Source organism: Paenibacillus sp. J22R56 (assembly GCF_056269375.1).
Map to the genome: position 1 here is coordinate 115344 of NZ_JBWDNV010000002.1, position 57671 is coordinate 173014.

Annotated in this window: 56 protein-coding genes, 1 other RNA gene and 1 other annotated feature (2 of these 58 cut by a window edge); of the genes, 39 read left to right on the forward strand and 18 right to left on the reverse strand. The window is 47.0% G+C overall.

Annotated elements, in window-relative coordinates:
• The 3 genes in view from AC0YNT_RS04290 to AC0YNT_RS04300 are tightly spaced (at most 25 nt apart) and all read left to right on the forward strand, a layout consistent with a single transcriptional unit that may run on beyond the window.
• On the forward strand, nucleotides 1-66 hold the 3' end of the coding sequence (locus tag AC0YNT_RS04290; RefSeq protein ID WP_475803510.1) for a sensor histidine kinase. 1413 nt of this gene lie to the left of the window's left edge; the window shows 66 of its 1479 coding nt (coding positions 1414-1479); its start codon lies off the left edge, out of view; its stop codon occupies nucleotides 64-66.
• Nucleotides 44-733: a response regulator transcription factor gene (locus AC0YNT_RS04295; protein WP_475803511.1), complete on the forward strand. Its 690-nt coding sequence runs from the start codon at nucleotides 44-46 to the stop codon at nucleotides 731-733. The genes AC0YNT_RS04290 and AC0YNT_RS04295 overlap by 23 nt, the downstream gene beginning before the upstream one ends.
• Nucleotides 734-758: 25 nt before the next feature.
• Entirely contained in the window at nucleotides 759-3794 is a 3036-nt protein-coding gene (locus AC0YNT_RS04300; RefSeq protein WP_475803512.1) for an efflux RND transporter permease subunit, read from the forward strand.
• A gap of 202 nt (nucleotides 3795-3996) precedes the next feature.
• Here the strand turns inward: AC0YNT_RS04300 and AC0YNT_RS04305 are convergent, their stop codons facing one another.
• From AC0YNT_RS04305 to AC0YNT_RS04315, 3 genes are all read right to left on the reverse strand, one after another.
• Nucleotides 3997-5187, reverse strand: coding sequence for a putative glycoside hydrolase (locus tag AC0YNT_RS04305; protein ID WP_475803513.1), 1191 nt, complete (start codon nucleotides 5185-5187; stop codon nucleotides 3997-3999).
• A gap of 195 nt (nucleotides 5188-5382) precedes the next feature.
• Complete coding sequence (locus AC0YNT_RS04310) at nucleotides 5383-5571, reverse strand: hypothetical protein (protein WP_091189279.1); 189 nt, start codon at nucleotides 5569-5571, stop codon at nucleotides 5383-5385.
• 149 nt (nucleotides 5572-5720) lie between these two features.
• Nucleotides 5721-6560, reverse strand: a complete 840-nt coding sequence (locus AC0YNT_RS04315) for a YitT family protein (protein WP_167272103.1) — start codon at nucleotides 6558-6560, stop codon at nucleotides 5721-5723.
• Between the two features lie 160 nt (nucleotides 6561-6720).
• Between AC0YNT_RS04315 and cshA the strand changes: the two genes are divergently transcribed.
• From cshA to AC0YNT_RS04335, 4 genes are all read left to right on the forward strand, one after another.
• Nucleotides 6721-8355, forward strand: coding sequence for a degradosome RNA helicase CshA (gene cshA, locus AC0YNT_RS04320; RefSeq protein ID WP_475803514.1), 1635 nt, complete (start codon nucleotides 6721-6723; stop codon nucleotides 8353-8355).
• A 99-nt stretch (nucleotides 8356-8454) separates the two neighbouring features.
• Nucleotides 8455-9240, forward strand: a complete 786-nt coding sequence (locus AC0YNT_RS04325; RefSeq protein ID WP_167272112.1) for a YesL family protein — start codon at nucleotides 8455-8457, stop codon at nucleotides 9238-9240.
• Between the two features lie 51 nt (nucleotides 9241-9291).
• A non-coding RNA gene (gene ssrS / locus AC0YNT_RS04330) (6S RNA) lies at nucleotides 9292-9475 on the forward strand.
• A 159-nt stretch (nucleotides 9476-9634) separates the two neighbouring features.
• Nucleotides 9635-10018 carry a DUF1499 domain-containing protein gene (locus AC0YNT_RS04335; protein ID WP_167272115.1) on the forward strand — a complete coding sequence of 128 codons (384 nt, stop codon included), beginning with the start codon at nucleotides 9635-9637 and terminating at the stop codon, nucleotides 10016-10018.
• Nucleotides 10019-10165: 147 nt separating this feature from the next.
• On the opposite strand, the gene tpx is transcribed toward AC0YNT_RS04335, so the two are convergent.
• A complete protein-coding gene (tpx, locus tag AC0YNT_RS04340) occupies nucleotides 10166-10684 on the reverse strand; it encodes a thiol peroxidase (RefSeq protein ID WP_475803515.1) in 519 nt (172 codons plus the stop codon).
• Between the two features lie 98 nt (nucleotides 10685-10782).
• Here tpx and AC0YNT_RS04345 point away from each other — a divergent pair, with 98 nt between their 5' ends.
• Together AC0YNT_RS04345 and gltC are read left to right on the forward strand one after the other, a co-directional pair.
• Nucleotides 10783-11430: a rhomboid family intramembrane serine protease gene (locus AC0YNT_RS04345; RefSeq protein ID WP_475803516.1), complete on the forward strand. Its 648-nt coding sequence runs from the start codon at nucleotides 10783-10785 to the stop codon at nucleotides 11428-11430.
• A gap of 33 nt (nucleotides 11431-11463) precedes the next feature.
• Nucleotides 11464-12393 (forward strand): glutamate biosynthesis transcriptional regulator GltC, encoded by a 930-nt coding sequence (gltC, locus tag AC0YNT_RS04350; RefSeq protein ID WP_475803517.1) that lies wholly within the window; start codon nucleotides 11464-11466, stop codon nucleotides 12391-12393.
• 74 nt (nucleotides 12394-12467) lie between these two features.
• Here gltC and AC0YNT_RS04355 read toward each other — a convergent pair whose 3' ends face one another.
• On the reverse strand, nucleotides 12468-13151 hold the full coding sequence (locus AC0YNT_RS04355) for a zinc metallopeptidase (protein WP_167272125.1): 684 nt from the start codon (nucleotides 13149-13151) through the stop codon (nucleotides 12468-12470).
• 63 nt (nucleotides 13152-13214) lie between these two features.
• The gene (locus AC0YNT_RS04360) at nucleotides 13215-13646 is read right to left on the reverse strand and encodes a MerR family transcriptional regulator (protein WP_167272127.1); all 432 of its coding nucleotides are present in this window, start codon (nucleotides 13644-13646) and stop codon (nucleotides 13215-13217) included.
• A gap of 351 nt (nucleotides 13647-13997) precedes the next feature.
• Here AC0YNT_RS04360 and AC0YNT_RS04365 point away from each other — a divergent pair, with 351 nt between their 5' ends.
• From AC0YNT_RS04365 to AC0YNT_RS04375, 3 genes are read left to right on the forward strand one after another with little or no spacing between them, the layout of a single operon-like run.
• Nucleotides 13998-15356 carry an ammonium transporter gene (locus AC0YNT_RS04365; RefSeq protein WP_167272131.1) on the forward strand — a complete coding sequence of 453 codons (1359 nt, stop codon included), beginning with the start codon at nucleotides 13998-14000 and terminating at the stop codon, nucleotides 15354-15356.
• 40 nt (nucleotides 15357-15396) lie between these two features.
• Entirely contained in the window at nucleotides 15397-16464 is a 1068-nt protein-coding gene (locus AC0YNT_RS04370; RefSeq protein WP_475803518.1) for a DUF294 nucleotidyltransferase-like domain-containing protein, read from the forward strand.
• 17 nt (nucleotides 16465-16481) lie between these two features.
• Nucleotides 16482-17216, forward strand: coding sequence for an exonuclease domain-containing protein (locus AC0YNT_RS04375; RefSeq protein WP_475803519.1), 735 nt, complete (start codon nucleotides 16482-16484; stop codon nucleotides 17214-17216).
• Here AC0YNT_RS04375 and AC0YNT_RS04380 read toward each other — a convergent pair.
• A complete protein-coding gene (locus AC0YNT_RS04380) occupies nucleotides 17202-17621 on the reverse strand; it encodes a M67 family metallopeptidase (RefSeq protein WP_475803520.1) in 420 nt (139 codons plus the stop codon). The genes AC0YNT_RS04375 and AC0YNT_RS04380 overlap by 15 nt on opposite strands.
• Nucleotides 17622-17678: 57 nt before the next feature.
• Nucleotides 17679-18884 (reverse strand): MFS transporter, encoded by a 1206-nt coding sequence (locus AC0YNT_RS04385; protein WP_475803521.1) that lies wholly within the window; start codon nucleotides 18882-18884, stop codon nucleotides 17679-17681.
• Between the two features lie 135 nt (nucleotides 18885-19019).
• Between AC0YNT_RS04385 and AC0YNT_RS04390 the strand changes: the two genes are divergently transcribed.
• The gene (locus AC0YNT_RS04390) at nucleotides 19020-19553 is read left to right on the forward strand and encodes a TlpA family protein disulfide reductase (RefSeq protein WP_475803522.1); all 534 of its coding nucleotides are present in this window, start codon (nucleotides 19020-19022) and stop codon (nucleotides 19551-19553) included.
• A gap of 73 nt (nucleotides 19554-19626) precedes the next feature.
• Here AC0YNT_RS04390 and cimA read toward each other — a convergent pair whose 3' ends face one another.
• Nucleotides 19627-21240 carry a citramalate synthase gene (gene cimA / locus AC0YNT_RS04395; protein ID WP_475803523.1) on the reverse strand — a complete coding sequence of 538 codons (1614 nt, stop codon included), beginning with the start codon at nucleotides 21238-21240 and terminating at the stop codon, nucleotides 19627-19629.
• A gap of 172 nt (nucleotides 21241-21412) precedes the next feature.
• Between cimA and AC0YNT_RS04400 the strand changes: the two genes are divergently transcribed.
• Together AC0YNT_RS04400 and AC0YNT_RS04405 are read left to right on the forward strand one after the other, a co-directional pair.
• The gene (locus tag AC0YNT_RS04400) at nucleotides 21413-22681 is read left to right on the forward strand and encodes a DNA polymerase IV (protein WP_475803524.1); all 1269 of its coding nucleotides are present in this window, start codon (nucleotides 21413-21415) and stop codon (nucleotides 22679-22681) included.
• Between the two features lie 149 nt (nucleotides 22682-22830).
• On the forward strand, nucleotides 22831-23067 hold the full coding sequence (locus AC0YNT_RS04405; RefSeq protein ID WP_167272158.1) for a ferredoxin: 237 nt from the start codon (nucleotides 22831-22833) through the stop codon (nucleotides 23065-23067).
• 70 nt (nucleotides 23068-23137) lie between these two features.
• Here AC0YNT_RS04405 and AC0YNT_RS04410 read toward each other — a convergent pair whose 3' ends face one another.
• A complete protein-coding gene (locus AC0YNT_RS04410; protein WP_167272088.1) occupies nucleotides 23138-23278 on the reverse strand; it encodes a hypothetical protein in 141 nt (46 codons plus the stop codon).
• Between the two features lie 174 nt (nucleotides 23279-23452).
• On the opposite strand from AC0YNT_RS04410, the gene AC0YNT_RS04415 reads away from it, so the two are divergent.
• From AC0YNT_RS04415 to AC0YNT_RS04430, 4 genes are all read left to right on the forward strand, one after another.
• A complete protein-coding gene (locus AC0YNT_RS04415; RefSeq protein ID WP_475803525.1) occupies nucleotides 23453-24550 on the forward strand; it encodes a quinone-dependent dihydroorotate dehydrogenase in 1098 nt (365 codons plus the stop codon).
• A 17-nt stretch (nucleotides 24551-24567) separates the two neighbouring features.
• Nucleotides 24568-25371 (forward strand): GTP diphosphokinase, encoded by an 804-nt coding sequence (yjbM, locus tag AC0YNT_RS04420; protein ID WP_475803526.1) that lies wholly within the window; start codon nucleotides 24568-24570, stop codon nucleotides 25369-25371.
• A gap of 155 nt (nucleotides 25372-25526) precedes the next feature.
• Nucleotides 25527-26486: an acetylxylan esterase gene (locus tag AC0YNT_RS04425; RefSeq protein WP_475803527.1), complete on the forward strand. Its 960-nt coding sequence runs from the start codon at nucleotides 25527-25529 to the stop codon at nucleotides 26484-26486.
• 139 nt (nucleotides 26487-26625) lie between these two features.
• Nucleotides 26626-27201 carry a xanthine phosphoribosyltransferase gene (locus AC0YNT_RS04430; protein ID WP_167272187.1) on the forward strand — a complete coding sequence of 192 codons (576 nt, stop codon included), beginning with the start codon at nucleotides 26626-26628 and terminating at the stop codon, nucleotides 27199-27201.
• Between the two features lie 72 nt (nucleotides 27202-27273).
• On the opposite strand, the gene AC0YNT_RS04435 is transcribed toward AC0YNT_RS04430, so the two are convergent.
• The gene (locus AC0YNT_RS04435; RefSeq protein ID WP_475803528.1) at nucleotides 27274-28602 is read right to left on the reverse strand and encodes an FAD-dependent oxidoreductase; all 1329 of its coding nucleotides are present in this window, start codon (nucleotides 28600-28602) and stop codon (nucleotides 27274-27276) included.
• Nucleotides 28603-28959: 357 nt separating this feature from the next.
• On the opposite strand from AC0YNT_RS04435, the gene AC0YNT_RS04440 reads away from it, so the two are divergent.
• Genes AC0YNT_RS04440 through AC0YNT_RS04450 form a run of 3 tightly spaced genes read left to right on the forward strand, consistent with a single transcriptional unit; the run spans nucleotide 28960 to nucleotide 32138 of the window.
• Nucleotides 28960-30567: an RsmB/NOP family class I SAM-dependent RNA methyltransferase gene (locus AC0YNT_RS04440; RefSeq protein WP_475803529.1), complete on the forward strand. Its 1608-nt coding sequence runs from the start codon at nucleotides 28960-28962 to the stop codon at nucleotides 30565-30567.
• Nucleotide 30568: 1 nt separating this feature from the next.
• Entirely contained in the window at nucleotides 30569-31318 is a 750-nt protein-coding gene (locus AC0YNT_RS04445) for a pseudouridine synthase (protein ID WP_475803530.1), read from the forward strand.
• Nucleotides 31319-31340: 22 nt separating this feature from the next.
• On the forward strand, nucleotides 31341-32138 hold the full coding sequence (locus AC0YNT_RS04450; protein WP_475803531.1) for a Cof-type HAD-IIB family hydrolase: 798 nt from the start codon (nucleotides 31341-31343) through the stop codon (nucleotides 32136-32138).
• 79 nt (nucleotides 32139-32217) lie between these two features.
• On the opposite strand, the gene AC0YNT_RS04455 is transcribed toward AC0YNT_RS04450, so the two are convergent.
• The 3 genes from AC0YNT_RS04455 to AC0YNT_RS04465 form a co-directional block, all read right to left on the reverse strand.
• On the reverse strand, nucleotides 32218-32316 hold the full coding sequence (locus AC0YNT_RS04455) for a dihydroorotate dehydrogenase (protein WP_167272209.1): 99 nt from the start codon (nucleotides 32314-32316) through the stop codon (nucleotides 32218-32220).
• A gap of 206 nt (nucleotides 32317-32522) precedes the next feature.
• Entirely contained in the window at nucleotides 32523-33935 is a 1413-nt protein-coding gene (locus tag AC0YNT_RS04460) for an RsmB/NOP family class I SAM-dependent RNA methyltransferase (RefSeq protein WP_475803532.1), read from the reverse strand.
• 21 nt (nucleotides 33936-33956) lie between these two features.
• Nucleotides 33957-35693, reverse strand: coding sequence for a DEAD/DEAH box helicase (locus AC0YNT_RS04465; RefSeq protein ID WP_475803533.1), 1737 nt, complete (start codon nucleotides 35691-35693; stop codon nucleotides 33957-33959).
• Between the two features lie 141 nt (nucleotides 35694-35834).
• Here AC0YNT_RS04465 and AC0YNT_RS04470 point away from each other — a divergent pair, with 141 nt between their 5' ends.
• The 4 genes from AC0YNT_RS04470 to AC0YNT_RS04485 are packed head-to-tail and all read left to right on the forward strand — an operon-like array spanning nucleotide 35835 to nucleotide 37815.
• Entirely contained in the window at nucleotides 35835-36032 is a 198-nt protein-coding gene (locus AC0YNT_RS04470; protein ID WP_167272225.1) for a YwbE family protein, read from the forward strand.
• Nucleotides 36033-36048: 16 nt separating this feature from the next.
• The gene (locus tag AC0YNT_RS04475; RefSeq protein ID WP_441889932.1) at nucleotides 36049-36351 is read left to right on the forward strand and encodes a hypothetical protein; all 303 of its coding nucleotides are present in this window, start codon (nucleotides 36049-36051) and stop codon (nucleotides 36349-36351) included.
• Between the two features lie 25 nt (nucleotides 36352-36376).
• Complete coding sequence (locus tag AC0YNT_RS04480) at nucleotides 36377-37132, forward strand: GNAT family N-acetyltransferase (RefSeq protein ID WP_475803534.1); 756 nt, start codon at nucleotides 36377-36379, stop codon at nucleotides 37130-37132.
• Between the two features lie 5 nt (nucleotides 37133-37137).
• Nucleotides 37138-37815, forward strand: a complete 678-nt coding sequence (locus AC0YNT_RS04485) for a LysE family translocator (protein ID WP_475803535.1) — start codon at nucleotides 37138-37140, stop codon at nucleotides 37813-37815.
• Between the two features lie 62 nt (nucleotides 37816-37877).
• Here AC0YNT_RS04485 and AC0YNT_RS04490 read toward each other — a convergent pair whose 3' ends face one another.
• The gene (locus AC0YNT_RS04490; RefSeq protein WP_475803536.1) at nucleotides 37878-38867 is read right to left on the reverse strand and encodes a lipoate--protein ligase; all 990 of its coding nucleotides are present in this window, start codon (nucleotides 38865-38867) and stop codon (nucleotides 37878-37880) included.
• A 91-nt stretch (nucleotides 38868-38958) separates the two neighbouring features.
• On the reverse strand, nucleotides 38959-40173 hold the full coding sequence (locus tag AC0YNT_RS04495; RefSeq protein WP_475803537.1) for a nitrate/nitrite transporter: 1215 nt from the start codon (nucleotides 40171-40173) through the stop codon (nucleotides 38959-38961).
• Nucleotides 40174-40637: 464 nt separating this feature from the next.
• Here AC0YNT_RS04495 and AC0YNT_RS04500 point away from each other — a divergent pair, with 464 nt between their 5' ends.
• Genes AC0YNT_RS04500 through mobB form a run of 5 tightly spaced genes read left to right on the forward strand, consistent with a single transcriptional unit; the run spans nucleotide 40638 to nucleotide 47210 of the window.
• A complete protein-coding gene (locus AC0YNT_RS04500) occupies nucleotides 40638-41942 on the forward strand; it encodes a molybdopterin molybdotransferase MoeA (protein ID WP_475803538.1) in 1305 nt (434 codons plus the stop codon).
• On the forward strand, nucleotides 41942-43927 hold the full coding sequence (gene nirB / locus AC0YNT_RS04505) for a nitrite reductase large subunit NirB (RefSeq protein WP_475804073.1): 1986 nt from the start codon (nucleotides 41942-41944) through the stop codon (nucleotides 43925-43927). Before AC0YNT_RS04500 ends, nirB begins: the two co-directional genes overlap by 1 nt.
• A complete protein-coding gene (gene nasC, locus AC0YNT_RS04510) occupies nucleotides 43912-46080 on the forward strand; it encodes an assimilatory nitrate reductase catalytic subunit NasC (RefSeq protein WP_475803539.1) in 2169 nt (722 codons plus the stop codon). Before nirB ends, nasC begins: the two co-directional genes overlap by 16 nt.
• Nucleotides 46077-46688 (forward strand): molybdenum cofactor guanylyltransferase, encoded by a 612-nt coding sequence (mobA, locus tag AC0YNT_RS04515; protein WP_475803540.1) that lies wholly within the window; start codon nucleotides 46077-46079, stop codon nucleotides 46686-46688. The genes nasC and mobA overlap by 4 nt, the downstream gene beginning before the upstream one ends.
• A 3-nt stretch (nucleotides 46689-46691) precedes the next feature.
• Nucleotides 46692-47210: a molybdopterin-guanine dinucleotide biosynthesis protein B gene (gene mobB, locus AC0YNT_RS04520; protein ID WP_475803541.1), complete on the forward strand. Its 519-nt coding sequence runs from the start codon at nucleotides 46692-46694 to the stop codon at nucleotides 47208-47210.
• A gap of 36 nt (nucleotides 47211-47246) precedes the next feature.
• Here mobB and AC0YNT_RS04525 read toward each other — a convergent pair whose 3' ends face one another.
• Nucleotides 47247-49175, reverse strand: a complete 1929-nt coding sequence (locus AC0YNT_RS04525; RefSeq protein ID WP_475803542.1) for an ATP-binding protein — start codon at nucleotides 49173-49175, stop codon at nucleotides 47247-47249.
• 146 nt (nucleotides 49176-49321) lie between these two features.
• On the opposite strand from AC0YNT_RS04525, the gene AC0YNT_RS04530 reads away from it, so the two are divergent.
• Entirely contained in the window at nucleotides 49322-50056 is a 735-nt protein-coding gene (locus AC0YNT_RS04530) for an alpha/beta fold hydrolase (protein WP_475803543.1), read from the forward strand.
• Between the two features lie 168 nt (nucleotides 50057-50224).
• A complete protein-coding gene (locus tag AC0YNT_RS04535) occupies nucleotides 50225-51637 on the forward strand; it encodes an arsenic transporter (RefSeq protein WP_475803544.1) in 1413 nt (470 codons plus the stop codon).
• A 69-nt stretch (nucleotides 51638-51706) separates the two neighbouring features.
• Here the strand turns inward: AC0YNT_RS04535 and AC0YNT_RS04540 are convergent, their stop codons facing one another.
• On the reverse strand, nucleotides 51707-52162 hold the full coding sequence (locus AC0YNT_RS04540; protein WP_167272269.1) for an RNA helicase: 456 nt from the start codon (nucleotides 52160-52162) through the stop codon (nucleotides 51707-51709).
• 134 nt (nucleotides 52163-52296) lie between these two features.
• On the opposite strand from AC0YNT_RS04540, the gene AC0YNT_RS04545 reads away from it, so the two are divergent.
• The 6 genes from AC0YNT_RS04545 to leuS all read left to right on the forward strand — a co-directional run.
• On the forward strand, nucleotides 52297-52623 hold the full coding sequence (locus tag AC0YNT_RS04545) for an aminotransferase yhxA (RefSeq protein ID WP_475803545.1): 327 nt from the start codon (nucleotides 52297-52299) through the stop codon (nucleotides 52621-52623).
• 3 nt (nucleotides 52624-52626) lie between these two features.
• Nucleotides 52627-53871 carry a glutathionylspermidine synthase family protein gene (locus AC0YNT_RS04550; RefSeq protein ID WP_475803546.1) on the forward strand — a complete coding sequence of 415 codons (1245 nt, stop codon included), beginning with the start codon at nucleotides 52627-52629 and terminating at the stop codon, nucleotides 53869-53871.
• Nucleotides 53872-53884: 13 nt separating this feature from the next.
• Nucleotides 53885-54328: a DUF350 domain-containing protein gene (locus AC0YNT_RS04555; RefSeq protein WP_475803547.1), complete on the forward strand. Its 444-nt coding sequence runs from the start codon at nucleotides 53885-53887 to the stop codon at nucleotides 54326-54328.
• A gap of 125 nt (nucleotides 54329-54453) precedes the next feature.
• Nucleotides 54454-55752, forward strand: coding sequence for a stalk domain-containing protein (locus AC0YNT_RS04560; RefSeq protein ID WP_475803548.1), 1299 nt, complete (start codon nucleotides 54454-54456; stop codon nucleotides 55750-55752).
• A 31-nt stretch (nucleotides 55753-55783) separates the two neighbouring features.
• A complete protein-coding gene (locus AC0YNT_RS04565) occupies nucleotides 55784-55918 on the forward strand; it encodes a stalk domain-containing protein (RefSeq protein ID WP_475804074.1) in 135 nt (44 codons plus the stop codon).
• Nucleotides 55919-56004: 86 nt separating this feature from the next.
• Nucleotides 56005-56219 (forward strand) — a binding site (T-box leader).
• 82 nt (nucleotides 56220-56301) lie between these two features.
• Nucleotides 56302-57671: the 5' portion of a leucine--tRNA ligase gene (gene leuS, locus AC0YNT_RS04570; protein ID WP_475803549.1), read on the forward strand. The gene runs 1063 nt beyond the window's last position; the window shows 1370 of its 2433 coding nt (coding positions 1-1370); its start codon is at nucleotides 56302-56304; the stop codon falls past the right edge of the window.

Here is a 57671-nt window from a genome sequence, read left to right on the forward strand (position 1 = left end):
CTGCTTCTTCCCCTGGCGGTGCCGGTTAGAACGGTGATGGAGCATGAAGAGCATACTAATCATTGAAGATGAGAAGGCGATCGCCGAGCTGGAGCGGGACTACCTGGAGAGTCACGGCTTCTCCGTCGAGATAGAAGGGCGTGGAGATGTTGGGCTGCAGAAGGCAGTAGAGGGCTCGTATGATTTGATTATTCTGGATGTCATGCTGCCAAAACTGGACGGATTCGAAATTTGCCGGCAGATTAGGCAATCGCATAACATTCCGATTCTGATGGTGACGTCTAAGAAGGAAGATATCGATAAAATCAGAGGACTTGGTCTTGGGGCGGACGACTACATGACGAAGCCCTTTAGTCCAAGTGAGCTGGTGGCAAGGGTGAAGGCTCATTTGGCAAGGTATGAACGTTTAACGGCTGACCGGGGAGAAAGCCACGAGCAGATTGGCATTCGAGGCTTGCTGATTGATAAAACGTCAAGGCGGGTAACGATTCATGACCGGGAAGCGATGCTGACGTCCAAGGAATATGATCTGCTTCTATTGCTTGCCGCGCATCCAAATCGGGTGTTTGAGAAAGAAGAGTTGTTCGAACGGATCTGGGGTCTTGACTCGAACGGCGACGCAGCTACGGTTACGGTTCATATTCGGAGGCTGCGTGAAAAAATTGAACATGATCCGTCGAACCCGCAATATATCGAGACGATATGGGGCGTCGGATACCGGTTCAAAGTATAGATATTAGAGAAGGAGTGGGAAAAGGTTGAAGAGCATTATCAAGTTTTCATTAAACAACAAATTTGCTTTATGGATTATGACTGTAATCGTTCTGTTCGCCGGGATGTATTCAGGCTTGAACATGAAGATGGAGACACTTCCAGACATTACGGTTCCAATCGTTAGCGTGACGACCGTTCTTCCAGGTGCTGCACCAGAAGAAGTGATGGAGAAAGTAACGAAACCAATCGAGCAGCGGACACGGAATATGGAAGGTGTCGACACAGTTAGCTCGACTTCATACGAGAATGCATCATCGGTCATTATCCAATATAAATTTGGAACCGATATGGATAAAGCAGAAAGCGATGTTAAGAGTTTGCTAGCTGATCTGTCTCTGCCAGAAGGGACACAAGATCCAGATGTATCCCGTATCAGCTTGAACGCGTTCCCTGTTATTTCACTCAGTGTTGCTAATGACTCGCAAAGCTTGGATCAGTTGACTGATCTAGTGAACAGCAGCATTCTTCCGGAGCTGCAAGGTATTGCTGGTGTAGCTGATGTACAAATTTCCGGTCAGAACGTGATGCAAGGCCAGATCGAGTTTGATCAAGCGAAGCTTGCTCAGCATGGCCTGACAGAAGATATGGTTAAAGGCATTATTCAAGCATCTGCAATGAAAGCTCCGCTTGGTATTTTCGAATTTGGCGATTCAGAGAAAACGGTTGTTGTAGATGGTAACGTTTCGACTGAAGAAGATCTGAACAATCTGATCCTCATGCCATCCGTTAAGTTAAGTGATGTGGCGAAGGTATCTGTAGAAGGTAAAGCCGAATCCGTCTCCCGTACGAATGGTAAGGATTCGATTGGTATTAACATTGTTAAAGCGGCTGACGCAAATACTGTAGACGTTGTTAACAAGGTGAAGGATGCCATCAAGGTAATGGGAGAGGATAACGATGGTCTTACTATCGTAACTACTCTTGACCAAGGTGCTCCAATTGAGAAATCGGTTGAAACGATGATCACTAAAGCGGTTATTGGTGCGTTATTCGCCGTTCTCATTATCATGATCTTCCTGCGTGACATCCGTTCCACGATTATTGCTGTCGTATCGATCCCGTTATCGATTCTGATTGCACTGCTTTTGCTTAGTCAAATGGATATTACACTTAACATTATGACGCTTGGCGCTATGACCATCGCGATTGGCAGGGTAATTGATGACTCGATTGTCGTCATTGAGAACGTGTACCGACGAATGGCGCTTAAGGGTGAGACGCTGAAAGGGAAAGAGCTTATTCTTGCAGCTACAAGCGAGATGTTTGTACCAATCATGTCTTCGACTCTCGTAACGATTGCGGTATTCCTGCCGATGGCATTTGTATCTGGGATGGTTGGCGAAATCTTCACACCGTTTGCCTTAACTGTCGTATTCGCCTTGCTTGCATCCTTGCTTGTTGCCATCACCGTTGTGCCGATGCTGGCACATATGATGTTCAAGAACGGCATCAAAGCCGGCAAAGCTGTCGATCACGAAAAGCATGGACGTCTGGCTAACTGGTACAAAGGCGTGTTAACTTGGTCTCTAAATCATAAGTGGGTTACATCGATTATTGCGATTGTTCTGCTTGTAGGCAGTATTTGTCTTACACCGCTTATTGGTATGAGCTTCCTGCCAGGTGATGAGCAGAAATCCATGATCGTCACTTATAACCCAGCTCCAGGTGAGACCAAAGAGCAAGTTGAAGCGATGGCTCTGAAGGCTGAAGAGGAATTGATGAAGCGTGAAGGCATCAATATCGTTCAATATGCGGTTGGCGGTTCAAATCCGTTTAGTCCTGCAGCTTCGAAGCAAGCTTTGTTCAACCTGACTTATGATGAAGACATGAAAAACTTTGCAGACGAGAAGGAAAAAGTCGTTCCGCTGCTTCAAACTCTTGGTGGCAAAGGCGAATGGAAAGAACAAGACTTTGGTGGTGGCGGCAGTGTAGGCGGCTCGACCATCTCGATGGTTGTCTATGGTCCAGATATGGATTCCCTTGATCCAGTTGTAAATGATCTGGTATCGAAGTTGAAAGAAAATACGGAATTGGAGAAAGTCGATTCCAGCCTTGCAGAGCGTTATGATCAATACCGTCTTGTAGCGGATCAATCGAAGCTGAGCCAATATGGTTTGACTGCTGGTCAAGTAGCTATGGCGCTAAGTCCGGTTCGAGACAACCCGGTACTGACTACAATTAAGAAAGATAATGAAGATGTGAGTGTGTACGTTAAGGTTGATGCGAAGACGTACAAAGATAAATCCGATCTTGAGAATGTAACACTGAAGTCGCCTGTAACAGGTGCTGAGGTAGCTCTTAAGGATGTTGTAACGATCGAAGAAGGCAAATCACCAAATACGATTACCCGACTTGATGATCGTATTAATGCAGAAGTAACAGCAGACGTAGTATCGTCTAATGTTGCTGCCGTTTCAAGTGATCTGCAAAAAATGATTGATGACATGAAATTGCCGTCCGGTGTCGATATTGAGATTGGCGGCGTAACGGAAGATATGCAAGAATCGTTTATGCAGCTTGGACTTGCGATGCTTGCTGCAATCGCTATTGTTTATCTGATACTCGTTATCACATTTGGTGGTGCACTTACACCATTTGCAATCTTGTTCTCACTGCCATTCACCGTTATTGGTGCATTAGTTGGCTTGTATATCGCAGGCGAAACGATCAGCGTTACCGCTATGATTGGTATGCTGATGCTGATTGGTATCGTCGTAACGAATGCGATCGTTCTCGTCGACCGTGTTATCCATAAACAAAAAGAAGGCATGTCGGTTCGCGAAGCCTTGCTTGAAGCAGCTGGAACGCGTCTGCGTCCAATTCTGATGACAGCAATTGCTACAGTAGGCGCACTCTTGCCGCTGGCACTTGGTTTCGAATCAGGCGGCCTAATCTCCAAAGGTATGGCGATCACCGTTATCGGCGGCTTGATCAGTTCAACGCTGCTCACGCTGATCTTTGTACCGATGGTGTATGAAGTGTTCAACCGTAAGAAAAAAGCAAAAGCTATTGCTGAGTAATTGGTTGGGATTTTGCTCATAAAATAATAAAACGGCTTCTTCGGTTATGCGAAGAAGCCGTTTTTACTGTTCTAGCGGAACAGACGAATGATTCTGAAGAAGCGCAGCGTTAGCCTTGGTCTTTGGATTTCAACCTCTAAATTAATTGTTCAAAGATATCCATAGACCACAGCTATCGAAAGAACATTCGTCTGTGTAGCCCTTAATATTCCACGCCTGATGAATAGTGGTTGCCTGCATTCCATAATAGATACTCATCAACGCCTGCATCATGCAGCGCTTTTATTTGAGCTTCTACTTCGGTCTTACCATACTTAATGAAATGACCTTTGCCCAGCCAGCTGGCGGTGAAGTCTTGAATCCATGGGCGGATAATTGGTTTCTTATCGCCAATGGGCTCAAGCTTCTTATGGGTGTCCTTCATCGCTCCGGCAATGGTTGCATATGGGCTCTTATCCGGATCCAGCTGATCAAACCAGCCTGTGCTGTAATGGCTTGGATAGATCATGGGGGAGATGACATGAACATCGCTTGAGATCTTGACGAAGTCCTGTCCGATTCCTTCAGCAGCGGGTACTGATGCCGCATAACCGAATATATCGACGGAGACGCGGACACCAAGCGGCTCAAGCTGCTCTCTTGCGTATTTGACGAAGCCGGCGACTGCATCAACGCGGCTTTGATCCGTTTTCGTGAAGGTAAGGGAATCTGCTTTCTTCTCGAAACCTTCCGGGAATCGCACATAATCAAATTGAATTTCCTTAAAGCCCAGGCTTACAGCTTCTTTGGCAATATCCACATTGTATTTCCATACTTCCGGCATATAAGGATTCACGAAGCTGTCTCCATTGCCATTGGCCCAAAGAGAACCATCCTGGTGGAGATAGGAGAACTCCGGATGCTTCTTGGCAAGCACAGTATCCTTGAAGACGACGATCCGTGCAATTGGATAGACCTTATGCGCTTCAAGCTTTGTCATCAAGGCATGAATATCGGAAATATAGTTCTGTGTGGTGCCGAGCTTCAGAAGCTCAGGTGTCTTTGTCGGATAGGTTATGTATCCGTTATCATCTTTAATGTCAATAACCATACTGTTAAGAGCGGTATCGTCCATCAGATTCAAGAGCGTGTTCAGACGCGCTCCACCGGCGCTGTGCGCGGTGACGTAGACGCCTTTAACGCCGGGAGCATCAGGCTGTGGATCGGCCTTTACGCCGTCTCCCACCGCCTCTGGTGTTGCATTGCTGTTCATGGCAGGCACGGCATCAATGATCGTTTGACCTGCAGCAGCGTTAAACAGTGATGCGGCAAGCTGCTTGGAGGCGACATTTTCTTCACCAGTCCCAGTAACAAGTTGATACAAAAGCATCAGTGTAGAAAAAATTACGTCCATATTATGCCCTCTCCCCGCTAGCGATTCTTTCCAAATTATAATTCAGAAGAAGGTTTCGTGGCATTATTTTTTTTCAACAGGGGCTAATCTAAGCATGCAATTATTTCATGTTTGAACAAAGCAAATTGAACAAACAAAAAGCCTGCCGGACTTTCGTCCAGGCAGGCTCATACGATTCTTTTTATTCCCGATTTGTCATTGCAGTAAAGCTTCTATTTGATGCTCGCAAATGCTGTGATGTACAATTTCCCTTGCATCTTCGGGTTCCAGAACTGCTAATCCATCCCGCAGCACGATATTAATGGCAAGTTCGCGCTTTGTGAGGAAAGAACTTAGCTCCGGCACCAGCTTTTCCACAATCTGTGACAATGTGACTGTTTCCATATCCACCTGAGCATCACCCTTTCATCATAGGTTCAGGGCAAATCATATGGCAAGAAAACAAAAGTAACGGGATAACCACATTATAACAGGATGAAATGTAAAAACATAGGGATATGTATATGATTCCATGTTTGTCTATTATACTTGGGCTAATCTTTTGAGCGATGGAAGTCGCCTATGACACCTACTGTTTCCACGATATTGACGAAAGCCCGGGCATCAATGGAAGCGATCGTTTTACGCAACTCGGCAAGTTCATAACGCGTCCGGACCGTCATCAGCATGTCCTTTTCAGCGGATGTATAAGCGCCTCTTGTTTTAATAATCGTAATACCTCGAGGGTGACTAAGCAGCTTCGCCAGCATTTCGTCCGTTTTGGTTGTAATGATAAAAGCAGTTACTTTAATGTGGCGGACATGAATGATATCGACGACTTTACCGGCTGTATATATAGATAACAGTGAATAAAGCGCCAAATTCCAATCCTTCGTAAAGAGGACAAGAGCAGCGATTACAACCCCATTTAAAGTAAAAATAATAGAACCTACTGGTAAATCGCGCTTTCGAGTGATAATTGATGCTATAATATCAAAGCCACCTGAGGAGCCGCCGTAACGAAGCATCATGCCGGTGCCGATGCCCAGAATGATTCCGCCGAATACGGAACCAAGAACAGCATCCTTGGCGATTGCCGTTACGGGAATGAGTTGGAGAAATAAAGTGGATGCTAGAACGGTGTACATGCTCCAAATAATAAACCGGCGTCCAACGATAAACCATCCCCAACAAAGGACGGGAACATTCAGAACTAAATACAGCCAGCCGATGTTTCCGCCGGTCATATAGCCGATCATCATCGCGACACCCGACAAGCCGCCGCTTAGCAGTTGATGGGGAATGAGAAATAGATTAAACGCTCCAGCAATAAGAAGAGCGCCTATGGTCATAACGGATGCTGCAACAGCAGTATGAAAAGTCCACTTGTTCATTTTAGTTAGCTCCATTGATGATTTCTCGCTGTTTTTTCAGCGGATGTTAATCTATGGTAGTATGGCTTTTTGCCCATTGCTGGTATTCGTAAGTTGATATGTGCTATAATGGTTTGGATATTTTTTAGTAGGCTGCAGATAAAAGGAGTATGAGAAAAGTTTGAAAACATTTGCTGAATTTGGCCTGGAACCTAAAGTGTTGCAGGCAATTACGGAGCTTGGATTTGAGGAATCTACCCCAATCCAAGACAAGTCGATCCCCATTGCTATGAGTGGGAGCGATATGATTGGTCAAGCACAGACTGGTACAGGCAAAACGGCTGCATTCGGAATTCCGTTGATTAACAAAATTCCGACTAGCGAAGAACGCATCGTTGCATTAATTATGACGCCGACCCGTGAGCTTGCTATCCAAGTAGCAGAAGAGATCGGGAAGCTGACTAAATACAAAGGTCTTCGTTCACTGCCGATCTATGGCGGACAAGAAATCGGTCGCCAGATTCGCGCTCTGAAAAAGAAGCCGCAAATTATCATCGGTACACCGGGCCGTTTGCTCGACCATATTAACCGCAAAACCATTAAGCTTGAAGATGTACGGACCGTTGTTCTTGACGAAGCGGATGAAATGCTGGATATGGGCTTCATGGAAGATATCCAAGCGATCCTGAAGCAAGTACCGGAAGAGCGCCAAACTTTGCTGTTCTCGGCTACAATGCCTGTGAACATCCAGAAGCTGGCACAACAGTTCCTGAAAAACCCGGAGCATGTAGCGGTTATTTCAAAACAAGTTACAGCTCCACTTATCGCGCAAAACTATATCGAAGTGCATGAGCGTCAAAAGTTTGAAGCTTTGTGCCGCTTGCTCGATATGGAATCGCCTGAGCTCGCTATTATTTTCGGTCGTACGAAACGTCGTGTTGATGAGCTGAGTGAAGGTCTGCAAAAACGCGGTTACTCTGCTGACGGTCTTCATGGTGACTTGTCGCAGAACCAACGTGACAACGTTATGCGTAAATTCCGTGATGGCAGCATCGATGTCCTTGTAGCAACAGACGTTGCAGCACGTGGCCTTGACGTTTCCGGCGTAACACATGTTATCAATTTCGACTTGCCGCAAGATCCGGAGAGCTATGTTCACCGTATCGGTCGTACAGGCCGCGCAGGTAAAGAAGGTTCGGCATACTCGTTCGTTACACCTCGTGAAGCAGATCACCTGCACTTCATCGAGAAAGTAACACGTCAAAAGATCAACAAGAAGCCATTGCCAAGCCTTGCTGAAGCAATCGAAGGCAAACAACGCCTTACGGCTGAACGTGTACTTGAGATTGTTCAGAACGATGAGTTCACTGAATACAAAGGCATCGCAATTCAATTGCTGGAACAATATGATTCCGTGCATTTGATGGCAGCAGCTCTCAAATTGCTTACTGGCGAGAAGAAAGACGTTAGCGTTGAACTTACGCCGGAAGAACCGCTTCGCGCGAAAAAACGCAAGCCGGACATCCGTTCGAATGGACGCCGTTACTCCGGTAGTTCGTTTGGCGGCGGCAACCGTGGCGGCGGAAGCAGCAACGGCGGTAGTGGTGGCAGCGGTGGCGGTGGTTATCGTGGACGCGATGACAAACGCAGCGGCAGCTCCCGTGGCTACGAAGGTCGTAACAACCGTGATAATAATAACAACGGTGGCGGCGGCAGCCGTGGTCGCAGCAGCAGCGAAGGTCGCAGCAGTGGCGAAGGCCGCAGCAGCGAGCCACGTCGTCCGAAATATTCGTCTGAAGACTTCGTAAACAACTAAGTTATCTAGATCAGGGGGAGTCCGTGATGCCTAGCGGGCATCCGGGCTTTCCCTTTTTTATTACATTGCACTTAATCTATGAGGGTAGGGGCGAATCAAATGGAACCAAAAGGCCTTGTTGGCGGGTTGTATCGGATTTCCGAATGGATCATGCGACTAGCGGTCATTAACATCTTATGGCTGGTATGTTCGATTCCGTTTGTATTTATTGCATGGAGTGGACTTTTGGCTGCCCCGGCAGATATATCTGATTCCGCAGTTACGAGTCAAGTGTATGCCACGTTAATCATGATGGCAGTTATCGCTCCTTTTACTCTTTTCCCGGCAACAGCTGCAATGTTCACTATTGCACGCAAATGGGTAATGGGTGAAGTAGATGTACCGATGTTTAAAACTTTCTTCCGCGGATACAAAGAGAATTATTTGCAAAGTATGATCGGTGGCATTTTCTACTCGCTGATTTTGGGCATTATGATCATTGATTTTGTTGTTTATCAGGATCAATTCAATTTGTTCTCGTACTTATACCTGGCGATTTGCTTATTGCTTGTCGTGTCCTTATTCAACTTCTTCTCGATGCTTGTGCACTATCATATGAAAACGTTTCAATTGTTGAAAAATGCGATTCTGATTACGATCGGTCGTCCGATTCGTTCGTTCTCTACGGCGATTATGGCCGCAGCAGTGATGTACTTCAGCACGCAGTATACTTTCCTGATTCCGTTCTTTATGGGCAGCGTGATCGCTTACCTGTCGTTCTGGAATTTCCATCTCATTTACCGCAAACTTCAAGATCAGATGGAGAAGGAGAAACAAAAAGAAGCAGAAGCACAAGAAAATGAGTTTGCTGATCTGACGGATTCGGAGAGAGACCGGAACCATTAAATAGCAGCAAGCGAAAGTTTACTTTTGCCGGATTTACGTCTATAATAGCAATACATCCTGCGATGTTCGTTTCGGCTTTACGTTGTTTTGAACCAATGGCTGTTTCTAGGGAGACCAACATTGGAACGCGGCTGACAAGCCCTCGAAAAAGGGATTTCAAAAACGTTTCTGCGGACACCCACCTGCGAGAGCGGGTTCAGAAACATGTGAGTCGGACGGCATTCGCGGGTTTTTTTCTTGCCATTATAGAGACCGGCAGTTTCTTGGTCATCCAGCTGTGATGATCGGGGAGCTGCTTTTGTATGTTAGAATATGTTCTATGGTCTTTTTCTAAGGGTATAAACATGCTACAATATTTGTTGACGTACATAGATGCTAGAGGGGGAGATCATCGTTGTTGAAGCGGACCCTAATCGGGCTGTTGCGCAGTTTCGAAGCGACGGGCGATAAAGCTAAGGACCCACTGCTCAAATCTCATATCTACAAGCTCTCGAAGGAGAAGGCGTGGGAAGAAGTTACATCCACCCTTAAGAAGATGCAAGGCTATAAGCTGCTCCACGAAGTGAAGTCGGTCGGAGAGATTGTTCTTGAGAAGCGAACAATGACTGGACGTACAATGGATATTACGGTAACCGTCATTGGGGTTAATCCTGTCACTTCGGCAGTTGATATTTATTCCGCTTCCAAAGGATCGCTTGGTGATCTTGGTTCCAACTACCGCGTTATTCTTGATATTTATCGGATATTGGACAAGAAGCTTGCAGCTTTCAAAGCATAACTCAGTAATCACATAAAACACGAAAAAAGCGAGGAAGGTTAGCCCTTCACTCGCTTGATAATTCTATTTGGCGATAAAACCAACCTCTAAGCGCGGTCGTACATCTTCGAACGGCCCCGATAGAGGTTTTCTCATGCGTATAGAAGTTTAGACAAGCGCTTTAACTGCGTTAATCGCTTGCTCGTAATTTGGATGTTCTGTCATTTCGGACAGATATTCAACGTATTGTACTTTATCATTCGCGTCGATGACGAAGATAGCACGCATATCAAGGCCGAATTCTTTTATGTAAACGCCATATGCCAGGCCGAAGTCATGCGATTTGAAGTCAGACAGCATAACCACTTTATCTACGCCTGCTGCACCACACCAGCGGGATTGAGCGAATGGTGTATCAACACTTACTGTCAACACGATAACATTGTCACCCAGTGAAGAAGCTTCTTCGTTGAAACGGCGAGTTTGCGCATCGCAAACACCTGTATCGATGGATGGGACAACGCTGATCAGTTTTACTTTACCTGCGAAATCTTTCAGGGAAACGGAGTCAACCAGCGATTTGTTGATTGTGAAATCAGGAGCTTGGTCTCCAACTTTGACTTCCGGACCGATTAATGTAATAGGATTGCCTTTAAATGCGGCAACGCCAGTGCGTTCTTGTGACATAATGATAATGTCCTCCTTCAATAGTTAAGGTTTGTAACAGGTTTAATTATAAGCTTTATGAATCGGCATTGTCCAATGGTTGGAAGGGGAGATTCGTAATGATTTTTTTAAGATATGAAAGCTTTCGCGGATATTTGCGTGCCTACCCGGTTACTTCCGTTATTATCGCGCTCAATCTTATTTATTTCATTGTGATCGCCTTTACGGGGGATACCAATAGTACAGTACATTTAATTGATTATGGTGCTTTCACCAGCTACGCGCCAGGAGATCCATTAGGGACCGATGAGCCGTGGCGATATGTCACTTCCATCTTTATGCATGCAGGTTTTCAGCATTTGCTGTTTAATATGTTCTCGGTGCTTGTGTTTGCACCTCCGCTGGAGAGATTATTGAAACCACTCAAATATGCGGTGTTTTATCTCTTATGCGGAATTCTAGGCAATGCCCTCAGTGCCGCTGTTTCCAGCCTTACAGATGATAAATGGTCAGGGCATGTGGCAGTAGGTGCTTCGGGCGCCATATACGGCGTTTACGGTGCTTTCCTGTTTATCTCATTGTTCCGTAAAGCATGGCTGGATGAGGCGTCAAGAAAAACGGTATATATGATATTAGGATTTGGTGTCGTCTACTCCATCGTAATCCCATCGATCGATTTGTGGGGACATGTAGGCGGCGGGCTTGCAGGGTTTTTGTTATACGGGTTATTAGATCGCGCTATGACTAAGAAGCGGCGCCGATATTAGAATCAGCATGGTCGGGAGAGATAAGGAGACATTATGGAACTACGTCAGCTTTATTATTTTGTAAAGGTTGCAAAAAAAGAACATGTGACGCAAGCGGCAGAAGAGCTGCATGTCGCGCAATCCGCGGTTAGTCGGCAAATCCACCAGCTCGAGGAAGAGCTGGGCGTCAAATTGTTTCTTCAGAAAGGACGCAATCTTCAGCTGACGCCTGTTGGCCAGTTGTTTCTTAAGCGCGCGGAAGTCATTCTAGAGGATCTGGAAAAGGCTGTTGTAGAGATACACGAGTTTATGGATCCTGAGAAGGGGGAGATTCGACTTGGTTTTCCTCACAGCCTAGGCGTATCTGTTGTCCCTCAAGTTGTCGCTGCATTCCGCAAGCTTCATCCCAATGTCAAATTCCGTTTTCGGCAGGGTATGTATCCGTCTCTGATTCGCGATATGGTTAAAGGCGAAATTGATCTGGCCTTTATCTCACCGTTTCCTGATGAACATGAGCATGTTTGTGGTCAAGTTTTGTTGACTGAGGAGCTGTATGCGATACTTCCTCCAAGTCATCCTTTAGCTGAAGAAGAAGAAATTGACCTTAACCAGTTAAAGGATGATACGTTTGTTATGTTCAGCGAAGGATATTCGCTGCGGCCAATCGTATGGGAGGCATGCCAAGAGGCAGGATTTACACCAAAGATCGGTTTTGAAGGTGAAGAGACGGAGACGATCCGAGGACTTGTCGCAGCTGGTATGGGAGTAAGTCTGCTGCCAGAGATGGCGCTGTATCATGCAGGGGTACTGCAGTCGGCAAAAGTTCGTGTGCGTTCACCTAGAGTCATGCGTAATATCGGCATCATTCATCGCTCGAATGAAAAGATGTCGCTTGTATCTAAAGTATTTCATAGCTTCCTGATCAACTATTTCAGTGAGCTGGAAGATAAAAAGGGGAAAACAAAAACGGTATCGCCTGAGTAGGCGATACCGTTTTTGTTTGTTGTCATCAACAGTATCGCCTGTAGGCGATTACCGTTTTTTACTAACTATGTGATTTAATCATCATCGCTCGATGTAAAGATCATGATGTATTTAACGAGCTCCAGTAAGGAGATCAGCGCTGCTGCCACATAAGTCAATGCGGCTGCGTTAAGCACTTTGGCGACGCCTCGTTCTTCTTCATTAGTAATAAAGCCCTCAGCGACCATCACATCACGTGCTCGATTACTTGCGTTGAACTCTACCGGTAAAGTGATAACTTGGAAAGCAACGGCTACGGAGAAGAAGATGATGCCGAGACCAACCAGATTCATCGCATGGAACAGGAACCCTGCAATTAGCAGGAATGGTGCAATACCGGATGCGATGTTCACGACTGGGAAGATACGGTGGCGAAGCACCAGCATCGGATAATGTACTTTGTGCTGAATCGCATGCCCAACTTCGTGACAGGCAACAGCAACAGCGGAAATGGAGCTTTCATAATATACCTGCTCAGACAATCTTACAACGCGGTGGATTGGATCATAATGGTCCGACAACGTGCCGCGCACAGGTTCGATTGGTACATCATGTAAGTCGTTGGCGTCCAGCATACGTCTTGCAGCTTGGTAGCCGGTCAATCCATAATTCGTTTGAACGCCGGCCCATCTGTTGAACGTTCCTTTCACCCGGAATTGCGCCCATATGGATAGAGCGAAGGCAATCAGGATGAGGAAGTCCATGGGGTGAAAAAACATGTGATCATACCTCCAATAGAATGTTTAAGGTTGCGGGCAGTTTTGTATCGATGGGACAAATGCTCACATGAACGGTCCCTTATTAATAAGAAGCATTAATGCTTCGATACAAGCTGCTGTTTGGGGCATGAGGCGCGTATACAAGCGATTTGCTTGTCTCGGCTTCAGCTGTTTGAGGACAGGCTCGAGTTCCTTGACCTCACGTTCCAGCTGCGACAGGTGATGCTGGAGATCTGTCAGCTTCTGAGACACCTGCTCCTCGGCCGTAACCTTGCTCCAGCCATCCAAAGCTTCCCTAATTTCATCTAACGTATATTTTTCTTGCTTCATTTGTTCGATACGTTTAAGCCGGACTAAAGTTTCATCTTGATATAAGCGATAGTTTTTGGCGGAACGCTCCGATGGTTCTATTAGTCCCATGGAAGTATAATAATCAATCGTTCGTGAGCTGACATTCGCTAGTTTGGCAAGCTCGCCTATTCGATAAAGCTTCATATCCCCAAATCCTCCACCTTCTTTCTATATACTATCCCTTAATCATAATCGGAAACTAACCATACAGTCAAACGTGTTACATGAATGTACAAATTTCTCTTAATTAATTGTTAATAATAGAAACTGATTCCAAAGTAATAGACTCAAAATGCGAAGAATATATATGCCGTAGAACCAATTCCCTAGGTCATTTGTGAAAAAACTTAACATTCGGATCGTTTTAAGACACGAACGTTAGATTTTTTTTCAAAAATAGAAGATTATATATTGTCAAACTAGGTGCTTCTGACTATAATGACATTAAGTCTTTCCTAACATGTTAGTAAACATCACATTAAGGGAGTGGTCGTATTGATTAAGAAAATGGTGTTAACTTTAGGAGCATTATGTTTAGTATTCCCGGCAATGGCATTTGCCGATGATCCAACAGCTGGAACACTTAACATGGGAATCAACTCTCTATGGGTAATGGTAGCATTCGTGCTCGTATTGCTCATGCAAGGCGGCTTCATTCTATTAGAAACAGGCTCCACTCGAATGAAGAATGCAGGTCACGTAGCTGGTAAGACAATCTTCACAGCTGGTCTTGCTGCATTGATCTTCTGGGCAGTTGGTTATGGCTTTGCATTTGGTGCAGATAGTTCCATTAGTGAATTCATTGGATTCGGTGATTTCCTCTTCGATCCTTCTATTGTAAGTGTGGATGATGGACTTCCTACTACATTATTCTTCTTGTTCCAACTTGCATTTGCTACCGTATCACTCTCGATCGCATGGGGTGGATTTGCGGAACGTGCTAAATTGTCTTCTTACTTTATCTTCACAATTATCTTCATTGGTGTTATCTATCCTATCGTGGCTCACTGGATCTGGGGCGGCGGCTGGCTTGCAAAAGACGGCGCACAAGATTTCGCTGGTTCCACAGTTGTTCACTTGTCTGGTGCACTTGCAGCATTCGCGGCAACAGTACTCTTGAAACCGCGTATTGGCAAGTTCAATAAAGATGGCTCTGCAAACGAAATTTCCGGTCATAACCAAGTGTTTACAGCTCTGTCTGTATTGCTCCTCTGGGTAGGTTGGTTCGGCTTCAATGCTGGTAGTACTTTGGGAATTGGCGATGGCTTCTTTGGTTATGTTGGTTTCACAACGATGCTGGGTGCAGGCGCTGGTGCAGTGGCAGCTCTTCTGATCTCCTGGGCAGTTAATGGCAAAGCGGACATTACTACAATGTTGAATGGTACACTTGCTGGTCTGGTAGCTATTACAGCATCTTGTGCATTCGTAGAGCCTTGGGCAGCAGTTGTTATCGGTCTGGTAGCAGGCGTGCTTGTATTCTACAGTGCAAAATTCTTCGAAAAAATCAAAGTCGACGATCCAATCTACGCAATGTCCGTACACGGCGCTGCCGGTATCTGGGGTACGCTGGCTAACGGTATCTTTGCAACAGATGAGCTTGCTACTAAAGTAGGCGTTGGTCAAGGTGGTTTGATTGATACAGGCAGCTGGCACCAATTAGGTGTTCAAGCACTGTCGGTTGCAGTGTGCGGTGCATTCGTACTTGCTGCATCGTTCCTTGTCCTTGTAATTATCAAAGCTGTAATCGGCTTCCGTGTTACAGAAGAGCAAGAGATTATTGGTCTTGACCTGAGTGAGCATGGCGCTTATGGTTATCCTGAGCAACTTAAAAAAGGTCAAGGCATCCAAGGTTAATGCTAGTATTGTTGGACTGACCTGAGGGGAGAGGCGGCGGATGGGCGATCCGGTATGTGTGCAGCTTCTGAAGCAAATCGGCAAAGCCGATAATGTGAATGTACTGCGCAGTTTGCGGGATCAAGTACACGAGCATATGAAAGGTATTCTCCAGATGAGTCCGGTCGAACAATTCAACGAACAATTAAATGAGCTGCATGATTCGGTTATATGCCGCTCTATCATACTAGCGGAAGCGGAAATGGCACGGTTGGGGATGGGTTCTCCCCCCGTGCCTTACGCGTATCTATTGTTCGGCAGCGGAGGACGTCAGGAACAGACGCTGTCGAGTGATCAAGACAGCGGCATTGTTTTTGAGGACTCCGTCAACGATTCGGAGGAGGCCAAGGCTTATTTTCAGCAATTAACCTTAATCATCGTCTCGAACCTGCAGCAATCCGGTTATCCGCTATGCGAAGGTAATGTGCTTAGTAATAACCCGGAGTGGTGCATGTCGTTATCCGAATGGAAGGTCAAGCTGAATGGCTGGTTCGCAGAACCGGCTTGGGAAGCCGTTCGATACTTGTTAATCATGGCAGATGGAAGATCGGTATACGGTGATCATCGTCTTGCTTTTGAACTCAAAGATCATTACTTCAATAATATGATTGATTATCCTAACATTATAAGACGTATGCTTGATAATACGATGCGTCATAAAGTGCTGCTAGGATTGTTTGGTCATTTGCTTAAGGAACAATACGGATCGGATGCTGGGAGTCTTGATATTAAATACGGTGCGTATATTCCGCTTGTGAATGCTATTCGATTGCTGGCAATTCAAGCGGGTATTCGTGATACCTCAACACTTTCGCGTATCCGCAGACTTGCCATGCATAATGAATTGGAATCGGATGAAGCAGCCGGCTCTGAACAGGCATTTCGTCTCTTTCTTCGCCTTCGGCTCATGACAACCGAGCAGAACGAGGATGGATTGTATGCGAACAATGGTAAGTTGTCCAGCCGGAATTTATCTAGAGAAATGACCGAAGAGCTGAAGAGTGCGCTTAGGCATGGCAAAAGGCTGCAGCGCAAGGTGTTTAAACGTATAACGGGAAGGCTCATGTAAGGCGGTGGTGAAGGATAATGAAAGAACCAAAAGGCGTCGGGCGGATGTGGAACTTATATAAAATGGGTGGTTTCACGCCTGCAATAGCTTCCATGATGGGCTCGCAAAATGCGCAGCAGATGGCCTTTATACGTTCTATGAACAAGGAGCAACGCAAAGGGTCCTTACTGGATATGCCGCTTAAGGAGCTGGACATTGCTGTATTTGATTTAGAGACGACTGGATTCTATCCCTCGAATGGCGACGAGATTATATCATTTGGAGCGGTTCATATGAAGGGGGCAGAGCTGCGGGAGTCTGAGCAGTTTTATAGTCTCGTTAATCCAAAGCGCCGAGTTCCTAAACAAATTATTGAATTAACAGGCATAACGAACGAGATGGTGCAGGATGCGCCGGAGTTGATGCAGGTTTTACATGATTTCATGGAGTTTCTCGGGAGGAGACTGCTGCTTGCGCATGCTGCAGGACATGACAAACAGTTTCTAAACGCTGCTTTATGGCGTACTTCCAAAATAAGCTTAAATCATCGTGTGTTGGATACGATGCTTGTTGCGAAATGGCTGGAGCCAAAGCGCTCTTCTTATGCACTGGATGACCTGCTTGAGGACTATGGCATTCCGATAACAGAACGTCACCATGCGCTGCATGATTCCATGATGACGGCTATGCTGTGGCAGAAATTTCTCGTTCAAATACTAGATCGGAATATAACAACTCTTGGTGACTTGTATGCTTACTTAAGTAAGCATTAGAGCAAGCGGAGTGAAGCCTTGTTCATAAAGCCGATAAGGCTGGACAATATTACCTATAGAGATAATCCAATAGGAGATCTGACGATCGGAAGCTGGAAAGCCAAGCAAGTCTTGCTTGGAAGGTACAGCTGAGGAGGTTGGATGCGAGTGGAAAAAACCGACGAGTGTTTGTCGGTTTTTTTGCATGTCGTAATAGATGGATATCCATTCACCAGGATGAAAGCTGAAGGAGCGTGTAGGCTCAGGGTGGATGTTCGTGATTGGCAAAATAGACGTAACGATTGAAGGTTCACTCTGGGAAGCAGACATACCTGCAAGTACGCCGCAGGCTTCATGAGGCAAAGCTTGCTGGCAAACGCTCAATAAGTGATCATAAGCTTCCTTGGTTATCGCGATCTTTTCCATCTCATAAACGCTCCTTCCTGCAATTGTATAGCTCATTATACAGGGGGCAAGAAGGAGTTAGCTAGCTGGATTAGCTGTTTTCTCGGGGTGGAGCAATCGAATGGCGAATAGGAGTGCTGCAATAGCCAGAACAGCTAACAGGATAAATAGTGCAGTTACAGATCGATCGGCCAGCCAACTGAACAGTGGAGGCCCGGCAGCAACGCCAAAAAATCGGAGGCTGCTGTAAAACGAAGTAACGATTCCTCGATGGGACCGGTCCACACAGCCTGTAATCCAGGTGTTAAGGCAAGGGAGAAGCAGCCCTGTACCAATGCTGCTTATTGTAATAAACCCGATAAAGAGGTAGATGACCCAGTAACTGAATAGACAGCCAATTAACGCGGCACTCATGAGCGATAATCCGATCAGGATAAAACGGCGCATTTTTTTGCCGTCTTTTTTGATACTATGTCCGGTCAGATAAGCCGTAATCACAAGGCCAAGCAGTGGTATGGCAAGAATACAGCCTTTCCATACACCTTCAATGGAGTAGGGGGGCTTCTCGAGAATATCTGATAAATAGACCAATACTCCAAACAGCAGGAATAAACCCAGTGCTCCTGTACAATAGGCGGTGATGAGCCAGCGGCCTTTTTCCCGGAATATTTTTTTCATATCAGATAAATATTGTTTGAGCTTTAAGGGTTCGGATTCAGATTTGGGCTCCTTGATGAAGAACCATACAGCAGCAAGTGAAGCGGCGCAGAAGATCGGAAAAGCGAAAAATGGCGCATACCAAATAATCATAGCTAGAAGCGAACCGAGGATTGGACTAACGACTTTACCTGCACCATTTGAGGCCTCAACAATGCCCAGAGCTTCACTTTCCTCTCCATCCTTATACATATCGCCAACAAGCGCCATGGCAATCGGAGCTGTTCCGGCTGCTGCCATCCCTTGTATGATTCTGGAGATGACGAGGAGCCAATAAGATCCCCAAACCGCAGCAAAGCCTGCCAGAATACCAGCGGCGCCGTATACAGCGAGGGCGGGTATAATGATGATTTTTCTACGGAAACGATCGGATAAATAACCGATAGCTGGTATGAAAATAGCTGCGCTGACCGAAAATAGAGTGATAATAAGGCTGGATTGAAGCTCCGAAATCTCCATCTTCTTGGCTAAGTCAGGCAAGATTGGGACGAGCATTGAATTGCCAAGCACAAGGACGAGTGGAACAGAAGCAAAGGCGATATATTGCAGCCATTTGTGTTCGGCCATAAAAAAGCATCCTCCGATCTTGATGTTGGACATTTTGTCGATTTCTTGGCTAATGTGCCCTCTCGCTTGAGCTTCCATTCCTCGCCGTGTTACGATAGGTATAATATAGAAAAGAATGATGAAAGAAGGGACACCATGAAGCGCGCTACGATGCTGTTTATCGCAGCTTTTGTATTAGCAGGTTTAGCGGTGTATCAATACGTCGCAAAAGATGAATCAAGCGTTACTGCGGCTGCTGCAGGCTTTAAGCCAAAGGCAGGATCTGAGGCGGTAACTTTCGAATTGCCTGGACTAGATGAAAAAAATTATGCGATTGGAGGCAAGCAGGACAAGCTGACCTTCGTTAATTTCTGGGCATCCTGGTGTGGACCATGTGAGCTTGAAGCACCGGATTTGCAAACCTTATATGAGAAATACGGGGATAAGATCGCCTTTTATGGTGTGAATGCTACAAAGTTCGACAAGGAACGGGCAGCGAGGCAGTTTGTGGACGATCATGAATTTACATTCCCGATCCTAATGGACCGGAAAGGCGATGTCACAAATATATACAAAGTGGATACCTTCCCAACGACATTCCTCATTGATTCTTCCGGTGTCATTCGGGAACGGATTAATGGAGTTATCACGATAAAAGAATGGGAACGGCTTATCGAGCAATACAGCTGATTATCCAACAACAAAAACGGTCGTGCGGGTTAAAAACCTGCACGACCGTTTTTGTTGTTATTGGATTCTTAAATTAATGATTTACGACACCCAGTCGTTCAATGTTATCGGTCGGGGCCGTGTTGGATTTCTCCATGTTAAGCAGAGCATAACGGATACTGTCCACTAAAGCTTCCCAGCTTGCTTCAATGACGTTACTGGAGACACCTACCGTGCTCCAAGTGTTCTCGACATTGGAGGATTCTACAAGTACACGTACCTTAGCTGCCGTAGCATCTTTTTCATCAAATACGCGAACCTTATAGTCGGATAAATGAATCTCTTCGATCTTTGGATAGAACTGGACAAGTGCTTTACGCAGTGCGTTATCCAGCGCATTGACCGGTCCGTTGCCTTCTGCAGCGGTATAGACTTGCTGTCCGTCAACGTTCAGCTTCACAATTGCTTCCGAGTTCATTTGACCTTTGGCGTTTTCCATCAGCACTTTGAATGATTCGACTTTAAACACTTCAACTGTTTCGCCGAATGCTCGGCGGAGAAGAAGTTCGAGGGAGGCATCTGCTGCTTCAAATTGGTAGCCTTGATGCTCGAGTTCCTTGATATGGTCCATAATGGCTTTGGTTTGATCATTGTTCGAGTTAATATCAAGACCAAGCGATTGTGCCTTAGAAATAATATTCGATTGGCCAGCAAGCTCGGAAACAAGAATACGCTGCTTATTGCCAACAAGCTCTGGCTGAATATGCTCGTATGTCTTGGAATCCTTCATGATCGCAGATACGTGAATACCGCCTTTGTGAGCGAAAGCTGCGTTGCCGACATAGGCTTGGCCAACCGGCATGTTCACATTAGCGATTTCACTGATGTAGCGTGCTGTTCCCGTTAATGTGCGAAGCTTGTCTTCCGGTAGTACATCATAACCCATCTTTATTTGAAGATTTGGAATGATGGAGCAAAGATTTGCGTTACCGCAGCGTTCGCCATAACCGTTAATTGTGCCTTGCACTTGACGGGCGCCCGCTTGAATAGCTGCTAAAGAGTTGGCTACAGCCAGCTCGCAGTCGTTGTGGGTATGTATGCCAATAGGTGCCGTCAATTCTCGGCGGATTCTGCTGACAATGTCGTGAATCTCACCTGGCAAGGTACCGCCGTTTGTGTCACAAAGAACGAGCCAGTCTGCACCAGCTTCTTGTGCTTTACGCAATACAGCTACCGCATATTCGGGATTGTTCTTGTAGCCATCGAAGAAATGCTCGGCATCAAATAACGCTTCCATACCTTTATGTTTCAAATAAGCGATGGAATCGAATACCATGGCCAAGTTTTCTTCAAGCGTTGTTTGAAGAGCGGTATGCACATGGAAATCCCAAGATTTGCCGACAAGTGTAGCTGCCGGAACTCCGGATTCAGCGATACGTACAAGGGAAGAGTCTTGTTCAGCCAGGCTGAATTTGCGGCGTGTGCTTCCGAATGCCGTAATTTTCGCTTGAATGTTCATGGTTTTAATGCGTTGGAAAAACTCAATATCCTTGCTGTTGCTGCCTGGATTCCCGCCTTCAATATAATGAACGCCGAGAGCGTCAAGTTTTTGAGCAATCTTCAACTTATCATCCGCTGACAGGCTAATCCCTTCGCCTTGCGTACCGTCGCGCAGCGTAGTGTCAAATATTGTTATGGGTGTAGTCATAGCCGGGACGCCTCCTTCTTAACTGATCGCCTTCACAAATATAATTAACTATTATAACACTTGTTGATTAGAATGTAGAGGGGAGCATGCAATTTTTTTACGTCTGAATCGGATTTGACGCACCTTCCTGCAGAGCGGTATGCTGGGAAGAGTAGGAAGGTGATTACAGGCTATGGCGGACGTACACAAAAATTATCCGGCCAAAGGGCGCGTCATTCTTCATTTGGATATGAATGCATTCTACTGCTCCGTACATGAAGCGGAGGAGCCTGAGAAGTATAAAGGCAAGCCAACGGCCGTAGCTGGCAGCGTTGAGCTCCGCAAAGGAATTATTGTCACCTGTTCGTATGCTGCTAGAAGTAAAGGTGTTAAGACCGGTATGACAGTTAGGCAGGCGATGAAGATCTGTCCGGGACTCATTATTATTCAGCCCGATTTCGATCTGTACCGCAAATATTCACGCGGCTTTATGAGTATCGCAAAGGAATACACACCATTAATGGAACCGATCTCGATTGACGAATGTTACTTGGATATTACAGGGTCCAAAATATTTGGCTCGCCGCTCGATATTGCTGAAACGCTGCAGAAGAGAATTGCCGATGAATGGACACTTCCATGCTCGATTGGTGTGGCTCCTAATAAGCTGCTTGCCAAGATGGCTTCTGATATGAAGAAGCCTAACGGACTAACCGTGCTCCGTCTTCGGGATGTGCCGCAGGTATTATGGGATAAACCTTGTGATGTGCTTCATGGGATTGGGAAGAAGACAGCCGATAAGCTGGAACGGCTGCGGATACGAACGATTGGTCAGCTTGCTGCGGCAGACGAAGAGCTGTTAATCCGTCAATTTGGCACCTATGGTTCCTGGATGAAATCAGCGGCGCATGGCATTGACCATTCTGAAGTTCGTGCAGATCGGGAGCAAAGCAAGTCAATCGGGCATACAACCACTCTTCCCTACGATGTAACGGTCCGGGAAGATGCTCACCGAATCATGCTTAATCTAGCGGATCAGACAGCCCGCAGGCTGCGCCGGAAGAAGCTGATGGCATCTACTGTCCAGATCACCATCCGGAAGCCGGATATGACGACTATAACGCGTTCCAGCACGCTTCGTTCCCCAACCCATTCAACAGATATCATTTATCATGAAGCCTGCCGGTTGTTTGATGTGCATTGGCCAGTTAATGAGCCTGCCCGTCTGCTCGGAGTTACGCTGCAGAACTTAACGGCAGAAGAAGAGACGGTTGTCCAGCTTGATTTGTTTGACTACGAGCAGCAGCCGCGTAAGGAAGCCTTGACCAAAACGATGGATGTCCTGCGTGACAAATTTGGCGAGAATGCAGTGCTTACTGCAGGGATGCTAGGCGATGATCCATCAGCTCTAATTCGCAATAAACGTTTGCGTGGAACTTCGCTTCAAAAGGATGAAATGTAAGAAATGCCTAAGGATAGCTTGTTGCCAAGGTGGAGTGTTTGTTATATATTGATGAGTGAAGGTTTACACTATTTATAGCGAGCGGCATACAAGCATTAACGTTTGCTGCACACATTTTTAATGTATATTTTTTGTGGGAGGGAATACCAATGGCTAAATTTACATGGGTAGAGAAAGACACCTGTATCGCTTGCGGAGCTTGTGGCGCTACAGCACCAGATATTTATGATTACGACGATGAAGGTATCGCTGAAGTTATTTACGCGAACGACGGCAACCACGGTAATACAGAAATTCCTGAAGATCTGTACGATGACCTGCAAGATGCTTGCGATGGCTGCCCAACAGATTCGATCAAGATTGCTGACGATCCGTTTAATATGTAAGCTTGAAATAATAAACTCCATGCTGCTGCAGCTTAATGCTGTCAGGCATGGAGTTTTTTTGTGTGCTTGTCTATTGATTGACGATGAGAAGGACGGCAACGGCGGCAATAATGACAACCACGACTGCCCCGATCCAAGCGAGCGCCTTGACATTTACCTCTTCTTTTGGCTTCGTTTTCATAGCAGGTGCTTTCCGTTTGGCTGTGCTCATCAACAATCAACCTTTCCATGGAAAAATGGTTACCAATATAAACCCATTGTAATCGTTTTCTCGTACTGCCGCAATAACGAATAGGCCTTTCGTATCGCTGTCGCCCTTTTCTTTTTCCTATAAAAAAGATAAACTGTCAGATAGAACAGACAACTTGAAACGGAGTGTGTAACCTTGCTTTATTCTTCAATTCTTAAACCTATATTCTTTCAGATGGATCCAGAGAAAGCCCATCATCTTGTCATAGACGGATTACATACTGCCGGCCGTGTGCCAGGCATGAACAACATGCTGCACGCAATGTACGGCGTCACGGAGGCACCTGAGCTTGCCGTTGATCTCTTTGGCATTCATTTCCCTCATCCAGTCGGCTTGGCCGCGGGACTTGATAAGAACGGTGTAGCTGCTGACGGGTTCTCCAGCATTGGGTTTGGATTCGCTGAAGTAGGGACGGTAACACCAAAAGGACAACAGGGCAATGAATTGCCGAGACTCTTCCGTCTGCCCTCTGACGAAGCACTTATTAACCGGATGGGCTTTAATAATGAAGGTGCCGAGGCGATGGCTCGCAAGCTTTCACAGCGCCGGATCAACCGGATTCCGATTGCAGTGAATGTCGGGAAGAACAAAGCGACACCAAATGAACGGGCTCACGAAGATTACCGTTCATGCATACAAGTGTTATATCCGTATGGCGATTTCTTCGTTGTGAATATTAGTTCTCCTAATACACCGGATTTACGCGCGCTTCAGCATGGCGACGAGCTGCGTACGCTTCTTGGCGAGGTGTTGGAGGAAATCGGGCTTCAAGCGTCGAAATTAGGTAGCAAAGCAAAGCCGGTTCTTGTGAAGATTGCTCCTGATATGACGGACGAGCAGCTAGAGCTTACTGTCTCGACCATTAAAGAGAGCGGCGTATCGGGCATTATTGCATCGAATACGACGATTTCGCGGGACGGACTTACGCATGCAAATGCGAAGGAAATGGGCGGATTAAGTGGAGCTCCGCTGCGTGAGCGCTCAACCGAGGTTGTGCGAGCGGTATACCGACAGACGGAGGGCAAGCTTCCGATTATAGGATCGGGCGGCATCTTTACAGCGGATGACGCATACGATAAAATCCGCGCCGGAGCCTCGCTCGTAGAGATCTATACCGCGCTTATCTATAAAGGTCCAGGGGTGCTCCGCGAACTGACGAACGGCTTGAAAGAAAAATTGCGTAAAGACGGCCACCGCAACATATCGGAGGCAGTAGGCGCAGATCATCGATAAGAACAGGAGGCGGCCGGATGGATGGCAGAGATTGGAATCTTTTTTTGCAGCCTTATGAGCAAGCAGTAGAAGAATTGAAAGTGAAATTAAAGACAATGCGGGTCGAGCTTAAGATGCGGGAAGCGTATGCCCCGATCGAGTTTGTTACCGGTAGAGTGAAGAAAGTATCCAGTATACTGGAAAAGGCGAGGCGGCTGAACGTTCCTGCGGATCAATTGGAAAAGGGGATCGAGGATATTGCGGGCATTCGCATTATGTGCCAATTCGTAGACGATATACACCGTGTTGCAGGTTTCATCCGGACGCGTAAGGATTTAACCCTCGTTTACGAGAAGGACTATATAACGAATTACAAGGACAGCGGCTACCGAAGCTACCATATGATTGTGGAATATCCGGTACAAACGGCACTCGGACAGAAATTCGTACTCGCTGAAATTCAGATTCGGACGCTAGCCATGAACTTCTGGGCTACCATCGAGCATTCGCTGAATTATAAGTACAAGGAAAGTCTGCCAGAGGATGTGCGTGAACGGCTAAAGACAGCATCAGAAGCCGCATTCCTGCTGGATACTGAGATGTCGAGCATTCGTCATGAAATTCTGGATGCGCAGCGTGACTTCGAGGAGCGCTCCAATGTGGTGTCGAAGGTGCTGAGCTCGATTCAGGATTTGTATTATTATCACCGGGTGAGAGAAGCGGCTCAATTCCAGATGAAATTTAACGAATTGTTTGAGCAGGAAGATTTATATGGACTCAAGCAGCTCTCGGTTGATATAGAAGGGGCCATCTTACGGGCCAAAAAGAATAATCAGACATAACGAAGTCCCGTGTCCTGCTTTCTAGCAGGATGCGGGGCTTTTTGGTTTTTAGGGCTGATAGATAGCTCCAATTGGGGCTTGTCAATGAACAATGATCATGCGAATATGGAATTGGTTGAGAAGATTTGCCATACGAAGATGGAGGGAAGAATAAAATGCCGCTTGTTGATATGCCTTTAGAACAGCTGTACAGCTATAAAGGACGTAACCCTCGTCCGGAAGATGTTGATGCTTATTGGGAGCGCGCCCTCGAAGAGATGCGTGCTGTTGACCCGCAAATTGAACTTATCCCTAGCAGCTTCCAAGTACCTTTTGCCGACTGCTTCGATCTGTATTTCACAGGTGTACGAGGCGCTAGAATTCATGTCAAATACGTTCGGCCAAAACATGCAGCAGAGCCTCATCCAGCCATTGTACAGTTTCACGGTTATTCCTGGCATGCTGGTGACTGGTCCGATAAGCTGAACTATGCCGCTCTTGGATATTCGGTGTTTGCAATGGATTGCCGTGGACAAGGCGGAGGTTCAGAGGATACAGGCGGGGTAAAAGGGACAACGCTTAACGGGCATATTATTCGCGGTTTGGATGGTCATCAGGATAATCTGCTTATGCGTCATATTTTCCTCGATACAGCACAGCTTGCTGGTATTGCTATGAATATGCCGGAGGTTGATCCGGACCGAGTGGGGGCTATGGGCGGCTCGCAAGGTGGTGCATTGACGCTGGCCTGCGCTTCGCTTGAACCTCGTATTCGGCGTCTGGCTCCTGTATATCCATTCCTTAGCGATTATAAGCGAGTGTGGGAAATGGATTTGGCGAAGGATGCCTATGCGGAGCTGAAAACCTACTTCCGTCACTTTGATCCACGACATGAGCGTGAAGATGAGGTATTCGAAAAGCTTGGTTATATCGATCTTCAGCATCTAACCGGCCGCATTAAAGGCGATGTGCTCATGACGGTTGGTCTGGCCGATACGATTTGCCCGCCATCGACACAATTTGCTGCGTACAATAACATTACTTCACCTAAGTCCGTTGATATTTATCCGGATTACGGTCATGAACATATTCCGGAAGTATCTGACCGGACGCTTCAATTCATGCTTGGATTATAATAGAGAAGGAGGTTGTCCATCTGGGTAATCTCCTTTCTTATTTGGATTTGCTGTCATCATGCCTGCTGCCTACTTGCGAACTTCCTGATTTCCGAGTAGTCTCAATATATAAGATTTGAGCAGGAGGGTTTGTGCGGTTATGAAAGCTTTACAGGATAAAATTCGTGAGGAAGGGATCGTACTCAGTGATACAGTACTGAAGGTCGATTCCTTCCTGAATCATCAGGTGGATGCTCAATTAATGTGGGAGATCGGCCAATGTTTTGCTGCTGCATATGAAGGCGAAGGGATAACGAAAGTGTTGACGCTGGAATCGTCCGGCATCGCGCCGGCTGTCATGACAGCTCTTGCCCTTCAGGTACCGCTTGTATTCGCGCGGAAGCAGAAGTCGCTGACACTTCGTGATGATCTGTATGTTGAAGAGGTCTATTCCTTCACGAAGCAGGTGAAGAGCGAGGTAGCCATTTCACGTAAATTTTTGTCGTCAGGGGAACGCGTGTTGATCATTGATGACTTTCTCGCGTATGGTGAAGCGGCTTTTGGCATGGCTAGAATTATTGAGACAGCTGGAGCTAGTGTTGCCGGGATCGGAATTGTCATTGAGAAGTCGTTCCAGAATGGTGCGGATCGGTTGAAGGAAGCGGGATACCGAGTTGATTCGCTTGCCAGAATCTCTGTTCTTTCTCCGGATGGCATTCAATTTGTAGAGGAATAAGCCATACAAAAAAAACTTGCGAAAGCTTCGTAAAAGGCAGCTCTCGCAAGTTTTTTTGTTAACCTGACTTACTTACATCGCCTGTAATCCGGCTTGATTGAGCAGGTTCCACGGTTTGTTGTAATGCGGCTGGAAGAAGAAGTCGACGAAGGTAAGTTCATTCATCGTCATGCTGTTCTGGATGCAGACCGACATCGTATTAATGGCTTGAGTTAAATCATCCTTCGACATGACTTGAGCTCCGACAATTCGGCCCGTATTCGCTTCATAGACTACTTTGAGCTGCACTTTCTCGTAGGTTGGCATAAACTCAGGGCGGTCGTTGTCTTCGATTGTGACAGTTTTCACATTCATGCCTGCATCAAGTGCAGCAAGCTCAGTTAATCCTGTCGATGCGATGTTGCTGTCATATATTTTAATACCCGAAGTACCTTGTGTACCCATATAGCGGACAGTTGGCTCCATCAGGTTGCGGGCGACTAACGTTCCCATTCGTACGGCGTTTGTTGCCAGAGGAATGTAAGCATGTTTATGTGTCGGATTGTAATAGACGGCACAGCTGTCACCGGCTGCGAATACATCTGGATGGCTGGTACGCATATACTCATCCACGATTATAGCTCCATTAGGCAGCATATCGACTTGGCCTCGTAATAGATCCGTATTAGGCCGGAAACCGATGCATAAGACGACCAGATCCGTCTCATATTCCCCAGCTGTTGTTACGACTTTGGCAACTTGACCTTCTTCGCCGAGGAAGCCAGTCACGGTTTGGGCAAGCTTGAGTTCAATACCACGCTGCTGCAGTTCCACCTCAATGGCATCTGTAAATTCACGATCAAGATATTTGAACAGGATTCGGTCCATATTATCAATTAGTGTGACCTGCTTGCCAAGCTGCTCGAACGCTTCAACAAGCTCGATGCCGATATAGCCAGCACCAATAACGGTGATTCGTTTGGCGTGCTTCGCTTTTTCTATGATGGTCTGCGCGTGGTTGTAGTTTTTGCACAGTAGGATATTGTCCAGCTCCATACCTTTAAGCTTCGGAATAATCGGCCACGATCCAGTCGTCACGACAAGCTTATCGTACTCGTCAAGTTGTTCCTCATTCGTTTCGAGATTACGTCCCAGAATAGTCTTGGCTTCTGTATGGACTTCCAGGACATCATGGCGCAAGTTCATCTTAACTCCCATTGCGGTTAACTGCTCGGGCGATGCGTAGAACAGCTTATTCACATCTTGTACGACGCCGCCGACATGGAGAGCAATGCCGCACGAGAGGAACGATACATTGTCATTGCGTTCGTATACCGTAATTTGTGCTTCGGGATAAAGCTTAGCCATTTGAGTAACAGCGGCGGTACCTGCATGTGTGCAACCAATAACAGCGATCTTCATAGAAAATTCCTCCTCAATTTCCTGTGAAATAATTCACAAACATCATTGCAAAAAAGGAAGCCGACCTTATTAGTGGATGAAGAGTAGGGTGGCGGCGGCGGCTTCCGATAAAAAGGGATGATATAGGCTGCAACTTGTTATGTGATTTAATTCACAATCCTTTTGTTGCTCTTATCATATGCGAGATATTTGAATTTGACAAGGGGTTGTGATTAATTTCACATATTCATCACAAATGATGAATAAAGGGCTGCGGATAGCTAAATCATGAATTCATCTTTGAATTCAAGGAGCATTGGAGTATACTCGAAGTTATATTTCAAAGAGCGTTTAAGCTGCTTGCAAGGGGATGACCAGATGTCCGGCTATTTGCCGATTGCTTTTACAACAAAGATGAAATCACTGCTTGGAGAAGAATATGATCGTTTTATCTCTTCTTATGATGACCCGCGCTTATACGGGATTCGCGTAAATCGGTTAAAGCTTAACGGTGAAGCATGGAAAGCGATATCTCCGATGGGAGATGCTATCCGTCCAATACCGTGGGTAGAAGATGGCTACTATTATGAAGAAGGTGCAAGACCAGGCAAGCATCCGCATTATCATGCCGGTCTTTACTATATTCAAGAGCCAAGTGCGATGGCTCCTGTGGAATTGCTGGATGTTCAACCAGGGCAGAAGGTGCTGGATCTGTGCGCGGCGCCTGGCGGCAAGTCCACTCAAATCGCGGCAAAGCTGCAAGGCAGCGGTGTTCTAGTCAGCAATGACAATGCAAAAGAACGGACGAAGGCATTAGCGAAAAATATCGAGCTTGCCGGTGTTCGCAACGCGGTCATTCTCAATGAGGAGCCCTCAGCACTTGCTCCAGTATTCGGGCAATGGTTCGACCGTATTCTCGTAGATGCCCCATGCTCAGGTGAAGGCATGTTCCGCAAGGACGAGTCAATGATCGCAGAGTGGGAGAAGCATTCTATTGAACGCTGCTCTGCTATGCAGCGGCATATTTTACGTGATGCGGCTGCTATGCTTGCCCCTGGCGGCATACTTGTCTATTCGACTTGTACGTTCTCTCCTGAGGAGAATGAATCACAAATCGCCGAGCTGCTTGCCGAGATGCCAGACTTTGAAGTCGTACAAGTGGAACATCTTTACGGCTGGAAGAATGGACAGCCTGATTGGGCGGGCGAAGCAGGGCGCGAACTCGCACCTGCGCGCTTAGCCTCTCTTTCGGGTACGGTTAGACTCTGGCCCCATCATATTGAAGGGGAAGGGCATTATGCGGCAGTGCTGAGACGCAAGGAGTCTGACGAGGCAGCTGCTATTTCTCCTGATATCGAAAATCAGAAGGAGACGCGTACGAAGCATCCAAAGGGCAATGCGGGAGCTACTTTGCGCGCAGCCGAGAAACGTGGTGCTCAAGGGGCGAAGGATGTTGGTAAGCTGAACAAAGCACCTGAGCGTAATAATGGACGTAATACAGGCCGTGGTCAAACAGAGACGATAGATCCGTCAGCGATGTGGCTTGATTTTGTGGAGCGGGAGTTGTCAGATGCTTTCGAAGCAACGGGAACCGTTCAATGCTTTGGCTCAAGAGTTTATCTTCAGCCAGCTTCCTTGCCTTCTTTGGACGGGCTGCGTGTCGTCCGTGCTGGCTGGTACGTTGGGGACGCGGGGCGTAATAAGTTCGAGCCGTCACAAGCTCTTGCCCTGGGACTACGCCAATCTGAAGCAGTGCGTTCGATTAATATGCAGTCGGATGATCCTAACGTTATACGTTATTTGAAGGGCGAGACCCTGTTTGTAGAAGCGGATCAGTTAGCGATTGCACAAAGGGAGGGCAAGATGCCTCAACCTTTGAAAGGATATGCCTTAGTATGCACGGATGGTTACCCGATCGGATGGGGCAAATATTCTGCAGACGGTATGCTGAAGAATGAGCTGCCAGCTGGCTGGAGGTGGATGTAAGATGGCGAAAAAGATGCGTTTGGACAAACTATTATCTCATACAGGTTATGGGACGCGCAGCGAGATCAAGAAGCTGGTGAAGCAGGGAATAGTAACGGTTTCAGGCAAAGTCGTGAAGGATAGCGGGCTCCTGGTTGATCCGGAGCTGGACGAAGTTGCCTATGACGGAGAACGGGTGATGTACCGGGAAGTCATCTATTTGATGATGAATAAGCCTCCCGGTGTTATTTCGGCAACAGAGGATAAGCGGGAGCAGACGGTTATCGATTTACTTGAGCCTGAAGATCAAATCATGGAGCCCTTTCCTGTTGGAAGACTGGATAAGGATACGGTTGGTCTGCTGCTGCTGACAAATGACGGGCAGCTGGCTCATGAGCTCTTGTCCCCGCGCAAGCATGTCCCGAAGACTTATGAAGCTGTAGTGCAAGGGGATGTCGGCGAGAAAGATCAGGAGCAGTTTAAGACAGGCGTGATACTGGATGATGGATATGTGACGATGCCGTCAGATTTGAAGATTTTGAAAAAAGACCATGATGAGGGTGGCGTTACTTCGGTTATATCCCTTACGATAATGGAAGGTAAGTTCCATCAAGTGAAGCGGATGTTCGAGTCAGTAGGCAAAAAAGTCGTATACTTGAAGAGAGTATCGATGGGACCACTTGAACTAGATACGGATCTTGAGGAAGGAACATACCGTGAATTAATGGATGAGGAGCTAGCGCTTTTACGAGCTCACCGGGCATCGGAGTAAATATAGAGATAGGAGTGGGGAAATGACACTGCAGTATGATTTGATCGCACTTGATGTGGATGGTACGTTATTAACGGATGACCACCAATTGACAAGCAAGACGCGTGAGGCTGTGCGGGAAGCGGCTGAACGCGGAGCGGGTATTGTGTTATGCACCGGCCGTGCTCCTGTAAGTGTATTTCCGGTTCTGGAGGAGCTGGGACTTAATGGAGTCATAATTACGCATAACGGCGGAGCGACAATTAACTCGGACACAAGAACAATCATTCATCAATATGAGATTGCACCGCAGCAGCTTGAGCCGTTTCTGGCCTATTGCCGGACGAACCATGTTCACTTCGACTTAAATACAGCCTTCAGTATGATGGTGGAATCGATGACACCTGAGCTTGAGAATATGTACAGCAAGTTCCATGCTGCACCATCCATTCTGGAGCGTGGGACACAGCTGCCTGATGGGCTTGTGAAGTTTACGATATTTGGTGACAAGGAAGAGATGGATCGCGTGCAGAAAGATTGGGAGCAATGGCCGCCATCTCTTTTGACCATTCGCAGCGGAGACTTCTTTATCGACGTCCATCATCCGGAGGCAAGCAAAGGCAGAGCCCTGCAGCAGTTTGCTCTTAGTCAAGGGATTGACCGGAGCCGGATTCTGGCGATCGGTAATTATTTTAACGATATCTCCATGTTAGAGTACGCCGGATGCGGAATTGCGATGGGCAATTCACCTGACGGGGTAAAAGAAGCAGCAGACGCTGTAGCGCGTTCAAATGCCGAAGATGGCGTTGCGCATGCCTTGCGTGAGTTCGCTTGGAGCTAAACATAACGAAAGAAGGGGCAGCCCCCTGGTCATAAGACCATTTGGGCTGCCCCTTCTTCATGTGGTAGGTTTGGTATTATTACCAATGATGAAGTCCTCTAACGATGATTACCAGAAGAATGAAAAGGACAAGGATGAAACCTACCGTATTGACGCCGCCTCCATATACGCCAGACATGCTAATTCCTCCTTGTAGTTGTATTCCGCTGGAGGGCCTCTGTCACTCGAGTACAATCGCCCTTCCGTTCGGTATACAGTATTGTATGTGATTTGCCCTGATTCGAATGGACGCTTATCACGGTACATTCATAATTGGGTAATCACCTAATGAGGAAAGCTTAATCTGCGCGGCAGGGAGGAGGATCCCTGCCAATCGCCGCTCTATTAGCTGAAGCGGCGAAGCCCTTTAGGCAGGTGATTCTTCAACTGACCGCTGCTTGCTTTAGCCCAGCCAAGCGGCAAACCATCAACGGCAACAAGGCCCCAGCCGTTTACATTTCTAATGGCGGGAAGGGTCTCCCCGCGCAGGTAAGCGGCAATCTCAGGTGAATCAGGCGGATAGTTCTGTACCCAGGCTGCCTCATCCGACTGTACGGCGAGAGCAAGCGCATGCGCGGGCTCCAGCCGGTTCTTACGGATGTCGCCGAGGTGCAGACCAGGCCGTGCGACCTTGAGGCCGTCAAGATCAGCAGCGCCAAAGCTGCCATTGGATTGATGCGGCAGCCAGTAGAGGGCATCACCGAAGCGAATAGGCTCCCCTGCACCTAAAGTGAATCCCGGTAATGCCTGCTCGGCAAAGCTGCTCCACAAGGCAAGCTCAGCTGTGAGCGGCTTTGCTTGCCTTGCTAAACGCTTATCGCGCTCACGCCGTTTGTCTTTGTTGCTGCGGAGTTCAGTTTCGTCGATGTGGCCGACTTTCAGCAGATCCTCATCCGCAGCTTTGCGGAGCCGGGCTACAAAATGACCTTCTCCACGAACCTGATGCGGCCACAGCCGCTCGAGCTGTTCGACGTGGAAGGCGGGATGAGACACAATGAATTGTTCAATCGTATCTTCATTCTCAGAACGGTTAAACGTACAAGTAGAATAGACAAGCACGCCGCCTGGCTTCAGCATGATGGCTGCATGCTCTAATATATCCGCAGAGCGCTCGGCGCAATAGGTGACATGCGCTTCCGACCATTCCGTAATAGCGACTTCATCCTTACGGAACATACCTTCTCCAGAACAGGGAGAGTCCAACATAATTCGGTCGAAGAAGGCAGGGAAGCGTTTGGACAACTCTTGTGGTGCAGCATTTGTAACAACTGCGTTGCGAATGCCCAGCCGTTCTACATTTTCGCTAAGAATCTTAGCTCTTGCAGGATGGATTTCGTTTGCAATAAGTAATCCTTCGCCGTTCATACTGCCAGCAATTTGAGTCGTCTTACCGCCCGGTGCTGCAGCGAAGTCTAGTATTGTCTCGCCTGGCTGGGCGTCCAGCAGCTCTGCGGCAGACATAGCCGATGGCTCCTGAATATAATATAGGCCAGCCGTATGGTAAGGATGCTTACCCGGTCTTGTACATTCCTCATAATAATAGCCTGTCTTGCACCAAGGTACTGGTTCCAAATGAAACGGCTGCTTAAGAGCAGCAGCCGCATTGTCCCCGATTAGTTGTCGACATTTCAATGGATTAATCCGCAGCCCGAAAGCACGGGCATCGTTGTAACTGTCAAGAAACCGCTCGGCTTCTTCCCTTCCGAGAAGAGCCTGCATTTGCCGGACATAAGCTTCCGGCAGCTGCACGTTCTTCAATGTACTGCAACTCCTTTATTCTTATCTGTTACGACCGCCAGAGCTTGGACCACGCGATGAACCGCCACGCGTCCCGCCTCTGTTACCGTTGTTGCTGCCGCCACGCGAATCTCGTCCACCGCGTGGTGCGCTGCTTGATGGTCCACGCGAATCTTTATTGCTGCTTGGCCGGCCTTCCCATCTGCCGCCAGTAGATGCGCCGCGCGAATTGCCGCGTGCTGCGCCATCTTGAGACCGCTCGCCTCTGCTGCTGCCAGTTGATGGCCCGCGCGAATTGCCGCGTTCTGAACCGCCTTGAGTACGTGTACCGCCACCACGGTTAGCGCCACGTGCATCTCTGCCGCCGCGTCCGCCAGATTCACGTTCGCCTTTCCCGCCGCGATCATTGCTGCTAACTTCCCACGGATTGCTTTCTGTGTTGCTGGCTACAGCAGCACGTTCCGGCTTGCCGCGTCCGCCTGCTTGTGAACGGCCTGCGCTGCCACCGCGTTCATTACGTTCGCCTCTGCCGCTGCGTCCGCCTTGCGCTGGTTTTGAATCACGAGCTCCGCGACCGCGTCCTCCGCGTTCCGGCTTGCCACCTCTGTCATAGCTTTTACCTTCGCTGCTAGGACGTGGTGTAGTAACCTTCACAATAGTGCCGTCCGCTTCCACAGTGCGGCGCTCAAGTACAGCATTAATGCTCCGCTCGATATGGGCAACCGCTCCACGATCATAAGGCGATGCAATAGTTATTGCAGTTCCGCGTTGTCCAGCTCGGCCAGTTCGGCCAATACGGTGAATGTAAATTTCGGAATCCGTTGGAACATCAAAGTTAAAGACATGGGTAACGCCTTCCACATCAAGCCCACGTGCTGCAACGTCCGTTGCGACAAGAATTTGAAGTTTCGCATCGCGGAAACGTTTCATGACTTGCTCACGTTTAGCTTGTGTAAGATCCCCATGAAGTTCATCTGATTCAAAGCCATGATCTTGAAGATCCTTGTTTAGTTTTTTCGCGCGAACCTTCGTCCGGCAGAAAATAACAGCCAGGTAAGGGCGTTGTGATTCGATCATGGAAATTAGTGCTTTTTGACGTCCGCGGTCAGTCGTCTCTACAACAAGCTGTTTGATATTGTCTAAAGTGACATTTGCGCTTTGAATTTTAATATCAACAGGTACCTTCATATAATTCTCTGCAAGACGTTTAATCGCATCCGGCATTGTAGCAGAGAAGAGCATCGTTTGACGAGCACGAGGCGTCTGTTCAACAATGCTTTGTACTTCAGGAAGGAAGCCCATATGCAGCATTTGATCGGCTTCATCCAGTACGAGCATTTTCAGCTTGCCCAGGTTGATCGTTTCACGTCTCATATGGTCAATCAGACGACCAGGCGTTGCAACAACGATATGTGGTGCGTTATTCAATTTGCGGATTTGTGCGTCAACATCTTGTCCGCCATACGCGGCAAGAACTTTGGCGCCTACAGCAGGTACCAGCTTTTTCAGCTCGCTAGTGATCTGGATTGCCAATTCACGTGTTGGAGTAAGAATAAGGGCTTGTACCTGATCTTTATTAATATCGATTTTCTGCAGGATTGGCAGAGCGAATGCTATCGTTTTTCCTGTTCCTGTCTGAGCCTGGGCAATGACATCTTGTCCGGACAGGAGGACAGGGATTGCTTTCTTTTGTACAGGCGTAGGGGTTGTAATACCGTCTGATTGCAGAATATCTGTTATCTCCGGGATAATACCCATTGCACTAAATTCGTTTGACATTTGTAAATGTTCCTCATTTCATCGATCTCGTTTAACATTTAGTATAACAGTTGTGTCTTGGAAGTGCATCTTTCAGCTACATATGCTATGCTGTGCGTCATAAACTATTAAGCATACATGCGAATGAAGGAATGATCAACAGTGACAAATGGTACACAGAGAGCTTCGGTTAAGCCGGGGCTGGAGGTCGATATCGTTCTTAAGCAGGATCAGCGGACAGGTAAGCTGACGCGTGGGATCGTTAAGGACTTGCTTACAAATTCACCGAATCACCCTCACGGCATTAAGGTGCGTCTGACAGATGGCCAGGTCGGAAGAGTTAAGCATATCTATACGTAAGTAAAGGAGCTATGCCATGGCATTCGGTATTTCCAGGGCTGAAATGACGGCATGGAAGGAAGCGGTCGCCCGCGGGGAGATTGCATTCCTGACGCATTATTGGGTTGACCCGCGATTTCCGGGGATGAAGACCGTGACGAAGGTAGGCTGCTCTGATCTGGATAAGCTGGCAGAGTGGTGTCTTAGCAATGGTCTCAATCCGAAGTATATACATAGACGTGATTTATTTCCTCATTTTGATCTGCTTGGACCTAAACAGCGTGAAATCTTGCTTCGGGAGAATCAGCTGGCACAGCTCGAGCGGTTTCATCTTATATAGTTTTTGGTAAGGGGGAGGAATAGATTTGGACAATCCTATATATAGGAAGTTAGAGGAGCTGAGCTTAAACGCTTGGCCATCCCTTCAGACATCTGTCTATGACGGCTGGCTGCTGCGGTATGCGAATGGTTATACGAAACGATCCAATTGCGTTATGCCGCTGTATGAAAGTCATGGCGATGCCGAGGGGAAAATCCGTTATTGCGAGCAGATTTATTCGGTACTTGGATTAGATTTTGTTTTCAAAATAACACCGTTCGCAAGTCCAAGTCATCTAGACTCTTTATTAGAGGAACAGGGCTACCGGATTGTGGAGCCTGTGCATGTAAAGACGGCCTCCTTATTGGAGCTGCCTGTACCAGCGGGTGACCGCTGTCAGATTGATGATCATATGAATAAGCGTTGGTTTGAAGAATTTGAGCAAATGATGCCGCTCTCTGATGCGCATAGAGAAACAGCGGTGAAATTGCTCAATAGTATGCCTCCTATCAAATGTTTCGTCACGGTATATTCGGAGGATGGTACTCCTGCTGCCTGCGGGATTGGCGTTGTTGAACAAGGGTATATTGGGCTCTACGATATTGTAACTTCACAGCAGTTCCGTAATCAGGGGTTTGGCTATCAGTTAGTGCTTCAGATCCTTCATTGGGGTAAACAGAATGGGGCATCTGACGCTTATTTATTGGTTGTTCAGGAAAATAAGCCTGCGAATCGGTTGTATGACAAGTTTGGTTTTGAGACGCAATATGAGTATTGGTACCGGGTTAAATCTAAGAAGTAGGATGAGTGAACGGTAGTATGGCTTTATGGCTTTCTTTTGTACAAGGCTTTTTATTTTCTTTATCTTTATGCTTTGATCTGGGCATGGTGAATGTCGCCATTATTAAAACCGGTGTTGAACGCGGCTTTAAGCCGTCATTTATGATCGGTTTTGGTTCATGTTTTGGGGACTTAACTTATCTTGCACTTGCGCTGGTTGGCTTTAGTTTTGTTCTGGAAATTACGGTTGTCCGTTGGGTTCTATGGATTGCGGGGACGGCGGTACTGCTTATGCTAGCTTATAAAATGGCGAGAGAGTCTGTTCATCCAAAAATGATCGATTGGAATGTCAGAGAGGGCAGCGGGGAAACTGGGCATAAGCGAAGGAGAAATCTGTCTGACTTCCTATTTGGCTTAGGAACGGCTTTATCTTCGCCGACCATTATGCTATGGTTCGTTGCCTCGGCGGGGCCGATTGTAGCAGAGATGCACGGAAGCAGCCGTTATGCAATTGCGGTATTTATAGCAGGCTTCTTCACTGCAGGTTTGTTATGGTCGCTTGGCATGGCCTTCATCAGCAGCAGGGCTGGCAAAGCACTTGGCGCCAAGTTCGTGAGAGTGATCTCTCTGCTCTCAGCGGTTCTGTTTGTTTATTTTGCAGTCCGGGTATTCTGGTCGGGCTTGCAGGTTGTGCTGGGGAAATAAAAGAGGGGCAATCCCATTGTCATATGTGACATTTGGGATTGCCCCTTCGTTTTTTATCTACATTACAACATCAATGACAACAGCTGTTCCTTCGTTATTGGACCAAAGTAGAAATTCACATCGATCTCATCCAGCAGCTTGCCAAGCGATTCGGTATCATAACGTGTGCCAATCAGCTTCTCAGTTACCTCGCTAGTCTCGCCTCTGCCGAAGAAATCTCCGAAGACGGCGGCATCCACGATTTTCCCTTCTTCCACTTGAAGACGGACGTCGTATGTGCCTGCGCCCTCAATACGTTTCGTCTGGCGTACATTGAAAGCTGGGGAACGGCCATAATTCCATTCCCAGCTGCGGTAGCGCTCGTCGGCAAGCTTCCGGACATTATCCCAGTCCTGCTCGGTCAGCTTGTAAACCGGGATCTCCGATTCTCCTTCGAAGATGGAGGCGAGCAAATATTGCCGCAGCTCCTGGATCGTCATCGGTTCTTTCAGAAACTCTGTAATATTCGCTACGCGGCTGCGGATCGATTTGGTTGCTTTGGAGACGTATTTCTCCGCATTGACCTTCAGTGCGGAGACGACATTCTCAATCTCCGAATCGAATAGGAGAGTACCGTGGCTGAACATTTTACCTTTGGTAGCAAACTGGGCATTACCGGATATTTTCCGCTCACCGACCTGAAGGTCATTGCGTCCTGACAGCTCAGCGTCAACACCAAGGCTTCGTAATGCCCGCACAACAGGCTCGGTGAACTTCTTGAAGTTATGGAATGACTTGCCGTCATCTTTCATAATGAAGCTGAAGCTCAGGTTGCCGAGGTCATGATAGACCGCACCGCCGCCAGACAGCCTCCTTATGATATGGATGCCATTCTCCTTCACATAGTCCGCGTTAATTTCTTCTACGGTATTCTGATTCTTGCCGATAATAATGGAAGGCTCATTAATGTAGAAGAGCAAATACTCATCGCCCGGAAGTGACCGCAAAATATATTCCTCAAGCGCCAAATTAATCGCTGGATCAGTAATGTTGTTATTATCGATAAACTGCATGTGATGCAACTCTCCTCTGCAATAATTCATTCATCTTCGTATTATAACCTTGATGAATAGATTTTTCATCGAAAGAGGAGTGACATTATCGTTACATGCTTCGTGCTTTGCCGCCGTCTCCGATCCATGTCTTCTTCCAATCAAGCTGAGCAATAGACAGCATGACAACGCTCAAGATAGCTATGCCGCATAAGATTAGGAAGCCTGGTGTGTAGGAGCCAGTTGATTGATACAGGTTGCCTAAAATCAGCGGAAGTGCATACCCGCCAATACCGCCTGCTGCTCCAACGATACCGGTCACGAGACCGATATCATCGCCAAACCGCTGAGGCACCAGTTGGAATACGGAACCGTTACCCGCGCCAAGGCACATCATGCCGATAAATAACATGCCGATAACGAGGTACAGCGGCGGCATGCTTGAAATGGAGGCAAGCATGACGGCAGCTCCGGTATACAAGATCATAAGTACCTTAATACCGCCAATTTTATCGGATAAATAGCCGCCTATCGGGCGGAAGAAGCTGCCTGCAATAACGCAGAGAGTAGTGAAATCGGCAGCTTTGACAGCTGACAATCCGTATTGGGTGTTGAAGAAAATCGTCAAATAGTTAGAAAGACCAACAAAGCCGCCAAAGGTCACGCTATACATAATGCAGAACAACCAAGTATCCCGCTGCTTTAACACTTTTGCGTAATGGGACAACTTTTTTGGAGCAGGCTGATTAGGGCTGTCTTTGGCGAAGATGGTGAAGACGATAAAGGCAATAGCGATCGGGATAAGCGCAAGACCAAAGACCACTTCCCAGCTGCCGTAATGCTGAGCAATACGATTGGCGAACAATGTAGAGAAGACCGTCCCGCTGTTGCCCGCTCCGGCAATACCCATTGCAAGACCTTGATACTGCGGGGGATACCAGCGGCTCGCAAGCGGCAGTGCTGCTGCAAAGGATGCACCTGCAACGCCAAGCATAAGGGCAACGATATGAAGATCACCAAGGGAACTGACAAATTTCCAGCCCCAGATGAGAGGGACCATGGTGAGGAGCATACCAAGCTGTCCCGTTCTCTTTGGTCCTATATAATCAGTAAGGAAACCAAACACCAAGCGAAGAATCGAGCCCCCGAGCACCGGCAGGGCGACGAGGTTCGCTTTTTGAACCGCCGTCATTTCGTAATCTCCCATAATAACAACGCTAAGCGGACCGATAAGCACCCAAATCATAAAGCTGATATCGAAATACATAAATGCACTAAATAAAGAAGGCTTATGGCCGCTCTTCCAAAAAGACGTAGGGTTACTCATATCCAAATCCCTCCAATTATTTTTTTTTGGGTATGGCAGACACGCGTTCCGGGGCGAGGGTCTGCTTCCAACCATCTCTAACAATCACGAATTGAAATAAAAAGAGGCCGCAAGCTGCCCTTGTGGACAGTTAGCGGCCTCTTTGCCGAAGGCGGTACAACATTGTACCCACCGGATCGTACGGTCACATCATTGTGAACCCAATTCGAATTATAGGGGAATCTCCAAACTCATGTCAATAAACTTAACACCAAATTTCGTAACTTCTGAAAAAATGATGGTTTTCCGACTATTTTACGTCACTTATATTGACATGTAAGCTTTCTTCCAGTATGCTCAAAGCAAATGTGCAGCACAACGATGTGCTGTCAACCCGGCAAAGAAGCCCGCTTCCCCATTTCGATTTTTCGATAGGGAACGGGCTTTTTGTGTTCATTTTGAGCAGTGGAGAGGAAGTGCCAGTTATGACTACCTTGCAGAAGCAGCAGCTTGTTGTATCTATAGAAGAAGCGATTGGTCATTTGTGTAAGGGAATGTCCCCTGGTCGAGCGGAGAAGCTGCCTTTGGAGGAATGTGTTGGCAGGGTGCTGGCAGAAGATTTCTTCACCCCTTTCCCAATGCCTCCATTCAGACGCGCGGCGATGGATGGATATGCGATCCGTTCGCACACAACTTTAAGTGCTGGTCCTGGCAGTGAAGTTATGCTTCGTGTCATTGCTGAAATCAAAGCCGGTTCATCCCGGAACTTTGTGGAGGAATGTACAGGCAGCAGATTAATAGATGATATTGATGCCGTTCGTATTTTTACTGGTGCTCCAGTGCCGCATCGCTACGATACTGTAGTCATGCAGGAGGTTGTTACTCCAATAAAGGGTGAAGACGACAAGCCATTATGGATAGGAATAGATCGGCACCATCCAAGCGGCAGACATATCGCAGAAGCCGGAGAGGATCTCGCTCCAGGCAAGCAGATTCTTGTGAAGGGGACAACGATTGGTGCAAAAGAAATGGCGGTGCTTGCTTCCTACGGACAAGGCGAAGCCCTTGTGTTTGCTAAACCTCGGGTAGTCGTACTGCCGGTAGGAGATGAGTTGCAAGAACCGGGAACACCTCTGTCAGCAGATCGCATCTATGACTCTAACGGACTTGTTGTTTATGCCTTTCTGAAGCAGCTAGGCGTCGAAGTGACCCGCAGAAAGCCGGTTCCAGATCATCCGGCCATTCTTACGAGGGAAATTGAACAGGCTGCTGAGCAGGCCGATCTTGTCATCACAACCGGCGGTATTTCGGTGGGGGATCATGATTATGTAGAGAGAGCAGCTGCACGGGCAGGCTATGAACCTCTATTTACGAAGGTGCTTATGAGACCAGGTACACCAACTTCGGCCTTTATAAAAGAAGGCAGCCTGCTGTTTGGTCTATCGGGTAATCCATCAGCTTGTTACTCCGCTCTGGAGCTATTAGTGAAGCCAACCATTCAATGGATAAAGGGGATGAAGAACTACCGCAATCAATGGCAGAAAGGGCGGCTCGAGGTCTCGATCGGCAAGCCATGTCCTTATCCGCGCTATATCCGTTCGATTGCTTCAATGGAGCTTGGCATTTGGCGGCTTACTCCTCTGCCTAATGACAAATCAGGCAATATTGCAGCCTTTGCGGAGGCGAATGCAATCGCGGTTATTCCGGCAGGCGGGAGAGGCGCGGCGAAGGGCGAGACGATCTCCTTTCTATTACTAACGCATATGGCAAACGGAGGATTGACGTTGTGATGAAGAGGAAACTTGCGGTAATCGGCAATGGAATGGCTGGCGTGAGATGCGTAGAGGAGATTTACCGGTTATCGCCTGATGCTTTCGAAATAACAATCATTGGAGATGAGCCTCATCCGAACTACAATCGGATCATGTTGTCCAAAGTGCTTCAGGGAGACACCTCCATTACAGATATTACAATTAATGATTTTAGCTGGTACAAGGAACGTGGAATTCGGCTGATGCTGAGTGAGAAGGCTGTACGAATTAATACCGGCAGCAAAAAGATCCATTTGGAATCGGGGAAAGAAGTTTCCTATGACGAACTTATTCTTGCAACTGGCTCATCGGCATTTATTCCTTCTATACCGGGTATTCAAAAATCGGGTGTAACGGCTTTCCGTAATATTAAGGATTGCGAGACGATGATGGAGGCTTCGGAATCCTATCGCAGGGCAGCTGTTATCGGCGGGGGGCTCCTTGGTCTTGAGGCTGCGCGCGGGCTGCTTAATTTGGGTATGGAAGTACATGTCGTCCATAATGCGTCCTACTTGATGAACAGGCAGCTGGATACCATGTCTGCGGATATGCTGAAGCGGGAGCTAATGGGGCAGGGCATGCGCTTCTGGATGGAGAAGCGGACGGAGAAAATAATCGGGCGGAAGCGGGCGGAAGGTCTGCAATTCAGCGACGGTACTAAGCTTATTGCGGATCTGGTCGTCCTTGCAGTTGGTATCAGCCCTAATATAGCTGTTGCGGCAAATAGCGGAATAAAGACGAATCGTGCAGTTGTTGTTGATGATTATATGCGGACCAGTGTTCCTCATATCTATGCGGTTGGGGAATGCGCAGAGCATGACGACACCGTGTACGGTCTAGTCGCACCGCTCTATGAACAAGGCAAGGTGCTGGCGCGGACGCTTACAGGTGTGGATACGGCTCCCTACAAGGGTTCTATTCCTTATTCCATGTTGAAGGTATCCGGTGTAGATGTGTTCTCGGCTGGCGATATTCAAGGCAGTGAGGTCCAAGTAGCGCTCCAGCAATACAACGGTCTTCAAGGCACTTACAAGAAGGTTACTGTTAAGGAAGGTAAGATAGCGGGAGCTGTCCTGTATGGTGATAGTACGGAAGGGATGAAGCTGCTAGATCTATTGAAAAAGAAAGCAGCTGCCGAAGTCCTTCTTGAGAAGGCTGAGTATTCAGGTGCCGGCGGGATGGATGGGGCTGTTCTGGCGATGGCGGATCATGAAACGATCTGCTCCTGTAATGGGGTGAGTAAGGGAGCTATCGTTCAGGCAATCGGAGAAGGCAATCTGCAAACTGTTGAACAAATCAGAGATAAAACGAAGGCCTCTGGTTCATGTGGCGGTTGTAAACCGATGGTTGGAGCAGTGCTTAATTGTGTGTTGTCTGGTGCAGGAGGAGTCAAGACGGTTATTCCGATTTGCAGCTGTACAACGCTTGGTCATGAACAAGTGAAAGAAGCCATTATAGCTAATTCTTATACAAATGCGGCTCATGTCAGAGCGGATTTAGACTGGAATCGATCAGAAGGCTGCCAGGTATGCCGTGCAGCCATTCCTTATTACTTGGGATTAGTCGATGAGAGTGATCGGAATGCGGTTAGACTGCCTTATCCTGTACGTTTTGAAATTTCCTCTAATTATTTAGAGCCTTCCGATGTATTGGTTCGTGATTTCTCTCTTTCTGCTGTTCCTGCCGGCTGGGAAGTATACGTTGGAGGGCATGCGGAGCATCCGGTGAAGCAAGCGCAGCTGCTTGCGGTGGAAGCAGAGGAAACAAATGCTCGGCAATTGGCTGCTGCCTGTATGCAATGGTATCGGGAATCTGCTTATTACGGGGAACGACCTTGGAAATGGCTTGATCGAATAGGCCTTCTGCCTCTTCGTGAGAAGCTGCTTGATTTGGAAACGCAAGAAGAGCTGTCGGAACGCTGGCAGGCAGCAGAAAGGATGGAGATGGCATGGAGCGGCAAATAGATACGATGACATTCTCGGCGGAGGATGCAAAAAAAGTAATGGCGACGCAGTGTCCTTTCTGCAGCGTGCAATGCAAGATGGAAGTGGTAGAGGACCGGTCGGGCCGCCGCCCGACTTATCAAGTAACAGCTATTCCGAATAAAGCATCGGAAGGCAGACTATGTGTAAAAGGGATGAATGCTCATCAGCATGCTGTAAGCCGGGAGAGGCTGTTATTTCCGATGATGCGACTTCAAGGCGAGCTAAAGCGTGTATCCTGGGAAGAAGCATTGTCTGCCATCAGCATTCGATTCACGGAGCTTCAATCTCAATATGGATTGAATGCGGTAGGGCTGTACGGCGGCGGATCGCTCACGAATGAATCCGCCTATTTGCTTGGCAAGTTTGCTCGAGTTGCTCTGAAGACCAAATATATCGATTATAATGGCAGGTTCTGCATGTCAGCTGCCGCCTCGGCAGGCGTGAAGACCTTTGGCATAGACCGCGGCCTAACGAATCGGCTTTCCGATATCCCTCTTGCACAATGCATCATTCTCGCAGGTACGAATATTGCGGAATGCCAGCCGACGCTGATGCCGTATTTTACAAGAGCGAAGGAAAATGGGGCAACGATTATTGTAATTGATCCAAGGGCTTCCGCCACTGCCTCCATTGCAGATATTCATCTGCAGGTGAAGCCGGGTATGGATGCCTCACTGGTGAATGGGATGCTGAAGGTTATTCTGGATGAGAAGCTGACGGATGAATCTTTTATCCAGAAGAGAACGAAAGGCTTCTCAGCAGTGAAAGAGCATCTGGATCAGGTTGATCTCGAGGAAGTTGAGGAGATGACAGGCGTTGGCATGGACAGGATCCGCAAGGCGGCGATTGCTTTCGGCAAGGCAGCGACGGGAATGATCTTCACAGCGCGGGGTGTCGAGCAGCATGCGGACGGACATATGGCGGTAAGGAATTTTCTCAATATGATTCTTGCAACGGGGAAAATCGGCAAAGAAGGCTGCGGCTACGGGGCGGTAACCGGTCAAGGAAACGGTCAAGGAGGCCGGGAGCATGGGCAGAAGGCGGATCAGCTTCCGGGCTATCGTCTGATTGAAAATGCTGATGACCGCACTTATATCGCTGGAGTGTGGGGGATTCAGCCGGAGGAGCTGCCAGGTAAAGGCGTTTCGGCGTATGAAATGATGGAGCTCGTTCATTCCGGCGATATTAAAGGGTTGTTTGTTATGGGTTCTAATCCGATTGTTTCAAATCCAAATGCAACATTAGTAGAAGAAGCTTTCGAAAAGGTTGATTTTCTTGTAGTGGCGGATATGTTCTTATCCGAGACGGCGAGGCTTGCGGATATTGTGCTCCCGGTCAGCGCATATCTCGAGAATGAAGGCACGATGACGAACCTGGAAGGGCGTGTATTGCTCCGGCAGGCAGGACGTCCCGCTCCTGGTGAAGCACGGCATGACTGGCAGGTTCTATGTGACATCGCTTATTCGCTTGGAAAAGAGAAGTTCTTTACGTTCCGGGATTCCGAAGATATTTTCAATGAGCTGCGGGTTGCGAGCCGTGGCGGCATTGCGGACTACTATGGCATTACGTATGATCGGCTGCGCAAGGAAGAAGGCATCTATTGGCCTTGCCCTTCTTTAGACCATCCGGGGACGCCGCGGTTGTTCGGTGAAGCTTTTGCCCATAAGGATGGATTAGCTGTATTCCAGACCGTAGAGAGTGAATCACCTGCCGAGCAGCCTAATGATGAATATCCACTCTATCTAACCAATGGCCGGATGTTATCGCATTATCTAACAGGGGTTCAAACCCGTAGAAGTCCGGTTCTTGCAGCACGTGAGGTGGAAAATATATTGGAGATCCATCCAAGTACGGCTGAGAAGCACAGACTGGAGGATGGGGCTTTAGCCAGCGTACAATCGAGCCGAGGTACCGTTATCGTTCGTACAAAGCTAAGTACAGCCATTCGGGAGGATACTTTGTTTATTCCTATGCATTGGGGCGATGCACAGAATGTAAACCGGGTTACGAATGCTTTGCTTGACCCGAACTGCAGGATGCCTGATTTCAAATCAAGTGCGGTACGCGTTCAGCCGCTTGCTGAGTATTTACAAGAGATAGCTGTGAGTACTAAGAAGGTGAAAGTGGAATGAACGGGCTTGACGGGATTATTCTAGCTGGGGGACAAAGCAGACGAATGGGCGGCAGCATGAAGGCGCTTCTTCCGGTTGGCGAGCAGCTTATGATCGAACGAGTGCGGGAGAAAATGCAGCTGCTATGCAGCAATATAACAGCTGTTGCAGCATCTGAAGAGCAGGCAAAGCGGTTGTCTGACCTAAAGCTGGCAACTGTAATCGATACTTCGCCAGGTCAGGGACCACTTGCCGCTCTTGTTACCGCCTTCCAATATAGCCGTCATTCAGCCCTTTGGGTATCAGCTTGTGATATGCCGTTTGTCTCCGAGAAGGCTGCTGCTTTGCTTGTTGATTACATGGAGCGAAGCGGGAGTATGGCGGCTGTACCGGAGATTCATGGCAGACTTCATCCCCTTCAGGCTGTTTATCGGGCGGAATGCGCGGAGCAGGCCCAGCAATGTTTATTGGACGGCGACTACAGCATGAAAGGGTTTCTGAAACGTATTCCGTATGTCCGGATTACGGAAGAGCCATTTGCTGCTGCTGGTATCCATCTCAACTTCGTTGATAACATAAATACACCTGATGAGTATCAGAATGCGCAACTTGCGGGAAAGGGGGTGTAGGTATTGGCAGCTGCAGTCTATCAAATTACAGGTTACAAAAATACAGGCAAAACAACCCTAATGTGCCGACTGATCGATTATTTGTCCTCTCGCAATAGGAAGGTTGCAACGATTAAACATGACGGTCATCCATTTGAGGCGGAGCCTGCTGGAGTAGATACAGCAAGACACCGTGCATCTGGCGCCGTATGGTCAGCCATTACTTCAGGTGAGCGGACCGCCATTGTAAAAGAAAGATCATCCTCACTGGAAGAATTGATCGCGGAAGCGCCACATGATGCATTTGTTCTGGTTGAAGGTTTTAAAATGCAATCATACCCTAAGCTTGTAATCGTTAGGCGGGAAGAAGATGAACGGTTATTAGGGGAGTTGTCAGGTATTACGGCAGTAGTCACCTGGCCAGGATATAGGTTGCAGGACAACTGTATTCCTGCAGGAGCAGTACTTATAGAGATAAATGATATAGATCGGATAGGAGATCATATAGAGCAAGTAGGCAAAGAGGCAGTCCTAAGAAATTAGGACCGCCTCTTTGCTTGTGTATTCCGTACTCCGTTTTTAATCCGTTTTTAACGGTACAGGGCTTTCGCTTGCAGGTATCCGGATAATTGCTTCCGTTCCGATACCTTTTGTACTGCTGAAAAGAATCGTACCTTTCATGGCCTCAATAATGCGGAAAGTGACCATCAGTCCGAGACCGGTGCCTTTTGATTTGCTGGAGAAATAGGGCTCTCCAAGCTTGTCCAGTTTTTCAGGATCGATGCCTTCGCCATTATCGGTGACGCGAATGATGATCTTGTTCTGATCCTTTCTCGCATGAACGGTTACCGAGCCATCATCCTTCGCGATCGCTTCAAGACTGTTTTTGATTATATTGATAATCGCTTGTTTGAATTTCTCGGCACTGCCCATGACGAATAGGTCTGATTCGGTTATAAGATCAAGTTGTGCGCTTTGCATGGCGGCAAGAGGGGTTAAAATATCTTGAATTTGATAGAGCTCTTCTGAAATATTCAACGTCTTGACGTCTTCCAGCTCCGGTTTGGCGAAGGTCAGGAATTCAGTAATAATACTGGATGCGCGGTCCAGCTCCTGTACGGCCACGTTCAGAAACTGGCGGTCTTTATCTACAGCTTTCTCTCCAACCAATTGGATGAAGCCTCTTGTAACCTGCAGCGGATTACGAATCTCATGGGCAATGGAGGCAGCCAGATGGCTGATCAGCTCCATTTTTTCCGAGCGTTGAATTTCCCGATTGAACATCTCCTGTTCCTCTGAATACTTCACTAACCGATCATGATCTCGAGAGAATTGCCTTCCCATTACCGCGATCAGTGATAGCAAGAAGGCTAGTAAGCCCCATTTCCAGTAAATAAGGTGATACGTTTCGTCTTTGAAATAATTGATGATTTCGGTAATCGAAATAATGGAAAAGATGGAATAGCCAACGGAGATGAGGATGGCATCACGATTTCCTTTCCACGCGTACCAGATCGCATGAATGGTCAAAATGACAACCTGTATGGATACACAAACCGTAAGAGGCACAACTTGAAGCAGACTGATGCTGATGGCAGGAATGATGGTTTTGCCTAGCGCCCATAGCACAATCACAATGACTGTAACCGGCATCAATACGATTCTGAATTTCCTCAGCATGCCATAAATACCCTGGCCAAGGACATTCTCGAAGAAGACAGCAACAGCAGGGGTAAGTAAAAACAACGCTAAATCAAATAAGGCTAGAAAAGGCTCTCCATGCGCTTGGAAATGATGGTATAACGCAGGTGAGTAAGCAAGAATAATCTCGCCTAGGCAAAGAATGATGAGACAAAGAGACATCCATAACACGATCTGCTCACGTTTCAAAAAGAACAGGCAAGTCATCATGATTAACGCGATGAACATAAAAGAACCGCCAAAGATTAACTCGATTAATCCATATCTCTCGTATTCAGGCAGCATCTGATAATAATCGCCAACTATAATTTCGGGTTCTAATGCCTGCCGCTCATCGGATAATCGAAGCAAAACAATCAGTTGGCTATTATGTGCCGCATTCTCTAGTGGAAGAAGCATATAATTCACATCGTAGCTATAGGTTCGTTCAACTTGATAAATGGGAGTGGGCTGCTGTGCAAACGATACGCTTACTGCGGTACCATAGACACGCTTCAGCCATATACCTGGCGTATTCCATTCCATATCAGGGAGCGATATCCGAAGCACCAGCGCTGCGGCGTTGTTAACTCGCTTAGGCATCGGGTGATTCTTGTCAGCATGCTGCCAATTATTCGGACGGGCATCTGCTGCCCATGCTGCGGAGAATGTCTCTTCTCGCGGAGGATTTAACCATTGATAATCCCATTCCTCAACACTTATAATATTCGGTTTCGGTTCTGTCTTGTCAGAAACCTGTTGAATCTGGTAAACGGAGCAAATTATTAATAAAACAATGCCCGGTACCAACAATATCGTTGATCGCATCTCAGTCACCTTCAACCCAAACTTTTGTCATCATTTACCATACTTGCTAATCTTACAAAATGCAATATATTCCAACAAAATGCGTATCAAATGTGAGGATAGAATGGTATAATAAAGCCATTTTTCGACAAGTCAGGGGGGGGCCTATGATTAAGGAGCAGTATGCTTCTAATGGTGAGGTACACATTCATTATTATGATTCAGGAGAACAGAGTGATGCGAAGCTGCCTCCGCTCGTGATCTGCCCAGGATTATCTGAAACGGCAGAGGAGTACCTGGATCTTATGCAGACAGTAGCACCTAGAAGGAGTATCGTCTTATCTTTCCGGGGCAGAGGGAAAAGCGATACGCCTGAGCACGGTTATGATCTGGCCAATCATGTAGCTGATCTTGAAGCCGTTGTAAAACATGTTGGTGTGACTTCCTTTCATCTATGTTCTTATTCTCGAGGTGTCTCGTATGCCTTGGGCTATACGCAGAAACATGAAGAGTATGTCCGTTCTTTAATAATAGGAGATTATCCGGCTGAACATCGGTCGATGACTGCTGATTGGGCAGTTGATTATATCGATAATTACTTAATTCCTTATAAACGTACGGAAAATATACGAGAAACAGCGGTATGGGGAATTCATCGTGATTCATCTCAAATCCAATTGGATCATCCACTTTATATTCCGGTGTTGGTTGCCAGGGGGCAATTAGAAGGCTCGTTAGTAACCGATTCGGATCTGGACCATTATAAACAGCTGTGTTCTTACTTAACTGTGAAGGAGTATGCGAGATCCGGGCATGCTCTAAAAGGCGAAGATAAAGATCAATTATTTGGAGATATTATTGGCTTCTTAAGTGCCGTGGATGAGGGAGGAAAGACGATCTAAAAGATTAAGGCTAACGCTTACGAGGTAAGAATAATCATGAACAGCCATCCGGCTATTTGGGTGATCATTCTTTTTAGGAGGAAATTTTGTTAATGCTTTAGCGGTATAAAACCTGTTATAGTACAGGATGGTAACATTATAGATACGAATTAAAGCGGGGATCTCACAGTGGCAATTATTGCAGTTATCATTTTTCTACTTACTTTAGCTTTTGTGATTTGGCAGCCTAAAGGGCTGGGGATTGGCTGGTCTGCTGCCGGCGGGGCTATTCTGGCCTTAATGTTTGGAGTTGTCAGCTTTGCTGATGTTGGAACAGTAACCGGCATTGTATGGAACGCAACGATTGCGTTTGTTGCCATCATCTTAAATTCACTTATTCTTGATGCCATCGGTTTCTTTGAATGGGCAGCCCTTCATATGGCACGGCTTGCCAAAGGCAACGGGAAACGGATGTTTATTTATGTGATCGTGCTTGGCGCTGCTGTATCAGCCTTTTTCGCAAATGATGGTGCAGCACTGATCCTGACACCAATCGTTCTAGCTATGGTGCGGGCGCTTAAGTTTGATTATAAAATGATCCTGCCGTTTATTATGGCTGGTGGTTTTATTTCGGATACGACTTCGCTGCCGCTCATTGTAAGTAATCTTGTCAACATCGTATCGGCTGATTACTTTGGAGTAGGTTTTGTGGAGTATGCAAGCAGGATGATTGTCCCGAACTTGTTCGCACTAGGGGCGAGTTTGCTAGTGCTGTATCTGTTCTATCGGAAAAGCATTCCTGCAAACTATGACGTTCGTGAATTGAAGGAGCCAAAGGAAGCCATTAAGGATCATCGGTTATTTCGTTTATCCTGGATTCTCTTGACGATTCTGCTGCTTGCTTATCTGGCGAGCCAATTCATCCAAGTACCCGTATCCATTATTACAGGCGTCATCTCCATATTCTTTATTGTCGCGGCGAGGCGCAGCAGCGCTATTCAGACGAAGAAGGTCGTCAAGGAAGCGCCGTGGGCAGTCGTTATTTTCTCCATTGGCATGTATGTAGTTGTATATGGCCTTCGTAATGCAGGATTAACGGATGCACTTGGGGATGTTATTCAAGTGATTGCCGATCAAGGCCTGTTTGTATCAACGGTTGGAATGGGCTTCCTTGCCGCCATCTTATCCTCCGTTATGAACAATATGCCAACGGTCATGATTGATGCTCTGGCGATTAAAGGAACGGCGACAGCTGGAGCGATTAGAGAGTCTCTTGTGTATGCGAACGTGATTGGGTGCAATCTAGGACCTAAGATGACTCCAATCGGTTCGCTTGCCACCTTATTATGGCTGCATGTTCTTGCGAAAAAAGATGTAAAGATCTCATGGGGATCTTATATGAAAGCAGGCTTTGTCTTAACGGTGCCGACCTTGTTAATTACACTTTCTGGGCTGTATGTCTGGCTCGAATTTATCCATTCCTACAGCGTATATGCAGGTTTTGGGATCGTTGGACTGGTTCTTGCTGTTGCAGTAATCATTACAGTCTTATACAAGCTGAAATCCGGCAAAAAGCAAAAAATAGAGAAGCGGATTGCCTAGACCAATCTGTGAGAAAAACGAAGCCCCAATTCCAATGCGGAAGTGGGGCTTCGTTCTTTTATACAGTTGTTATACTTCGGGCTCATCCATCCCACGGACATAAATCACGTAGCATCCACGATCCTCATCGATCTCGGTAGAGGTGGTGAACATCGGGCCATAGCCCGGAATATCAACGATATCCTTAAGCAAATACCGGATGACATCATAATGATTAGGACTTTGAATTTCAGTCAGCTTGCGCCCGCGTTCGTTAGGTTTTCGGAACTCGATGTAAATGCCGCGGCCACGGTAATTCACTTCATCTGCATACTTCTCATTAAATCCACGCTTCTTAACGATAAGCATTTCTTCTTTTTCTTGCATCTCATTGGAGGTTAGTTCGTATTGAATACCATTGGAAATCAGGTAAGTACATAATTGCCGCGCATACATTTCGTCGATTCCGACATTTGCGGATTGATATTCCATCAGCGGTTCATATTGATTAAGTCCAAGGTCGATAAAATAAGTTAATTTGTTCATCTCGATCACTCCGTATTAAAACTGATTTTATTATCATACCATCATTTTATGGAAACATTAACTTTCTTTCCTACCCTTCTTTCAAATGTGTTATAACTTTATAGGAACTATTAAGCTATGGAGGAAACTAGTCTATGAATTTAACTCAAAAAGCAATGCTTGGCGTTTCCGCTGTTGCCATGGCTACAGCGCTCACTGGCTGCGGCCAGTCGACCAGTTACCCAAGGACTGCAGTGCCTAACGACAGTCAATGCAGGGACTGGGAGTGGGACAGCTCGCAAGGGGTCTATCAATGTGATGATTCCAGCTCTTCCTATTATCGTCATTACTATTATGGCAATAGTTACTATTCATCCCGTTCTGCACTGCAGAAAAACAGCTCTTATTCCACTTATAAATCCAGCATCTCAAGCAAAACGAGCTCCGGGTTTGGTAAAGGAAGCTCGATTAGCGGAGGTTAGCGAGTGAATGAATTTGCTAAGGCAAGAAAAGCCTTCTACGACCAGATAGACGATTATTGGGCAGATTTATACGGAGAAGACTATTCTCTTTATGATTTCTATTCCCTTACGAAAGAAGAAGTCCAAAAGATTCGGGAATCGACGAACCGGATTGGCCATATTTTTTTCAAGACAGCCGCTTTGCTTCGAACCGTAGATGACGACACTTTATTATGTCTTGGTTTCCCAAAAGAAACGTTAACCTACATAAGAACTAGCAGCCTGTCTGTCGAGAGTGTAATTGCAAGATTAGACTTGGTGAGATCAGGCGATACGTTCAAATGTATGGAGATTAATTCAGATACACCAACTTTTATTAAAGAACTTCATGATGTAAATGGCTGTGTCTGTGAAGCATTTGATCAGCATAATCCGAATGAAGGATATGTGAAGCAGCTGGCGCTTGCCGTAGAAAAAGCGATTGTTGAGAGCTTTGAATACCTTGGCACTTCAAAGGAAGCCCCATATGTCGTGTTCACTGCACATGGAGACAATGTGGAGGATGCTCATACAGCAGCTTATTTAAGAAGTCTTATCCGTATTCCGTCCAGCTTTGTTCCGCTAGACCAGCTGCAAATTATCCGAGGTGTTGGTCTCTTTGACCAGGAAGGCCGCTTAATTGATGTACTATATCGGCAAACCTTTCCGGTAGAGCAGTTGATCGAAGATGAGGATGAAGCGGGGAATCCGATTGGGATTTGGCTGCTGGAATTGATTGAGCAGAAGAAAGTAGCGGTGGTTAATCCGCCTTCCGCGTTCCTGCTTCAGTCGAAAGCTGATCTTGCTATTATCTGGGGGCTTCATGAAGAAGACAGTCCATTTTTTACTGCTGAAGAACATCTATGGATAGAAGAGCATTTTCTCCCAACCTATCTTGAACCGGATAGCTTTCTTAAGCGGCAGACGAAATATGTGAGGAAGCCTGCTTTTGGCCGGGAGGGGGATACGGTTAAGATTTTTGACAGCAATGGTGTTTTAGCGGCAGAAGATAGTCATAACTCCTATGTGGATTATCTTCAGGTGTATCAGGAATACGTAGAGCTGCCAACTACGGCCTTTCAGACGGAAAAAGGGTTACGCCAGGGCTCATATATGTTCGGGAGTTTTCTGATTGGTGGAAAAGCTGGTGCAATCGGTATTCGGATCGGCAATCAAATCACAGACAATTTATCGTATTTTTTGCCGGTAGGCATAAATAAATCTTTGTAGGGAGCTAATCGTAATGGACAAAAATTTATATGTAGATTTCCTTGTTTATTCTTTAGTAGGCTTTGCGATTATGATCGTAGGTCTTCTCTTATTTGAATTGACGACCAAGAATAAAGAATTCGCTCTTATATTCAAAGGTAACGTCGCAGCGGCACTTTCACTCGGCGGCAGACTAGCTGGACTTGCAATCGTCGTGCGTGCAGCAGCTGAGAACTCCGTATCGCTCTCAGATATGCTGCTATGGGGTGTAATCGGGATTGTCGCTCTAGTTATTCTGTATTATGTGACAGAGTTTATAACTTACCTGTTCGGCAAAGCGCTTAAAGTAAACGTGACAATCTTCAAAGCGATTGAGCAAAACAATATTGCAGTAGGTATTCTTATTCTGCTTATCTCCTGCAGTGTTGGCATGATTATCGCGGGCTGCTTGACATATGAGCCTGATTTGATTGGGTAGGAGTGATGGATAGACTGTTTAGGGGGAATCCTATCAGTCTATTTTTTTTGCGTTTTTACCCTTTTGAATTTGGTATAATCAGGTAGGAATCTTACTTGAATTAATGGGAGTTGACGTTTTTAGTTATGAAGAACTTATCTGCCTTCCGTTTATTAATTTTAGCGATCATCGGAATAATGATTTTTCAATCATCGATTGTACAGGCTGCGTCTTCCGCTTCTAAGGGATGGAAGGCCATTGCAGTAGGTACCATTCACAGTTTGGCGATTAAGAAGGATGGGACTGCCTGGCAATGGGGAGATATTACAACCTATGGAGCAGAAGGAACAGAAACGAATTTATATGCGCTAGTACCAGAACAAGTGCCTGTATTACAAAATGTGATTGCTGTAGCTGCAGGGCAGGTACATTCCCTTGCTCTTCAAAAGGATGGTACAGTGTGGGCATGGGGCGGTAACGATAGTGGTCAGTTGGGTAATGGCAACACGGATAGCTTGGTTATTCCACACAAAGTAGAGGGAATATCTGATGTTGTTGCTATTGAGGCAGATTGGACCCGAAGCTTTGCCGTTAAATCAGACGGTACAGTGTGGGGCTGGGGAGGATTCTATTTCAAAGACTCTAAAGGTAATATCACTTCTCCTGATCGTCCAATTCAACTGGAGGGATTACGCGATATAATCTCGATCTCTTCTGGATATGGCAGTTTTGTAGCGCTTAAGAAGGATGGGACCGTGTGGCAATACGAGACGCAATTGCCGGGCATTCAAGATATCATTCAAGTAGCTGTTGGTGGTGAGTATACTTACGGGTTAAAAGAAGACGGAACAGTGTGGTATTGGGGAGCTGCCGGTATAGGCTTAGTCAATGGGGAGTCTGCTGCAAACGACTTGTCTCCTCGGATGCTTGAGGGAGTTAAGGACATTATTTCAATTCAAGCAAGTGCAGGCGGCCCGCTTATGCTGCAAAAAGATGGAACAGTCTGGGCTAGCGGCACGAACTCCGGAGGACAGTTAGGCAACGGCACTTGGGATTCGAGTGATGTGCCCGTACAAGTAAAAGGTCTGAAGAAAGTAACAAGTATCGCCGCACACGGAGTAGGTTTCCGATCAATGGCCATAAGAGCAGACGGTACATTATGGGCATGGGGTGGCGGCTTAGTTGGGGATGGAAAGAAGGGGAGTCGGACGATCCCGGTGGGGATTGCAAGTTACTCGAATGAAATATTAGATCAAGACCCTATCTTTGTCGAAATTGACGGTACAACATTACAAGTAGATCAGCCGCCTGTGAGTATAAATAATCGTATAATGGTACCCTTAAGAGCAATCATGGAAGCGTTAGGCGCTGAGCTGGAATGGCACGCCACTACTTCTTCCATAACAGCGAAAAAAGGAGATATCACAATTCAGCTCACTGATTAATAATCCAACTGCTTCGGTAAATGGGGAAAAGATTACACTCGACTCACCACCGACGCTAGTCAATAATAATACTCTTGTTCCAGCTAGATTTATAAGTGAGTCATTGGGTGGGAAGGTAACTTGGGATGAAAATGATAAGACCGTGACCATTAAAACAGGTACTTAAGTCTAGAAAGGGTCATGTGAACATCGTGTCTTCTTGACACATGGCTAACTTAATATTATAATCGGGGATAACCATGTTTTACTATACTTATGGCGTTGAAGAGGAACAGTAGTGTCGCGGGGCAAGGCTTAGAGAGCCGGCGGTTGGTGCAAGCCGGACCTGCAGCGATATGAATCTCGCCTTGGAGCCTTGCGTGAGAACGCAACGATTAGCCTGCGTTAAAGGCAATGAGTGAGCGGAAGGCAAAGAATGCCGGCCGTTAACTAGGGTGGTACCACGGGAATAATCTCTCGTCCCTAGCGATAATACGCTGGGGGCGGGAGTTTTTTTATGTCTGATGATGCGTTGCTTAGAGCGTCGCACACATTTAGGAGGATATGATTATGAGTCAGGAATTTCACGGTTACAACCCGCTGACGGTAGAACCGAAATGGCAGAAATATTGGGATGAGAACAAATCTTTCAAAACAACGGAAGATCCGGGTAAGAAAAAATTCTATGCCCTTGATATGTTTCCTTATCCATCCGGTGCAGGCCTTCACGTAGGTCATCCTGAAGGCTACACAGCTACGGATATCGTATCCCGTTACAAACGGATGCGCGGTTACAACGTTCTGCATCCAATGGGATGGGACGCTTTCGGCTTGCCGGCTGAGCAATATGCTTTGCAAACAGGACGCCATCCGCGTGAGATTACGGTTGAGAATATTAACAACTTCCGCCGTCAGATCAAATCGCTTGGCTTCTCATATGACTGGGACCGCGAATTCAGCACAACAGATCCGGATTATTACAAATGGACACAATGGATTTTCATCCAATTGTATAACAAAGGTCTTGCTTATGTCGCAGAAGTTCCCGTTAACTGGTGTCCGGCACTTGGTACGGTATTGGCTAACGAAGAAGTTATTGACGGCCTCAGCGAACGCGGCGGCCATCCGGTTATCCGTAAGCCAATGCGTCAATGGATGCTGAAAATTACAGAATATGCAGAACGTTTGCTTGAAGATCTGGAAGAGCTCGACTGGTCGGAAAGCATTAAAGATATGCAGCGCAACTGGATCGGCAAATCGACAGGTGCTGAAGTGACTTTCGCGATTGATGGTCACGATGCTTCGCTGGTTGTATTCACAACTCGCCCAGATACGTTGTTTGGTGCAACTTATTGCGTTCTTGCTCCTGAGCATGAATTGGTTGCTCAAATTACAACAGCGGATCAAGCGGCTGCAGTTGAAGCTTACAAAGAAGCAGCAGCACGTAAGAGCGACCTGGAGCGTACTGACCTTGCGAAGGACAAAACAGGCGTATTTACAGGTGCTTATGCAATCAACCCAGTTAACGGCGTGAAGACACCAATCTGGATTGCAGATTATGTACTTGCCGGTTACGGAACAGGTGCAATTATGGCGGTACCAGGCCATGATACACGCGACTGGGAGTTTGCAAAACAATTTGATCTGCCAATCGTTGAGGTTGTCCAAGGCGGCGACGTAACGAAAGAAGCTTATGCAGGCGATGGTCCTCACGTAAACTCTGATTTCTTGAATGGCTTGAACAATGAAGATGGCATTAAAGCAATGATTGAGCACCTGGATGCTTCGGGTAAAGGTCAAGGTAAAGTGACTTACCGTCTGCGCGATTGGCTGTTCAGCCGTCAGCGTTACTGGGGTGAGCCAATTCCAATTCTTCATCTGGAAGACGGCACAATGAAGCCGGTTCCGGTAGATCAACTGCCACTGGTACTGCCTGATGT

Bases quoted from the DNA above. Each gene is read 5' to 3' on its own strand.
- AC0YNT_RS04465 (WP_475803533.1), bottom strand. From the start codon at position 35,693: ATGTCAAACGAATTTAGTGCAATGGGTATTATCCCGGAGATAACAGAT.
- AC0YNT_RS04405 (WP_167272158.1), top strand. From the start codon at position 22,831: ATGGCTAAATTTACATGGGTAGAGAAAGACACCTGTATCGCTTGCGGA.
- AC0YNT_RS04360 (WP_167272127.1), bottom strand. From the start codon at position 13,646: ATGAAGCTTTATCGAATAGGCGAGCTTGCCAAACTAGCGAATGTCAGC.
- AC0YNT_RS04370 (WP_475803518.1), top strand. From the start codon at position 15,397: ATGGGCGATCCGGTATGTGTGCAGCTTCTGAAGCAAATCGGCAAAGCC.
- AC0YNT_RS04490 (WP_475803536.1), bottom strand. From the start codon at position 38,867: ATGCAGTTTATCGATAATAACAACATTACTGATCCAGCGATTAATTTG.
- gltC (WP_475803517.1), top strand. From the start codon at position 11,464: ATGGAACTACGTCAGCTTTATTATTTTGTAAAGGTTGCAAAAAAAGAA.
- AC0YNT_RS04495 (WP_475803537.1), bottom strand. From the start codon at position 40,173: ATGAGTAACCCTACGTCTTTTTGGAAGAGCGGCCATAAGCCTTCTTTA.
- AC0YNT_RS04305 (WP_475803513.1), bottom strand. From the start codon at position 5,187: ATGGACGTAATTTTTTCTACACTGATGCTTTTGTATCAACTTGTTACT.
- AC0YNT_RS04380 (WP_475803520.1), bottom strand. From the start codon at position 17,621: ATGGAAAAGATCGCGATAACCAAGGAAGCTTATGATCACTTATTGAGC.
- AC0YNT_RS04430 (WP_167272187.1), top strand. From the start codon at position 26,626: ATGAAAGCTTTACAGGATAAAATTCGTGAGGAAGGGATCGTACTCAGT.
- AC0YNT_RS04455 (WP_167272209.1), bottom strand. From the start codon at position 32,316: ATGTCTGGCGTATATGGAGGCGGCGTCAATACGGTAGGTTTCATCCTT.
- nasC (WP_475803539.1), top strand. From the start codon at position 43,912: ATGGAGCGGCAAATAGATACGATGACATTCTCGGCGGAGGATGCAAAA.
- AC0YNT_RS04435 (WP_475803528.1), bottom strand. From the start codon at position 28,602: ATGAAGATCGCTGTTATTGGTTGCACACATGCAGGTACCGCCGCTGTT.
- AC0YNT_RS04555 (WP_475803547.1), top strand. From the start codon at position 53,885: ATGGACAAAAATTTATATGTAGATTTCCTTGTTTATTCTTTAGTAGGC.
- AC0YNT_RS04450 (WP_475803531.1), top strand. From the start codon at position 31,341: ATGACACTGCAGTATGATTTGATCGCACTTGATGTGGATGGTACGTTA.
- AC0YNT_RS04475 (WP_441889932.1), top strand. From the start codon at position 36,049: ATGGCATTCGGTATTTCCAGGGCTGAAATGACGGCATGGAAGGAAGCG.
- AC0YNT_RS04540 (WP_167272269.1), bottom strand. From the start codon at position 52,162: ATGAACAAATTAACTTATTTTATCGACCTTGGACTTAATCAATATGAA.
- AC0YNT_RS04355 (WP_167272125.1), bottom strand. From the start codon at position 13,151: ATGTTTTTTCACCCCATGGACTTCCTCATCCTGATTGCCTTCGCTCTA.
- yjbM (WP_475803526.1), top strand. From the start codon at position 24,568: ATGGATGGCAGAGATTGGAATCTTTTTTTGCAGCCTTATGAGCAAGCA.
- AC0YNT_RS04385 (WP_475803521.1), bottom strand. From the start codon at position 18,884: ATGGCCGAACACAAATGGCTGCAATATATCGCCTTTGCTTCTGTTCCA.
- AC0YNT_RS04390 (WP_475803522.1), top strand. From the start codon at position 19,020: ATGAAGCGCGCTACGATGCTGTTTATCGCAGCTTTTGTATTAGCAGGT.
- AC0YNT_RS04325 (WP_167272112.1), top strand. From the start codon at position 8,455: ATGGAACCAAAAGGCCTTGTTGGCGGGTTGTATCGGATTTCCGAATGG.
- cimA (WP_475803523.1), bottom strand. From the start codon at position 21,240: ATGACTACACCCATAACAATATTTGACACTACGCTGCGCGACGGTACG.
- AC0YNT_RS04295 (WP_475803511.1), top strand. From the start codon at position 44: ATGAAGAGCATACTAATCATTGAAGATGAGAAGGCGATCGCCGAGCTG.
- AC0YNT_RS04315 (WP_167272103.1), bottom strand. From the start codon at position 6,560: ATGAACAAGTGGACTTTTCATACTGCTGTTGCAGCATCCGTTATGACC.
- AC0YNT_RS04400 (WP_475803524.1), top strand. From the start codon at position 21,413: ATGGCGGACGTACACAAAAATTATCCGGCCAAAGGGCGCGTCATTCTT.
- AC0YNT_RS04410 (WP_167272088.1), bottom strand. From the start codon at position 23,278: ATGAGCACAGCCAAACGGAAAGCACCTGCTATGAAAACGAAGCCAAAA.
- AC0YNT_RS04345 (WP_475803516.1), top strand. From the start codon at position 10,783: ATGATTTTTTTAAGATATGAAAGCTTTCGCGGATATTTGCGTGCCTAC.
- AC0YNT_RS04425 (WP_475803527.1), top strand. From the start codon at position 25,527: ATGCCGCTTGTTGATATGCCTTTAGAACAGCTGTACAGCTATAAAGGA.
- AC0YNT_RS04560 (WP_475803548.1), top strand. From the start codon at position 54,454: ATGAAGAACTTATCTGCCTTCCGTTTATTAATTTTAGCGATCATCGGA.
- mobA (WP_475803540.1), top strand. From the start codon at position 46,077: ATGAACGGGCTTGACGGGATTATTCTAGCTGGGGGACAAAGCAGACGA.
- AC0YNT_RS04375 (WP_475803519.1), top strand. From the start codon at position 16,482: ATGAAAGAACCAAAAGGCGTCGGGCGGATGTGGAACTTATATAAAATG.
- AC0YNT_RS04525 (WP_475803542.1), bottom strand. From the start codon at position 49,175: ATGCGATCAACGATATTGTTGGTACCGGGCATTGTTTTATTAATAATT.
- AC0YNT_RS04440 (WP_475803529.1), top strand. From the start codon at position 28,960: ATGTCCGGCTATTTGCCGATTGCTTTTACAACAAAGATGAAATCACTG.
- AC0YNT_RS04545 (WP_475803545.1), top strand. From the start codon at position 52,297: ATGAATTTAACTCAAAAAGCAATGCTTGGCGTTTCCGCTGTTGCCATG.
- tpx (WP_475803515.1), bottom strand. From the start codon at position 10,684: ATGTCACAAGAACGCACTGGCGTTGCCGCATTTAAAGGCAATCCTATT.
- AC0YNT_RS04500 (WP_475803538.1), top strand. From the start codon at position 40,638: ATGACTACCTTGCAGAAGCAGCAGCTTGTTGTATCTATAGAAGAAGCG.
- nirB (WP_475804073.1), top strand. From the start codon at position 41,942: ATGAAGAGGAAACTTGCGGTAATCGGCAATGGAATGGCTGGCGTGAGA.
- AC0YNT_RS04445 (WP_475803530.1), top strand. From the start codon at position 30,569: ATGGCGAAAAAGATGCGTTTGGACAAACTATTATCTCATACAGGTTAT.
- AC0YNT_RS04530 (WP_475803543.1), top strand. From the start codon at position 49,322: ATGATTAAGGAGCAGTATGCTTCTAATGGTGAGGTACACATTCATTAT.
- AC0YNT_RS04310 (WP_091189279.1), bottom strand. From the start codon at position 5,571: ATGGAAACAGTCACATTGTCACAGATTGTGGAAAAGCTGGTGCCGGAG.